This window comes from Streptomyces luteosporeus (assembly GCF_039532865.1).
In the GTDB taxonomy this organism is placed as follows: domain Bacteria; phylum Actinomycetota; class Actinomycetes; order Streptomycetales; family Streptomycetaceae; genus Streptomyces; species Streptomyces luteosporeus.
On record NZ_BAAASL010000001.1, the window covers coordinates 223678 to 280521 of the forward strand.

At 73.2% G+C, this 56844-nt stretch carries 50 protein-coding genes and 1 tRNA gene (2 of these 51 cut by a window edge); 29 read left to right on the plus strand and 22 right to left on the minus strand.

Translation table 11 applies throughout. The annotated features are described in order from the left end of the window. Both pdxH and ABD361_RS01060 read left to right on the plus strand, forming a co-directional pair. Positions 1-51, plus strand: the 3' portion of a protein-coding gene (gene pdxH, locus ABD361_RS01055) for a pyridoxamine 5'-phosphate oxidase (RefSeq protein ID WP_425583101.1). It extends 639 nt beyond the left edge of the window; only the last 51 of its 690 coding nucleotides appear in the window; its start codon lies beyond the left edge, outside the window; its stop codon occupies positions 49-51. Between the two features lie 404 nt (positions 52-455). Further along, complete coding sequence (locus tag ABD361_RS01060) at positions 456-1838, plus strand: PAS domain-containing protein (protein WP_344432657.1); 1383 nt, start codon at positions 456-458, stop codon at positions 1836-1838. A gap of 207 nt (positions 1839-2045) precedes the next feature. Here ABD361_RS01060 and ABD361_RS01065 read toward each other — a convergent pair whose 3' ends face one another. Beyond that, complete coding sequence (locus ABD361_RS01065; protein ID WP_344432658.1) at positions 2046-2819, minus strand: sugar isomerase domain-containing protein; 774 nt, start codon at positions 2817-2819, stop codon at positions 2046-2048. Positions 2820-2947: 128 nt separating this feature from the next. Here ABD361_RS01065 and ABD361_RS01070 point away from each other — a divergent pair, with 128 nt between their 5' ends. The 3 genes from ABD361_RS01070 to ABD361_RS01080 all read left to right on the plus strand — a co-directional run bounded on the left by ABD361_RS01070 (position 2948) and on the right by ABD361_RS01080 (position 6602). Further along, positions 2948-3640 (plus strand): iron-dependent transcriptional repressor DtxR, encoded by a 693-nt coding sequence (locus ABD361_RS01070; RefSeq protein WP_344432659.1) that lies wholly within the window; start codon positions 2948-2950, stop codon positions 3638-3640. A 518-nt stretch (positions 3641-4158) separates the two neighbouring features. Further along, a complete protein-coding gene (locus ABD361_RS01075) occupies positions 4159-5031 on the plus strand; it encodes an alpha/beta fold hydrolase (protein WP_344432870.1) in 873 nt (290 codons plus the stop codon). A gap of 143 nt (positions 5032-5174) precedes the next feature. Then, positions 5175-6602: an FAD-dependent monooxygenase gene (locus tag ABD361_RS01080; RefSeq protein WP_344432660.1), complete on the plus strand. Its 1428-nt coding sequence runs from the start codon at positions 5175-5177 to the stop codon at positions 6600-6602. On the opposite strand, the gene ABD361_RS01085 is transcribed toward ABD361_RS01080, so the two are convergent. Further along, positions 6589-7860, minus strand: coding sequence for a hypothetical protein (locus ABD361_RS01085; protein ID WP_344432661.1), 1272 nt, complete (start codon positions 7858-7860; stop codon positions 6589-6591). The genes ABD361_RS01080 and ABD361_RS01085 overlap by 14 nt on opposite strands. A 6-nt stretch (positions 7861-7866) precedes the next feature. Next, positions 7867-8679, minus strand: coding sequence for an alpha/beta fold hydrolase (locus ABD361_RS01090; RefSeq protein ID WP_344432662.1), 813 nt, complete (start codon positions 8677-8679; stop codon positions 7867-7869). Positions 8680-8901: 222 nt separating this feature from the next. On the opposite strand from ABD361_RS01090, the gene ABD361_RS01095 reads away from it, so the two are divergent. Beyond that, entirely contained in the window at positions 8902-9456 is a 555-nt protein-coding gene (locus ABD361_RS01095; protein ID WP_344432663.1) for a hypothetical protein, read from the plus strand. Positions 9457-9509: 53 nt separating this feature from the next. On the opposite strand, the gene ABD361_RS01100 is transcribed toward ABD361_RS01095, so the two are convergent. From ABD361_RS01100 to ABD361_RS01110, 3 genes are all read right to left on the minus strand, one after another. Next, complete coding sequence (locus ABD361_RS01100) at positions 9510-11138, minus strand: monovalent cation:proton antiporter-2 (CPA2) family protein (RefSeq protein ID WP_344432664.1); 1629 nt, start codon at positions 11136-11138, stop codon at positions 9510-9512. After that, entirely contained in the window at positions 11135-11932 is a 798-nt protein-coding gene (locus tag ABD361_RS01105) for an ABC transporter ATP-binding protein (protein ID WP_344432665.1), read from the minus strand. The genes ABD361_RS01100 and ABD361_RS01105 overlap by 4 nt, the downstream gene beginning before the upstream one ends. A gap of 190 nt (positions 11933-12122) precedes the next feature. Beyond that, positions 12123-12794 carry a bifunctional DNA primase/polymerase gene (locus ABD361_RS01110; RefSeq protein ID WP_425583102.1) on the minus strand — a complete coding sequence of 224 codons (672 nt, stop codon included), beginning with the start codon at positions 12792-12794 and terminating at the stop codon, positions 12123-12125. 385 nt (positions 12795-13179) lie between these two features. On the opposite strand from ABD361_RS01110, the gene ABD361_RS01115 reads away from it, so the two are divergent. Next, positions 13180-14568, plus strand: coding sequence for an NsdA family TPR-like regulatory protein (locus ABD361_RS01115; protein ID WP_344432667.1), 1389 nt, complete (start codon positions 13180-13182; stop codon positions 14566-14568). 471 nt (positions 14569-15039) lie between these two features. On the opposite strand, the gene ABD361_RS30600 is transcribed toward ABD361_RS01115, so the two are convergent. Next, positions 15040-15204 (minus strand): hypothetical protein, encoded by a 165-nt coding sequence (locus ABD361_RS30600; protein ID WP_425583103.1) that lies wholly within the window; start codon positions 15202-15204, stop codon positions 15040-15042. 874 nt (positions 15205-16078) lie between these two features. Between ABD361_RS30600 and ABD361_RS30605 the strand changes: the two genes are divergently transcribed. Beyond that, positions 16079-16468 carry a hypothetical protein gene (locus tag ABD361_RS30605; protein WP_425583104.1) on the plus strand — a complete coding sequence of 130 codons (390 nt, stop codon included), beginning with the start codon at positions 16079-16081 and terminating at the stop codon, positions 16466-16468. Between the two features lie 27 nt (positions 16469-16495). On the opposite strand, the gene ABD361_RS01125 is transcribed toward ABD361_RS30605, so the two are convergent. After that, positions 16496-17794 carry an ABC transporter substrate-binding protein gene (locus tag ABD361_RS01125; RefSeq protein WP_344432669.1) on the minus strand — a complete coding sequence of 433 codons (1299 nt, stop codon included), beginning with the start codon at positions 17792-17794 and terminating at the stop codon, positions 16496-16498. A 171-nt stretch (positions 17795-17965) separates the two neighbouring features. On the opposite strand from ABD361_RS01125, the gene ABD361_RS01130 reads away from it, so the two are divergent. From ABD361_RS01130 to ABD361_RS01145, 4 genes are all read left to right on the plus strand, one after another. Then, positions 17966-18412, plus strand: coding sequence for an SCO4402 family protein (locus ABD361_RS01130; RefSeq protein ID WP_344432871.1), 447 nt, complete (start codon positions 17966-17968; stop codon positions 18410-18412). Between the two features lie 82 nt (positions 18413-18494). Beyond that, a complete protein-coding gene (purU, locus tag ABD361_RS01135; RefSeq protein ID WP_344432670.1) occupies positions 18495-19364 on the plus strand; it encodes a formyltetrahydrofolate deformylase in 870 nt (289 codons plus the stop codon). 106 nt (positions 19365-19470) lie between these two features. Continuing rightward, positions 19471-19543, plus strand: a tRNA-Arg gene (locus tag ABD361_RS01140). Positions 19544-19651: 108 nt separating this feature from the next. Then, positions 19652-20830, plus strand: a complete 1179-nt coding sequence (locus tag ABD361_RS01145; protein WP_344432671.1) for a winged helix DNA-binding domain-containing protein — start codon at positions 19652-19654, stop codon at positions 20828-20830. Positions 20831-20855: 25 nt separating this feature from the next. On the opposite strand, the gene ABD361_RS01150 is transcribed toward ABD361_RS01145, so the two are convergent. Then, the gene (locus ABD361_RS01150) at positions 20856-22166 is read right to left on the minus strand and encodes a bactofilin family protein (RefSeq protein WP_344432672.1); all 1311 of its coding nucleotides are present in this window, start codon (positions 22164-22166) and stop codon (positions 20856-20858) included. Positions 22167-22689: 523 nt separating this feature from the next. On the opposite strand from ABD361_RS01150, the gene ABD361_RS01155 reads away from it, so the two are divergent. Continuing rightward, on the plus strand, positions 22690-22989 hold the full coding sequence (locus ABD361_RS01155) for a GatB/YqeY domain-containing protein (protein WP_344432873.1): 300 nt from the start codon (positions 22690-22692) through the stop codon (positions 22987-22989). Positions 22990-23640: 651 nt separating this feature from the next. On the opposite strand, the gene ABD361_RS01160 is transcribed toward ABD361_RS01155, so the two are convergent. The 6 genes from ABD361_RS01160 to ABD361_RS01185 all read right to left on the minus strand — a co-directional run bounded on the left by ABD361_RS01160 (position 23641) and on the right by ABD361_RS01185 (position 30450). After that, positions 23641-25779, minus strand: a complete 2139-nt coding sequence (locus tag ABD361_RS01160; protein ID WP_344432673.1) for an alkyl/aryl-sulfatase — start codon at positions 25777-25779, stop codon at positions 23641-23643. Positions 25780-26710: 931 nt separating this feature from the next. Beyond that, positions 26711-27838 (minus strand): methyltransferase domain-containing protein, encoded by a 1128-nt coding sequence (locus ABD361_RS01165; protein ID WP_344432674.1) that lies wholly within the window; start codon positions 27836-27838, stop codon positions 26711-26713. A gap of 9 nt (positions 27839-27847) precedes the next feature. Next, the gene (locus ABD361_RS01170; protein WP_344432675.1) at positions 27848-28732 is read right to left on the minus strand and encodes a radical SAM/SPASM domain-containing protein; all 885 of its coding nucleotides are present in this window, start codon (positions 28730-28732) and stop codon (positions 27848-27850) included. Between the two features lie 17 nt (positions 28733-28749). Beyond that, positions 28750-29151, minus strand: coding sequence for an NUDIX hydrolase (locus ABD361_RS01175; protein ID WP_344432676.1), 402 nt, complete (start codon positions 29149-29151; stop codon positions 28750-28752). A gap of 230 nt (positions 29152-29381) precedes the next feature. After that, positions 29382-29582, minus strand: a complete 201-nt coding sequence (locus tag ABD361_RS01180) for a DUF397 domain-containing protein (RefSeq protein ID WP_344432677.1) — start codon at positions 29580-29582, stop codon at positions 29382-29384. Between the two features lie 10 nt (positions 29583-29592). Then, entirely contained in the window at positions 29593-30450 is an 858-nt protein-coding gene (locus ABD361_RS01185) for a helix-turn-helix domain-containing protein (RefSeq protein WP_344432678.1), read from the minus strand. A 238-nt stretch (positions 30451-30688) separates the two neighbouring features. Between ABD361_RS01185 and ABD361_RS01190 the strand changes: the two genes are divergently transcribed. Beyond that, on the plus strand, positions 30689-31123 hold the full coding sequence (locus ABD361_RS01190) for a hypothetical protein (RefSeq protein ID WP_344432679.1): 435 nt from the start codon (positions 30689-30691) through the stop codon (positions 31121-31123). A gap of 492 nt (positions 31124-31615) precedes the next feature. Here ABD361_RS01190 and ABD361_RS01195 read toward each other — a convergent pair whose 3' ends face one another. Together ABD361_RS01195 and ABD361_RS01200 are read right to left on the minus strand one after the other, a co-directional pair. Then, positions 31616-32920, minus strand: a complete 1305-nt coding sequence (locus ABD361_RS01195) for a M64 family metallopeptidase (RefSeq protein ID WP_344432680.1) — start codon at positions 32918-32920, stop codon at positions 31616-31618. Between the two features lie 146 nt (positions 32921-33066). Further along, positions 33067-34398, minus strand: a complete 1332-nt coding sequence (locus ABD361_RS01200; protein WP_425583105.1) for an alpha/beta fold hydrolase — start codon at positions 34396-34398, stop codon at positions 33067-33069. 100 nt (positions 34399-34498) lie between these two features. On the opposite strand from ABD361_RS01200, the gene ABD361_RS01205 reads away from it, so the two are divergent. Next, positions 34499-35851 carry a helix-turn-helix domain-containing protein gene (locus tag ABD361_RS01205; protein ID WP_344432875.1) on the plus strand — a complete coding sequence of 451 codons (1353 nt, stop codon included), beginning with the start codon at positions 34499-34501 and terminating at the stop codon, positions 35849-35851. A gap of 72 nt (positions 35852-35923) precedes the next feature. On the opposite strand, the gene ABD361_RS01210 is transcribed toward ABD361_RS01205, so the two are convergent. Continuing rightward, positions 35924-36769, minus strand: a complete 846-nt coding sequence (locus tag ABD361_RS01210) for a DUF4344 domain-containing metallopeptidase (RefSeq protein WP_344432681.1) — start codon at positions 36767-36769, stop codon at positions 35924-35926. A gap of 166 nt (positions 36770-36935) precedes the next feature. On the opposite strand from ABD361_RS01210, the gene ABD361_RS01215 reads away from it, so the two are divergent. Beyond that, positions 36936-37631 (plus strand): response regulator, encoded by a 696-nt coding sequence (locus ABD361_RS01215; RefSeq protein WP_344432682.1) that lies wholly within the window; start codon positions 36936-36938, stop codon positions 37629-37631. After that, positions 37628-38758 carry a sensor histidine kinase gene (locus tag ABD361_RS01220; protein WP_425583106.1) on the plus strand — a complete coding sequence of 377 codons (1131 nt, stop codon included), beginning with the start codon at positions 37628-37630 and terminating at the stop codon, positions 38756-38758. The genes ABD361_RS01215 and ABD361_RS01220 overlap by 4 nt, the downstream gene beginning before the upstream one ends. 17 nt (positions 38759-38775) lie before the next feature. On the opposite strand, the gene ABD361_RS01225 is transcribed toward ABD361_RS01220, so the two are convergent. After that, a complete protein-coding gene (locus ABD361_RS01225) occupies positions 38776-39168 on the minus strand; it encodes an STAS domain-containing protein (protein ID WP_344432683.1) in 393 nt (130 codons plus the stop codon). A 404-nt stretch (positions 39169-39572) separates the two neighbouring features. Here ABD361_RS01225 and ABD361_RS01230 point away from each other — a divergent pair, with 404 nt between their 5' ends. The 5 genes from ABD361_RS01230 (at position 39573) to ABD361_RS01250 (ending at position 46645) form a co-directional block, all read left to right on the plus strand. Further along, positions 39573-40142, plus strand: a complete 570-nt coding sequence (locus ABD361_RS01230; RefSeq protein WP_344432684.1) for a sigma-70 family RNA polymerase sigma factor — start codon at positions 39573-39575, stop codon at positions 40140-40142. Further along, on the plus strand, positions 40139-41275 hold the full coding sequence (locus tag ABD361_RS01235; RefSeq protein ID WP_344432685.1) for a maleylpyruvate isomerase family mycothiol-dependent enzyme: 1137 nt from the start codon (positions 40139-40141) through the stop codon (positions 41273-41275). Before ABD361_RS01230 ends, ABD361_RS01235 begins: the two co-directional genes overlap by 4 nt. A 205-nt stretch (positions 41276-41480) precedes the next feature. Then, a complete protein-coding gene (locus tag ABD361_RS01240) occupies positions 41481-43106 on the plus strand; it encodes a serine/threonine-protein kinase (RefSeq protein ID WP_344432686.1) in 1626 nt (541 codons plus the stop codon). Between the two features lie 91 nt (positions 43107-43197). Beyond that, positions 43198-44811 (plus strand): succinic semialdehyde dehydrogenase, encoded by a 1614-nt coding sequence (locus tag ABD361_RS01245; protein ID WP_344432687.1) that lies wholly within the window; start codon positions 43198-43200, stop codon positions 44809-44811. Between the two features lie 13 nt (positions 44812-44824). Then, positions 44825-46645, plus strand: coding sequence for a GMC oxidoreductase (locus tag ABD361_RS01250; protein ID WP_344432688.1), 1821 nt, complete (start codon positions 44825-44827; stop codon positions 46643-46645). A 670-nt stretch (positions 46646-47315) separates the two neighbouring features. Here the strand turns inward: ABD361_RS01250 and ABD361_RS01255 are convergent. Further along, positions 47316-47630, minus strand: a complete 315-nt coding sequence (locus ABD361_RS01255; RefSeq protein WP_344432689.1) for a chorismate mutase — start codon at positions 47628-47630, stop codon at positions 47316-47318. 326 nt (positions 47631-47956) lie between these two features. On the opposite strand from ABD361_RS01255, the gene guaA reads away from it, so the two are divergent. From guaA to ABD361_RS01285, 6 genes are all read left to right on the plus strand, one after another. Then, a complete protein-coding gene (gene guaA / locus ABD361_RS01260) occupies positions 47957-49561 on the plus strand; it encodes a glutamine-hydrolyzing GMP synthase (RefSeq protein ID WP_344432690.1) in 1605 nt (534 codons plus the stop codon). A gap of 111 nt (positions 49562-49672) precedes the next feature. Beyond that, a complete protein-coding gene (locus ABD361_RS01265) occupies positions 49673-50206 on the plus strand; it encodes a carboxymuconolactone decarboxylase family protein (RefSeq protein WP_344432691.1) in 534 nt (177 codons plus the stop codon). A 94-nt stretch (positions 50207-50300) separates the two neighbouring features. Beyond that, positions 50301-50882 (plus strand): Uma2 family endonuclease, encoded by a 582-nt coding sequence (locus ABD361_RS01270; RefSeq protein ID WP_344432692.1) that lies wholly within the window; start codon positions 50301-50303, stop codon positions 50880-50882. A gap of 82 nt (positions 50883-50964) precedes the next feature. Beyond that, complete coding sequence (locus tag ABD361_RS01275; protein ID WP_344432693.1) at positions 50965-51777, plus strand: class II aldolase/adducin family protein; 813 nt, start codon at positions 50965-50967, stop codon at positions 51775-51777. 125 nt (positions 51778-51902) lie between these two features. Further along, positions 51903-52922, plus strand: coding sequence for a L,D-transpeptidase (locus ABD361_RS01280; RefSeq protein ID WP_344432694.1), 1020 nt, complete (start codon positions 51903-51905; stop codon positions 52920-52922). Between the two features lie 150 nt (positions 52923-53072). Continuing rightward, entirely contained in the window at positions 53073-53603 is a 531-nt protein-coding gene (locus ABD361_RS01285; RefSeq protein ID WP_344432695.1) for a DoxX family membrane protein, read from the plus strand. A 33-nt stretch (positions 53604-53636) separates the two neighbouring features. Here ABD361_RS01285 and ABD361_RS01290 read toward each other — a convergent pair whose 3' ends face one another. After that, positions 53637-53858 (minus strand): hypothetical protein, encoded by a 222-nt coding sequence (locus ABD361_RS01290; protein WP_344432696.1) that lies wholly within the window; start codon positions 53856-53858, stop codon positions 53637-53639. Then, positions 53848-55209, minus strand: coding sequence for a PspC domain-containing protein (locus ABD361_RS01295; protein ID WP_344432697.1), 1362 nt, complete (start codon positions 55207-55209; stop codon positions 53848-53850). The genes ABD361_RS01290 and ABD361_RS01295 overlap by 11 nt, the downstream gene beginning before the upstream one ends. Before the next feature lie 141 nt (positions 55210-55350). Between ABD361_RS01295 and ABD361_RS01300 the strand changes: the two genes are divergently transcribed. Continuing rightward, a protein-coding gene (locus ABD361_RS01300; RefSeq protein ID WP_344432698.1) for a serine/threonine-protein kinase crosses the window boundary here: on the plus strand, positions 55351-56844 show its 5' portion. The gene runs 216 nt beyond the window's last position; the window shows 1494 of its 1710 coding nt (coding positions 1-1494); its start codon is at positions 55351-55353; the stop codon falls past the right edge of the window.

Consider the following 56844-nt stretch of genomic DNA (forward strand, 5'->3'; position numbering starts at 1 on the left):
CGCTACGTCCGCTCCGGGGACGGCTGGCACGTCGAACGGCTGTGCCCGTAGGCGGCTGCCCGTACCCCTGACCGCCGCACAAAAGCAGGCGGCCCGTGGGCCTGTACGCCGCGCCGTCCGCACAAGCGTGCGGCGACGCGGCGGCCGAGCGGACGTCTCGGCGGCCCACGGACCGGGTGACTGCTGGGAATTGGCCGGCGCTCGCGCCGGCACCGCGTAGTGCGGGACGACGGGCGTTAGCCCGCAGTCACCTCACGCGTCCGGAAAGAAATCATGCTCCGAACCACCTCCCTTCTCGTGTGCCCCACAGCCTAGGAACCCCGCCGGCGGCCCACAACCGGATTTTTTCCGGGGAACTCCGGGAAACGCGGCGCGGCCTGCTGCCCGGTCGAGTTGAATGACCCCTCGTGCAGGACCGTGCAGACACGGCGGACACGTCCGGCAGGGGGTATCCCGTGACCGCTCCACACCACTCAGGGCCGGCTGCGGCGGCCCAGGACGGCTCCGACAGCGAGGACCACGACCTGCTGGCGGCCCTCCTCGACGGCATGGACGCCGCGCTGTGCGCGTTCGACGCGGACGGCACGGTCACCCACTGGAACCGCGAGGCCGAGCGGATACTGGGCTGGTCGGCCGAGGAGGCCGTGGGCCGGCGCGGCCTGGGCGGCTGGGCGGCGCGCGAGGCGGACGCCGACGAGGTCGGCGAGCGGCTGCTGGCCGCCATGGGCTCGCCGGGCCGCCGGGTGGACGAGTTCGCGCTGATGACCAAGGACGGCGGCAGAGTGCTGGTGCGCGTGCAGTCGGCCGCCGTGCCCGGCGCCGACGGCACCCCGGCCGGTGTCTACTGCGCCTTCAGCGAGGTGCACACCCAGCTCGACCTCGAACGCTCCGTCGCACTCGGCGACGCCCTGTTCGGCGACGCGCCCTGGGGCGTCGTCCTGGTCGACGCCGACCTGCGCCCCGCCCTGGCCAACGCCCACGCCGCCCGCGCCCTGCGCACCGGCCGCGCCGCCCTGCTCGGCCGGCCGCTCGGGGAACTGCTCGAAGCGGGCGTGGAGGACCTGGAGGGCGCACTGCAGCACGTCCTGGCGGGCGGCACGCCGCCCGCGCCCGGCGAGCTGTGGGTGACCCTGCGCCCGGGCAGCGGCCCCTCCCCCGTACCGGAGCGGCGCTGCTGGCGCAGCGGCTTCGTGCGGCTGGCCAGCCCGCTGGCCGAGGAACCCGTGCCGCTCGGCGTGGCCTGGCTCTTCCTCGACGTGACCAAGACCCGGCTGGCCGAGCAGGAGAGCGCCCGGCTGCGCTTCCGCGGCAGCCAGCTGCACCGGGCGGGACGCGCGGTCGGCGAGTGCGAGGACCCGATGGAGGCCGCCGCGCTCTGCCTCGACTTCGCCCTCGCCGGCTTCGCCGACCACGCCCTGATCGACGTCCTGCCCGAACCGCAGGCGGTGCCCGAGGGGCCGGTGCGGCTGGTGCGCGCCGCGGCCACCCCGGCCGGCTCGCTGCCGGCCGGCGGCGGGCTGCCGGTGCCCTACCGCGAGGACCACCCCGCCCTGCAGGCCGTCGAGCGCTGCGGCTCGGTGCGGGCGGTCACGGACCGTACGCAGGACTGGGCGGCGGCCCGCAAGTGGCCCGAGGGCACCCGGTACGCGCTGGCGACGGCACTGCGCAGCCGCGGGCGGACGGTGGGGGTGGTGACGTTCCTGCGGGGCGCCTCCCGCCGCGGCTTCGACCGGTCGGACGCGCTCTACGCGGAGGACATCGCGTCCCGGGTGGCGGCCCAGATCGACCTGGCCGGCGCGGCGGCCGTCACGACGGGGCAGGACCACTCGCTCCCGTAGGGCGCCCGGCGCCCCGTAGGGGCGCAGGGTGGTGTCGATCTGCGGGCACGTCGTGGCTTGTCGCGCAGTTCCCCGCGCCCCTGGCGGGGCGCTGTCCGGCGGCCACGGCGCCCCGAAGGGGCGCGGGGAACTGCGCGATCGGCCACCGACGGCCCGCAGTCGACGACGCACACCCCCCGCGGCACCACGGCGCCCCTACGGGGCGCCTCAGTGCCGGAAGAAGACGCGGTCGCCGTACTCGGCCAGGACGCGGCCGTTCCAGTCGTGCCCGCCGTCCACGTTCCCCGAGCGCAGCATCGGCGGGTCGATGCCGCGGGCGGCGAGCTCGGCGGCGGCCGCCGCGACGATCGCCTGCATCACGGCGCCCGCCACCACCGTCGAGGCGGGCCCGAACGGCGCGCCGATGCCGTCCGCGGTCAGCTCCGCGTCCCCGACGCGGATCTTGGTGTCGACGACGACGTCGCAGTGGTCCTTCAGGAACGTGCCCGACACATGCCGCGACCTCGTCTCCCTCGCGTACGCGAGCGACGTGACCCCGACGACCTTCAGGCCCAGGGCACGGGCGTTCATGGCCATCTCGACGGGCAGGGAGTTGCGCCCGGAGAGGGAGACGACGACCAGCGCGTCGCCGGGCTGCGCGGGGCTGGTGTCCAGCACGGCGCCGGCCAGGCCGGCCACGCGCTCCAGGGCGCTGCCGAGCGTGGCGGGCATGACGTCGACGCCGACGGCGCCGGGCACGGAGAGCAGGTTCATCAGGGCGAGCCCGCCGGCCCGGTAGACGACGTCCTGGGCGGCGAGCGAGGAGTGGCCGGCGCCGAAGGCGAAGAGCCGGCCGCCGTCCGCGGCCGTGCCGGCGAGCAGCGCGCCGGCGGCGGCGATGTGCTCCGCCTCCTCCTCGCGCACCCGCTGCAGCAGGGCGATCGCGGCACCGAGGAACTGCCCGGCGGCCTCGTTCCCGCCCACCGGCTTGCTCTCGCTCATCGGATCACGTTGCGGTGCGGACGGCCGCGCTGTCAATACGAGCGCACCGTCGCGTACGCGGCCCCGTTGTCGGTGGGATGCGTCAGAATTGGGTGCAGGGCCAGCGCACGATTACCGAGGGGCACGGCATGTCCGGACTGATCGACACCACGGAGATGTATCTCCGCACCATTCTCGAGCTGGAGGAGGAGGGTGTGGTCCCCATGCGCGCCCGCATCGCCGAGCGGCTCGACCAGAGCGGCCCGACGGTTTCCCAGACGGTGGCCCGCATGGAGCGCGACGGCCTGGTGACCGTCGCAGGCGACCGGCATCTGGAGCTCACCGAGGAGGGCCGCCGGCTGGCCACGCGCGTGATGCGCAAGCACCGGCTCGCCGAGTGCCTGCTGGTCGACGTGATCGGCCTGGAGTGGGAGCAGGTGCACGCCGAGGCCTGCCGCTGGGAGCACGTGATGAGCGAGGCCGTGGAGCGGCGGGTGCTGGAGCTGCTGCGCCACCCCACCGAGTCGCCGTACGGCAATCCGATCCCGGGCCTGGAGGAGCTGGGCGAGAAGCCCGAGCCCGACCCGTACATCGACGAGGGCATGGTCAGCCTGACGGAGCTGGAGGCGGGTGCCGACGGCAAGACGGTGGTCGTGCGCCGCATCGGCGAGCCGATCCAGACGGATGCCCAGCTGATGTACACACTCCGGCGGGCCGGCGTCCAGCCGGGCGCCGTCGTCAGCGTGACGCAGTCGCCCGGTGGGGTGATGGTGGGCAGCGGTGGCGAGGCCGCCGAGCTCGTGACCGACATCGCCTCGCACGTCTTCGTCGCCAAGCGCTGACCGGGCTCGACGCCACCTGCGGCGCGGCCCCGCCGGGTACGTACGCCGCCTTACGTCAAGCTGCCGAGAAGCTGCCGAGCCCTTGCGGAATCGGCGCGCTCGGGCCCGAGCCGTGCCACGCTGGCGCTGGGAATGCCGAAGGGCATATGCGCGCGCCGCCGAGGACGACCGGGGAGGGCTGGGATGAGGGGGCAGCAATGACGCCCGCGTGGCGCGGGACGCCCCCGGGGGCCGGGCACGGAAGGCAGCGGAAAGGGCCCCGGCGCCCTTGCCGGCCGCCGGGGCCCCACCTCCCCGTTCTCCCCCGCGGCGACCCGGAGCCCCGAGCTCCCAGGGTGCGCCTCGCGGACCTTCTTCCCCGAGTGGTCCGCGCCCAGGTCGATTCCTCCCCTCGGCACGGACGGCCAATCCTGCCGCCCGGTCACTCGAACGAGGGGTGTTGCGCGCCAGAACGGTTCATTCGAATGGAAGTTCCATAGGGTGGAGTGCTCGGGGGAGACGAGGGGGTGCGACAGCTCATGGTGCGGCGTATCGAGGTGACCGGAAGCGGCGGGGTGCGGCTCGCCGCCTGGGAGTTCGGCCGGCCGGTACGAGCGGCCGACGAGGGCGGCGGCGGGCGCGGGCCGGGCGGCGTGCTGCTCCTGCACGGCCTGCTGGGCCGGGCGGCCCACTGGGCACAGACCGCGCGCTGGCTCTCCGAGCGCTACCGCACGGTCGCCCTCGACCAGCGGGGCCACGGCCGCAGCGACAAGCCGGTCAGCGGCCCGTACGCGCGCGAGGCGTACATCGCCGACGCCGAGGCCGCCGTCGAGCAGCTGGGCCTGGCCCCCGTCACGCTCATCGGGCACGCCATGGGCGCCCTCACCGCCTGGCAGCTCGCCGCCCGCCGCCCCGACCTGGTGCGGGCCCTGGTGATCTCCGACATGCGCGCCTCCGCACTGGGCGCCGCCACCCAGCGCCAGTGGGGCGAGTGGCTGGGCTCCTGGCCGGTGCCCTTCGCCACCCTCGCGGACGTGCGCAAGTGGTTCGGCGAGGACGACCCCACGCTGGAGCGGCCCGCGCCCGCCCGCGGTGACTACTACGCCGAGGTGATGTCCGAGCGCGCCGACGGCTGGCGGCCGTTGTTCTTCCGCCGGCAGATGCTCAAGGCCCGCGAGGGCTATGCGCACGAGGCGCACTGGGAGGAGCTGGCCCAGGTCGAGTGCCCGACGCTGGTGGTCCGGGGCCTGGACGGCGCGCTGGGGCGCGCCGAGGCGCAGGAGATGGTCCGCGTCCTGCCCCGCGGCCGGTACGCGGAGATCCCGGACGCCGGGCACCTGGTGCACTACGAGCAGCCGGAGGGCTGGCGCCGGGTCGCGCAGCCCTTTCTGGAGACGGCCGTGCCGGCGTAGGGGGGCGCTCGCACATTAATTCAACGACCGTTGACATATGTCGGCGCCGGGTGTGCACTGGACGTAGGAGCAACCGAGCGCGATCGAGGCACCGAGCCATCGAGTAATCGAGCGATCGACCCAACGACTCACGGGGGCGCGTCATGTCCACCGAACCCACCGCAGACGTCATCGTCGTCGGAGCCGGCCCCACCGGCCTGCTGCTGGCCGGCGACCTCGCCGCGACCGGCGTCCGCACGGTCGTGCTGGAGCGCCGGGCCGAGGAGTCGAACCTCACCCGCGCCTTCGCCGTCCACGCCCGCACCCTCGAACTCCTCGACGCCCGGGCCCTGGCCGAACCCCTCATCGCCACCGGCACCTTCCGGGACGGCGTACGTCTCTTCGGCCGCACCAGGGTCGAGCTCGACCGGCTCGACAGCCGCTTTGCCGGCGTCCTGATCACCCCGCAGTACGAGCTGGAGGCGCTGCTGGAGCAGCGCGCCCTCGCCGCCGGCGCCGACATCCGCCGCGGCGCCCGCGTCACCGGCCTGCGGCAGGACACCGACGGCGTCGACGTCGACGTGGCCCCCGCCGAGGAGGGCGGCGCCCCGCTCACCCTGCGCGCCCGCTACGTCGTCGGCGCGGACGGCGTCCGCAGCGCCGTGCGCACCGCCATCGGCATGCCCTTCCCCGGCAAGGCCGTGCTGCGCTCCGTCATGCTCGCCGACGTCCGCCTCGACACCCACCCCGACGAGCTCCCCGCCTTCCAGGGCACCCCCGACGGATTCGCCTTGATCGTGCCCTTCGGCGACGACTGGTACCGGATCATCGCCTGGGACCGGCGCACCGAACTCCCCTCCGACGCGCCCGTCGACTTCGACAACCTCAAGGACGTCGTCCGCTCCGTCTTCGGCAAGGACTTCGGCCTGCGCGACCCCCGCTGGACGTCGCGCTTCCACAGCGACGAGCGCCAGGTGCCGCGCTACCGCGACCGCCGCGTCCTCCTCGCCGGCGACGCCGCCCACGTCCACTCGCCCGCCGGCGGCCTCGGCATGAACGCCGGCCTGCAGGACGCCGCCAACCTGAGCTGGAAACTGGCCGCCGTCCTCGCCGGCCGCGCCGGTGACGACCTCCTCGACAGCTATCACGACGAACGCCACCCCGTCGGCGCGATGGTCCTGCGCGTCAGCGGCACCCTCGTGCGCACGGTCCTGCTGTCCACGCCGCTCGCGCGCACCGTGCGCGGCACGGCCGGAAGGGCGCTGCGCTACGCGCCGTTCGCGCTGCGGCGCGCCGCGCTGACCATCTCCGGCCTGGGCATCCACTACCCGGCCCCGCGCGGTGCCCACCCCCTGACGGGCCGCCGCGCCCCGGACCTCCCCCTGGCCGAAACCCCGGACGGCGGCCCCGTCCGCCTGTACGAGGCGCTGCGGGCGGGCCGGTTCGTCCGGGTGCTGCCGCGCGGCGCGTCGAAGCCGGCGGACGACGACGGCACGGTCGTCGTGACCCGCGCCGACGCGAGCCGCACGACGCTGCTCGTCCGCCCCGACGGGTACGTGGCGGAGGCGTCGTCATCGGTCACGGGGCCGTGAGGAGCGAGGCGATGGCCGAGGGGGCGGGCGGGCCGTCGAGGAGGTGCCGCAATTCGGCCGCGCCCGCGCACCGTTGTTCCTGCGTGAGCCCGAGGTAGTGCTCGATGCGGTGGTTGAACGTACTGCGGAACCGTGCGTAGAGGTCGTCGTTCTCCAGGACCCTGCCGGCGACGGCCATGAGGGCGGCGGTGCCCGCGTGGTCCTCCTCCGGCAGCGGGTGGCCGGGCAGGACGTCCGCGAACCGGCCGGCCAGGCGCCCGAAAAGGGTGCCGGCGAGGTTGCGGATGGTGAAGGTGTGCGCGTAGTGCTGTTCGTGGAGCGCCAGGGGCAGCCGGCCCAGGAGGGTGGCTTCGTGGAGCGCCGAAAGGCCGGGGGCGAGCAGTGAGTGCGGGGTTCCGGCCATGTGCCGCAGCAGTTCGCGCTGGGGGAGGAGCCGGCGGTCGACGAGGCGCCCGGAGGCGCGGTGGCGGCCGGCGCGGGGGCCGGTGTAGGGACCGCCGCAGACGAGGATGCGGGTGAAGCGGGGCCAGTCGGCGAGCAGGTCCGGGAGCCAGCGGTCGATGAGGCGGAGGTAGGCGTTGTTGGTCTCGAAGTCCAGGAGGAAGTTCTTGAAGCCGCCGGTGTTGATCAGCAGGTCGTAATCGGGTTCGCCGGTCGCCGGGGCGGCTGCTGCCGCTGCGTTCAGGCCGTCGAGGTCGACGAGCGGGCCGGTCAGCAGCATGGTGCGGCCGGTGCCGGTGCCGGTGCCGGTACCTGTGAGTTCGGTGATGCGCCGGGAGACGCCGGGGAAGTTCTGGACCACGCTGTGGTCGGCCAGGAGGTGCGCGGCGAGGACGTATTCGTGCGGCGAGAGGCTGGACAGGTGGCGGCGGGCCGCCGGGAAGGAGTCCCGCGGGAGGGTCGCGCACAGCTCGTGGAGCCGCGCGAGGGGGATGCGGTGCTGCCAGAAGCTGAACAGGGCGTCCACCAGGATCACCGGCCGCCGCGCCACGACGGCGTGCAGGACGAGATCGGCGTCCATGACGGAGACGACGTGGTCGCTGCCGGCCAGCAGGTGGTCGAGGAGCGCGGAGGTGTTCCCGCGCGGCTCGGTGAGTTCGTGGACGGCGTCGAAGGCGCCGGCGTTGCGGCGGGCGAACGCCGCCGCGATGCCGTCTCCCGCGAACACCCGCTGGTGCCCGGAGAGCTGCCGGGAGACGGCGACGAGCACGGAAGCAGGGCCGAAGCCGCAGTCCTGGGCGCCCATCAGGATGCGCATGAGGCGTCAGTGGACGACGGGCCGTGCGTCGTCCAGGAGTTGTTCGAGCTGCCGGGCGAAGGAGGCGGGGTGTTTGGCGTAGCCGGCGTGCCCGCCGGGGAACTCCACCAGCTGCCGGCCGAGCCGCCGGGCGAGCTCGGCCGCCGGCCGGTGGACGTCGTAGGTGCGCGATTCGCGGCCGCCGGCCATGACGATGCGGCCGGCCACGGCTGCCAGCGCGGTGAGGTCGGGCACGTGGCGGGTGGAGGGCAGCATCACGTGGGAGAGGAAGTATGCGTCGTTGTCGGCCGCTCGGGGGAGGGGCGGAGCGGCTCTGCCGCCGAAGAGGTCCCGGAGCCTGTCCAGGGCCGCCGGCACACCTTCCCGGCGGAAGATCGCGTACACCTCGTCGAAGAAGGCGGCGTGCCGTGCCGCGTCCGGCAGCAGTCCCACGGCGGGGGGCTCATGGACGACGGCACACCGGACCCGCTGCGGGTGGCGAACGAGGAGCTCCAGGGTGGTCAGCCCGCCGGCGCAACTGCCGAACACCCGCACGTGCTCACCGTGCGGGGCGACGTGATCGAGCAGGCGTACGGCGTCCTCGGCCTGGGTGTCGATCCACGGTCCGGTGGGTGCGGCGTCGAGGGAGCTGCGGGAGATGCCGCGTGGGTCGTAGGTGACGACGCGGTGGCGGGCCGCGAGTTCTTCGGCCAGGCCCCGGAAGACCTCGGCGTCCGAGGCGCCGCCCGGGACGAGCAGCAGCAGGGGGCCCCGGCCGCGCACTTCGAAGTACAGCCGCGCGCCCGGCAGGGCCAGGGTGCCGCTCTCCAGCGTGTCCATCTCTCTCCAGGCTCACTCCGGCGCAGGCCCTGCAGGAGGACCAGGGGCGGCACGAGGCTACGCGCGGGACGGCCCGCGCAGGTAGGGGGCGGGCGCGCGCACCGGACCGTGCGCGGTGCCCCGAGCCCTGGCGTCCGGCGGTGCACCGATGTGCCCGTCTGCGCAGCATGCCGGCGGGGCAGGGTGTGCCTCATGGCCCTCAGTGTGCAGAGATTTCCCTTGGTGACGGCAGGCGCGAAGCGGCTGCGCGCGGTCGTCCTGGCAGCAGCCGTGGTGGTCGGCGCGGCCGCACCGGTGGCTGCCCAGGCGTCCGCCCAGCCCCGTGACTCCGCCCACCCCCGTGACTCCGGGCCGTTGCAGTGCCAGGGAACGGAGAGCGTCACCTATTCTCCGGGGGTCACCCTCCTGCCGCGCCCCGTCCGCGTCACGGTCGACGGACGCTTCACCTCCTGCACCGGGGGTCAGGGCACGGTGCACAGCGCCAGCTACCACGAGGAGTTCACGCTGTACACGGGCTGCACCAACCTCCTCGAAGGGTTCCGGGCCCGCCGGACCTACCACTGGAACACCGGCGACTCCAGCACCGCCGACATCAGTGGCAGCAGTACGGTCGTGGCCGGCCAGGTGGTGACCCCGGCCACCGGCACCGTCGTCCAGGGCCGCTTCGCCGGCCACAGGCTGCTCCAGCTGATTCCCCTGCCCCAGCCGAGCGCGCTGCAGTGCCTGTCGGGCGGTGTCACCGGCGCGACCGGCCCGACGACCCTGACGATCCTGTAGACGGGGCCGGACGAGGGCCGGACGAGGGCCGGCCGAAGGGGCCGGCCCCCGCCTCAGCCCTTGCTGACCGCCGTCAGGACCTCCGGCAGGCGGGAGGCCAGGCGAGGTGCCGCCGCGCGCAGGCCGAGCCAGGCCGTCAGGACGCCGTACGCCGCTCCCGCCGGCAGCAGCGTCCACAGGGCGCCGTGCGCGCCGGCGACGTGCAGCCAGACGACCAGGCCCACCAGGGGGGCGCACAGCACCGCGCCCACCAGCGCGCCGAGCATGCCGAACCAGGCGATCGCGCCCTGTCCGGGGGCCACGTTCTTGAAGCCGCTGTCCTGGGGGACGGAGTAGGGGGCCAGCACCGAGGTGACGGCGCCGGTGGCGAAGAGGGTGCCGAGCAGGGCCAGGGACAGGCCCAGGACCTCGGCCCACTGCCACCACTTGCCCGTGAAGGCCGCCGTCCCAGTGACCACGAGGGCCACGTACGGCACGGCGATCAGGCCCAGTGCCAGGGCGCGGGCGCGCAGTTCGGCGTAGGTCTCGCGGGGGGAGCCGATGGTCTGCAGGACCATCCAGAACGCCGAGCCGTCCATCCCGAACTGGTTGTACATCTGCAGGCCCAGCATCGTCGGCGCGAAGAGGGCGAACCAGATGCTGCTCATGCCCTGGGCGGCGTTGACGACGGGCACGAGCGCGCCGACGGCGAGGCCGGAGACCCAGGACGCCTTGGTCTTCGGGTCGCGCCAGATGTAGCGCAGCGTGCGGTGCATGACCGCGCCGGTGCGGCCGGCGGGCAGCAGGGCGGCGAGGCCGGGGCGCCCCGCGCCGCGGGCGGTGTCGCGGCCGGTGGAGGCGGCGCCGAGGGTGGAGGAGTCCGGGGCGGTCATCAGCTTCGTCAGGCCCTGCCCCCACCACCACAGCAGGGCGGCGAGGCCGAGGGCGGTGACGGCGAGGCCGGTGGCGGCCCGCCCGTACGCGCCGTCGCCGGCCGCCCGTACGGCGTCGAGGGCGGAGCCGGGCGGGATCCAGCGCACGACGTCGGCGACGGGCTCCAGGCGGGCCATGCCGAGACCGTTCAGCTCGCGCATGGCGAGGTTGACGAGCTGCCCGCCGACCGCGATGACCACGCCGCTGAGCAGGGCGAGGTCGCGGCCGCGGCGGCTGGTGAGCAGCCGGACGTTGGCGGTGGCGACGGCCCGGGCGAGGGCGAGGCAGACGAGGAGGGCCAGGGCCACGGCGGGGACGCCGACGGCGGCGGCCGCGGCGCCGTGCGCGGTGGCGATCACCGCTCCGACGAGGATGACGAGGGTGAAGCCGGGGCCGATGCCGACGAGGGAGGCCACCAGCAGCGCCCGGACGAGGGGGGCCGGCCGCAGGGGCAGCATCACCAGCCGGGTGGGGTCGAGGGTTTCGTCGCCGCCGGGGAAGAACAGCGGGACGACGGCCCATCCGAACGCCAGGACCACCGTGAGCAGCACCGTCATGGCGCCGACGTGGGCGTGGCCGCGCAGGGCGATCAGGCCGAGCAGCTGCAGGGCGGCGAAGAGGGCGACCAGGACGAGCGAGGTGATCCACACCGCCTTGCGCCCGGAGGACTGCCGCAGCCCGTTGCGCAGCAGCGACAGCTTCAGCCGGACGAAGACGGACGTGAGGGAGGCGGGCGTGGCAGAGGGGGCGGTGGTGGTGCTGCTGGTCATCGGACGCCGCCGCCCAGCCAGTCGAGGCTGTCGTCGGCGGTGGTGCGCACGCCGACGAGTTCGAGGAAGGCCTCCTGCAGCGTGGGCGCGTCGCCGCGGACCTCGGCGAGCGTGCCGTGGGCGCGGATGCGGCCGCCGGCCAGGACCGCGACCCAGGAGCACAGGGATTCCACGAGTTCCATCACGTGGCTGGAGAAGACGACGGTGGCGCCGGAGGCGGTGTAGCGCTCCAGAACCGTACGGATGGTCTGGGCCGAGACCGGGTCGACGCCCTCGAACGGCTCGTCGAGGAAGAGGACTTCCGGGTTGTGCAGCAGCGCGGCGGCCAGGCCGATCTTCTTGCGCATGCCGGTCGAGTAGTCGATGACCAGCTTGTGCTGGGACGTGGCGAGGTCGAGGACGTCGAGGAGCTGGGTGGCCCGCCGGTCGACGTCGTCGCCGGACAGGCCGCGCAGCCGGCCCATGTACGTGAGGAGTTCGCGCCCCGACAGGCGCTCGAACATCCGCAGCCCCTCGGGCAGGACGCCGATGCGGGCCTTGACGGCGGCCGGGTCCTGCCAGACGTCCGTACCGCCGATCTCCACCCGGCCGGAGTCGGGGCGCAGCAGCCCGGTGACCATGGAGAGGGTGGTGGTCTTGCCGGCGCCGTTGGGGCCGACCAGGCCGATGAACTGCCCGGCGGGTATTTCGAGATCGATCCCGGCGACCGCCACCTGCTCGCCGAATCGCTTCCACAGGCCCTCGATGCGGACCGCGGGTGCCGCGGGCCCCTCGGTGTTGCCGTCCCGTCCCACTTGCTTCGCTTCCTTACGTCCCCGAGATGCGGTGCGTGCGGGGATGCGGAACGGTGTCCCGCCCCCCTGTCCTCACCCTATGGGGTGAGGCGGGGGCGGGCGGATGACGTTTGTCAGGAGTCGGCCATGACGAATCGGCGGTGCTGAGTCGGCGGTGCCGCATCGGCCGCGGTCCGTCGGCCGCGGTCCGTCAGCTGCGGCCCCGGCTGAGCGCGGCTTCCCGGCCGCAGGCGTACGCCAGGGCGCTGACCAGCTCCTCAGCGTCCGGCAGCCAGCGGTTGGCGGCGGTGGGCTGGCGGGCCCACTGCACCGGGCCGCGGCCGCCGATGCGGGTGGGGGGCGCGACCACGTGGTCGCCCTCGCCACGGGCGACCAGGTCGAGGGTGGCGGGGGACCAGCCGAGCCTGCGCGCGTGGTCGGCGACCTTCGCCGCCCCGCCGGGCAGCACGAAGAAGAGCATGCGCCGGAACGGGGTGCAGGTGATCGGCCCGAGCTGGATCTCCATCCGCTCCATGCGGGCCAGGGCGAGGAAGCCGGCCGACTCCGAGACGTCGAGGGCGTCGAAGGTGCGACCGGTCGGCAGCAGGATGGAGGCGTGGGGCTGCTTCGTCCACATGCGCCGCGCCGTCGAGGCGCTCCCCGTGGCCTGGGTCGCCCAGTCGGGGCGGGCCGGGTGGGCGCCGGGCGCCGGGCAGTCGAACTCGCCGCACGAGCAGCGCTCGCGGCCGTCGACGACCTCCAGCCAGGTGCCGGCGAATACGTCCCAGTGACGGTCCTCCGCGTACCTCACCGCGGCGTCGAGCAAGCGCTCGCCGCGCTGTTGGGGGATGTGCGGGGCTCCTACTCCGATGGTCTCTTCCACGTGCTGCACAACTCCCCTTGTCACCAGGGGTTACGGCTCTGGGCCGGGCTTGTTGAAGGCGGCCCGGGGTGATCGGCGACTGCCGGTAACAGCACACGGGGCGCACGGATGCATGTACGGGGGCGCAGGCGGGGGTTCACCGCCGCGAAGGGGTAGCCACCTGGGCGGCGGTTGACGGCCAAGGTCATCGCACCTCGGCGGCCGGCCACCGGGACGTGCCGGACAAGGCAGTCATGGGCACCAATACCGGCAAGTCCTGCAAGTCCTGCATTCTCCGGACATCAGGGGGGCAAAGATCAAAGGAGAAGGCGTTCACCGCAGTGCCCGCACCTCCGCATCCAGCGGAGCCCATCGCGAACGCATAGCAGTCTCAGGGGGTTAAGACATGGCCGCACGGCCACTCGTGGCGCGACAGCCGAACGAACGGCTGCAAGCGCTCATCCAGGAAGCCGGCTGCTCCAATGCCGGATTGGCGCGCCGGGTCAACATGTGCGGCGCCGAGCACGGTCTGGACCTGCGGTACGACAAGACGTCCGTGGCCCGCTGGCTGCGCGGACAGCAGCCGCGCGGCCGCGCCCCCGCCGTCATCGCCGAGGCCCTCGGGCGCAAGCTGGGCCGTTCCGTCACCATCGACGAGATCGGCATGGCCAACGGCAAGAACCTCGCCTCGGGCGTCGGGCTGCAGTTCTCCCCGACCGTCCTCGGGGCCATCGAGCAGGTCTGCGAGCTGTGGCGCAGCGACGTCGGCCGCCGCGACTTCCTCAGCGGCACGTCGGTGGCGTCCTCCGCGCTCGTCGAACCCAGCCGCGACTGGCTGATCACGGCCGCCGACCCGCAGGTCGCCCGCACCGCCGGGGCGCGCGTGGGCCCCTCGGACGTGGAGGCCGTGCGCGCGACGACCGACGCGCTCATCGAACTCGACCACCGCTACGGCAGCGGGCACGTGCGCCCCGTCGTCGTCCACTACCTCAACAGCGTCGTCTCCGGCCTGCTGGCCGGCTCCTACCGGGAGGCCGTCGGGCGCGAACTGTTCGCGGCCGTCGCCCGGCTCACCGAGCTCGCCGGCTACATGGCCGTCGACACCGGACAGCCGGGGCTCGCCCAGCGCTACTACATCCAGGCGCTGCGGCTCGCCCAGGCGGCCGGCGACCGGGCGTACGGGGGGTACGTGCTGGCCGCCAGCATGAGCCACCTCGCCGCCTCGCTCGGGAACCCGCGCGAGATCGCCCAGCTCGCCAAGGCCGCACAGGAAGGCGCACGCGGACACGTCACCCCGCGGGCCGAGGCGATGTTCTACGCCGCCGAGGCGCGCGGGCACGCCCTGCTGGGCGACGCGCGCTCCTGCCAGGTCGTCGCGAGCCGGGCCGTCTCCCGGCTGGAGGCCGCCGACAACGGGCCGGAGTCCGGTGACGATCCCCCGTGGATCCGCCACTTCGACCGGGCCTACCTCTCGGACGAGCTGGCGCACTGCCACCGCGACCTCGGCCAGGCCGAACCCGCCCGGCGGCACGCCGAGGACGCCCTCGCCGCGCACCCCACCGGTCGGGTGCGGCGCCGCGCCATCGACCTGCTGCTCCTGGCCACGGCCCACGTGCAGCAGCGCGAGGTGGAGGAGGCCTGCGCCACCGGCACCCGCGCCCTGGAACTGCTGGGCACGCTGAGGTCCAACCGCGGTGCGGAGTACCTCGACGACTTCCAGCAGCGGCTGGAGCCGTTCCGGGGCGAGCCGGTGGTACGGGAGTTCGGCGCGAGGCTGGAGGTGCAGGCCGCGTAGCGAAATGCGCTGAACGTCACCGTACGTGCCGCCGGGCAGGGGGGAGCCCGGCGGCACATGGCCGAGCGGCGGGAGCACCCGGTAGCGTGAGCGGCCGGTTCCATAAGTCCCGCCACAGCCCGAGGAGTCACCGGTGACGCAGAGCGGCCCCCCTTCGCCCCCCGGCGGCGAACCGACGCCGACGCCGACGTCAGCCCGCGTGCCCCTGCCCCCGGAGACCCGCCCGGGCCTGGCCCCGCACTTCCCCCCGCCCCCGGCGTTCCCGCCCCGGGCGGCGGACGGCGCGGGCATACACGAGATACGCGAGGCGGACGACGCACCGCCGGCCACGTACGGCGACGCGGCCCCCACGACGCTCCTCCCCCCGATCCCCCCACGCCCGGGCGGCGCGACCGCCTCCGGCGCGGGCACGCTGCCGTGGGACGGCGCGGGCGCCCCGGGGGCGTACGCCCCGGGTGGGGGGATGCCGCGTCAGGGCGGCGGCGATGCGGCGGCCACGACGGTGTTGCCGCCGGTGGCGGGCCCGCCCGCCGGGGACAGCGCTGCCGAGGCGACGACGGTGCTGCCCGCGCCCGGTGCGGGTTTCGGTCCCTTCGGGTCGGGCACCCCGCCGCAGGTCGGGGACGCCGCAGCCACGACAGTGTTGCCGCCGGTGGCGGGCCCGCCCGCCGGAGGCTTCGGCCGGGCCGGCGACGAGGCGCCGTCGCGGGACAGCGCCGCTGAGGCGACGACGGTCCTGCCTGCGCCCGGTGCGGGTTTCGGTCCGCATGGCGGTGACGCCGCGGCGACGACGGTGCTGCCGCCGGTGGCAGGTCCGCCTGCCGGGGGCGACGTGCCGTTGCGGGACAGTGCAGCCGAGGCCACCACGGTGCTGCCGGCGCCCGGTGCGGGCTTCGGTCCGCAGGGCGGCGACGCCGCGGCGACCACGGTGTTGCCGCCGGTGGGCGGCGCGGGCGCCCCGGGGGCGGGTTTCGGCTACCCGGGGGGCGACGCGGCGGCCGCGCCCGTGCCCGGGACGGGCCCCGGCGGGACGCCCCCGCGCGGCCCGGCCGCTCCGTTCTCGGTGATGGCGCCGGCGGGGGAGCGGGCGACGCCCGCCGAGTTCGACACCCTCTTCCGGGCGGCCGCGTCCACGGAGCTGTTGCCGCCGGTCCCGAGCGGGGGCGTCCCCCAGGCACCGGCACCGGCACCCGCACCCGTACCCCCGCCGTCGCGGGGCGAGCCGCGGCGGAAGAAGTCGCCCGTCGTGCTCCTTGCCGCCGTCGTCGCCGGTTGTGCCGTCGCCGGGCTGGGGGCCGGGGCGCTGCTCAGCGGTGGGGACGACAAGGGCTCCGCGCAGAACGCGGCGGCCGCGAGCAGTCCGGCCGCGTCGGAGGCGCCCGCGCAGGAGGGTTCGCCGAGCCCGTCCGCATCGCCTTCCCCGTCGGCGTCGCCGTCCGCCGACCCTGCCGCGGCGCAGGCGAAGGCGCTGGACGCGCTGCTGAAGGACAGCAACAACAGCCGGGACGCCGTGATCAAGGCCGTGGCGGCCACCCGGGAGTGCAAGGACCTGGACAAGTCGGCGGCCGATCTGACCGATGCTGCCGGTCAGCGCAACGGGCTCGTCTCGCGTCTCGCGCAGACCCCGGTCGACAAACTGCCCAACAGCGGCGATCTCACCGCACAGTTGACGACGGCGTGGAAGTCGTCCGCGTCGGCGGACAGCCACTACGCGGCGTGGGCGCACCAGGCCGGTGACAAGAAGGTGTGCGTGAAGGGCCACGCCCGGCCGACGAAGGACAGCGTGGCCGGTGACAGGGACAGTGCCGCGGCCACCGACGCCAAGAAGCGGGCCGCGGACCTGTGGAACCCGATCGCGCGGAAGTACGGGCTGACGACGCACGACTGGACCCAGCTGTAACGTTCCGCCCGCGGACGCCCGCGCCCCTTACGGGGCGCCGTCCCGCCGCGCCTCCAGCGTCCGCGCCACGTTCACGGAGCCGTCGCGCAGCGCGACCACGCGTCCGCCCCGCACCACCTGGTGGGTGACGTTCGCGTTGACGATGCGCGGGTGGTCGCGCGCCGCCAGCAGGTCCTGGCGGCGCCAGCGCAGCGGCGGCGTGAGGCCGCCGGTGTCGACGCGGTGGCCGCCGTCGAGGGCGTGCCGGAGGGACTGGGCGCTGATGTCGTCGGGGTCGAGGGACTCCAGGACGGAGCGCAGCACCGTGTAGGCGAGCCAGGTGGTCTGGACGCCCGGGTCGGCGGGGTCGACGCGGTTGTCGCCGAAGGCGTGTTCCTGGACGACCTTGCGCAGGGGTGCCCAGCGCGGGTCGTCGGCCGCCGGGTACCAGCCGGTGACGTACGCCCCTTCCAGGGGGCTCGCCGCTCCGCCGGTGCTGTCGACGAGGGACTGGGTGACGCTGCCCAGGACCGCGCCGATGCGTACGCCGCCGGTGTTCATGCGGCGGAAGGAGTCGAAGAAGGTGCGGGTGCGCTCGCCGAGGGCGGCGGCGACGCAGCCGTCGCGGCCGGGCCCGGCCGTGGCGAGGGCGGCGAGGGCGGCGGTGCTGTGCCGGCTGTAGTCGGTGGCGGCCTCGGGTGCCCGGATGTCGGTGGCGGCCGGCCGGCCGCCGGCGGCGAGGCCGGCGTCGAGGAGGGCGGGCATCCGGTCGCCGGCGATGGTGTCGGGGCGGACGAGTGCCACGTGCCCGCAGGTGCCGGCCAGCTGGTGGCCGAGGCCGGCGAGGAGGGCGGGCTGGCCGCCGTTGACGGGGTAGGAGACGGGGCTGGCGAATTCCTCGCCGCTGACCCCGTACCCGCCGATGTAGGGCGTGCCGGACGCTTCGAGGGGGGAGAGGGAGGAGCGCCCGTGCTGGCTGTAGGAGCCGACGACGGCGACGGCCTCCTCCTGGACGGCCTGCTGGGCGCAGCGGGCGGCGGCGACGCTGTCGTTGTGCTCGTTGCAGGTGAGGACGCGCAGGGGGCGGCCGTGGATGCCGCCGTGGGCGTTGACCCAGCGGGCGTAGGCGCCGGCCATGGCGGGCATGCCGCCCATGTTGGTGGCGCGGGTGCCCTCGGGGGCCCAGGTCATGACGGTGATGGGGGCGCGTGAGGCGCCGTGCGCGCCGGTCAGTGCGCCGCAGCCGGCGTACACCCCCAGACCGGCGACGGCGGTGAGGGCCGCGGTGACTAACGCGCGGCGGCGTGGCCGCCGTCGTCCGGTGGTGCTCCGTCCCGTCGTGGTCATGGGCCACGAGCCTCGGGCGCGCCCGGAAACGGGCGGGCGATCGCCGGTCGACGCCCGGTGACGCGGTGGTGAACACCGGGGTGCGGGCGCGGCACGACCGAAGGGAACGTACGATCGATACCTGTGCAGGGTTCGGAGAAGTCTTCCCGTCGCGGCCGCCGCTCGACCACCATGGGCGGTATGCCGCTCAATGACATGCCGTGGTGGCGCTGGCGTGCGAACGTACGCTCGGCGCTGCACATGCTCTCGGACCCCGTCTTCCAGCAGGAGTGCTGGCTCGCGGGCCGCGAGGAGTACGGGGACGTGACCGACGCCGTCTACCGCCTGGTGGAGGACACCTGGCTGGACAACTGGTCGGCCGAGAAGTACGTCGGCACGGTCTTCCGCGACTCGCAGGAGGCCGCCCTCGTCGACGTCGCCGTGCTGCGCGTGCTGCGGATCATGCACCAGGTGGGGGCGGACGCCCCGGTGGCGGCGTACCTGGAGCACCACGGCTGGCCGGAGGCGGTACGGGCCGCCCGCGAGGCACACGTACGGATGGCGGCCGGGGACGGCGACGACGCCGACGAGCCGCCGCGCCCGCTGGCGGTGCTGGAGATGATGACCGCGGCCAGGTGACGCCGGCGTCAGCTGACGCCGGGCCGCGGGGCGGCCCGTGAGCGGACGGACGGGCTCCGCGGATGTGCGACGCTATAGGGCTATGACCACCGAACAGGCGCAGCCCCAGCAGTACGTCCTCACCCTCTCCTGCCCGGACAAGCAGGGCATCGTGCACGCGGTGTCCAGCTACCTGTTCATGACCGGATGCAACATCGAGGACAGCCAGCAGTTCGGTGACCGCGACACGGGCCTGTTCTTCATGCGCGTGCACTTCAGCGCGGAGGCCCCGGTGACGCTGGAGAAGCTGCGGGCCAGCTTCGCCGCCATCGGCGACTCCTTCCACATGGACTGGCAGATCCACCGCGCCGACGAGAAGATGCGCATCGTGCTGATGGTGTCCAAGTTCGGGCACTGCCTCAACGACCTGCTCTTCCGGGCCCGCATCGGCGCCCTGCCGGTGGAGATCGCGGCGGTCGTCTCCAACCACACCGACTTCGCCGAGCTCGTCGGCTCCTACGGCGTGCCCTTCCACCACATCCCGGTCACGAAGGACACCAAGGCCGAGTCCGAGGCGCGGCTGCTGGAGCTGGTCCAGGCCGAGGGCGTGGAGCTCGTGGTGCTCGCCCGCTACATGCAGGTGCTCTCCGACGACCTGTGCAAGGCGCTGGCCGGGCGGATCATCAACATCCACCACTCCTTCCTGCCGAGCTTCAAGGGCGCCCGCCCGTACCACCAGGCGCACGCCCGCGGTGTGAAGCTGATCGGCGCCACCGCGCACTACGTGACCGCGGACCTCGACGAGGGCCCGATCATCGAGCAGGAGGTCGAGCGGGTCGGCCACGAGGTCACCCCGGACCAGCTGGTGGCGATCGGCCGCGACGTGGAGTGCCAGGCCCTGGCCCGCGCCGTGAAGTGGCACAGCGAGCACCGCGTGCTGCTCAACGGCACCCGCACGGTCGTCTTCGCCTGACCGGCCCGACCGGCCGAACCGGCTGGTGGCAGGAGCACCGCTCCGAGTCATGTACAGTTGTTCCCGCAACGCCGACAGCGCGGTGGGAACAGCCGCCGGAGGCCGAGCGCTCGTAGCTTAACGGATAGAGCACTTGACTACGGATCAAGAGGTTGCAGGTTCGAATCCTGCCGAGCGCACAGCAGACAGAACCCCCCGGGCCCGGCCCGGGGGGTTCTGTCGTGTCCGGGGTACGTGTCCGAGGTGCAGGACAGTGTCTGACCTATATGCGTCCTACTGTTCGTCCCATGACCACCACGCCTCACATCAGTGACGAGCAGCGGCGGGCCCGGCTCGGCCGCCGGCACCTGCTGGCCCCCGCCCGCCGCGCCGCCACCGCCGAGGAGGTCGCCGACGCCGTCGTGGGCCTGCACGCCACCGACCCGGCCACGGTCTACCTCGCCGCCTGCGCGCGGCTGGCGAAGCCGGCGGCCGCCGAGGTCGACCGGGCCCTGTACGAGGACGTCTCCCTGCTCAAGCTGCTGTCGATGCGCCGCACGATCTTCGCCGTGACGACGGAGCTCGCCCCGTACGTGTACTCCTCCACGGCCCACGACATCGCCCGGCGCGAGCGGGCCCACATGATCAAGGCCCTCGCCCTGTGCGAGAACCCCGCCGAGCCCTGGGACGAGCAGCGGCTCGCACGCACCGAGCGCGCGGCCCTGCAGGCGCTGGCCGCGCGCGGCGAGGCCACCACCGCCGAACTGGGGCAGGACGTGCCCGCGCTGCGCGAACAGGTGATCATGTCGCCGGGCAAGCCGTACGAGGCGCGGCGCAGCGTCGGCAGCTGGGTGCTGGGCGTCCTGGCGGCCGACGGCCACGTACGGCGCGCCCGGCCGCGCGGCTCGTGGACCAGCAGCCTGCACCGCTGGGCGGCGGCCGAGGAGCTGCCGGAACTGCCCGCGCGCGAGGCCAAGGCGGAGCTGGTGCGGCGCTGGCTGGCCTCGTACGGCCCCTCCTCCGAGGCCGACCTGAAGTGGTGGACCGGCTGGTCGCTGCGGGACACCCGCACGGCCCTGGCCGACACGGGCGCCGTCCCGGTGCGCCTGGACCACGGCCCGGGCCTCGCCCTGCCCGGCGACCTCGAACCGGTCGCCGCCGACGGCGACTGGGCCGCGCTGCTGCCCGGCCTCGACCCGACGGCGATGGGCTGGCGCGACCGCGACTGGTACCTCGCCCCGGAGCACGTACCGTTCCTCTTCGACCGCGCCGGCAACATCGGCCCCACGGTGTGGTGGAACGGCCGCATCGTCGGCGGCTGGGCCCAGCGCGCGAACGGCGAGATCGTCTGGCGGACGCTGGAGGAGGTGAGCCGCGCCGCCACCGAGGCGATCGAGGCGGAGGCGGAACGCCTGGCGTCCTGGCTGGGCGAGGTCCGCGTCACGCCCCGCTTCCGCACCCCGCTGGAGCGGGAGCTGGTGCGGTAGCCGCTCCCGTCCCTGCCGGCGCCCGTCAGCTGTCCGAGCGGAATGCCCCGTGGACCCGCAGGTTGCCCTGGATCGCCACCATGTCGTCGTTGACGTGCATGATCCAGGCGTCCTTGTTACGGACCGACAGGTGCCTGTTGGCATTCACCTTCCCCAGGAACAGCGATTCGCCGTGGACGATCAGCGTGAACCTGTCGTGGTCGGTCGTCAGCTTGTCCCTGACCGTCAGGTCGCCGGCGATGACCGCGCCCCCGACCTCCAGGTTCCGCGTCGGCCGGAGATCGCCATTGACGGTGAGGTCGCGGCCTGCGACGACATCGCCGGTGACGTTCAGATCGCTCTTGGCTTCCAGGCGACCGTTGACGGTCAGCCCGCCGTCGAGGGTGAGGTGCTCCTTCACCTGGGCCCGGTCGGTGACCAGGTCGTTCAGGTCCGCCGTGGCCGCCGTGACGGTTCCCCGCCCGCTGCCACTGGTGATGTCCACTCCTGCCGGGGAGAAGGCGACACGGCTGTTGTTCCCCGTCCCCTCGACCCAGGGGGTGCGCATTCCGCTCTCGAACTCGGGAACGCGGACATGGACCGTGGTGGTGAGGAAGTACCCCTGCTCCGGCTGCCCGGCACTGTCGGTCGTCCCGGCCACCAAGGTGTAGGTGGTGTCGCGCTTCGGGGTGGGGCTCACCGACCACGCGTAGGACGTCTGGGTCACCGAGGGCCCCGGGCTCTTCTGCCGGGCGAGGACCTTCTGCCCGCCCGGGTACTGGATCCAGTAGTCGAGGTTGTCGGGCCCGTCCCACCACAGGGTGACCTGCTCGCCCGCGTCGGCGTCCACCAGGGATTTGTCCGGGCGGAAATTGCGCGGGGTCGCCGGAGTGCTCTTCGGCAGCCCGAACACGACCTGGCGCAGGTTCGGGGTCAGGCCGCCCGGGACGCTGGCCTTCTCCAGGATCTTCAGGCGAGCCAGCCCCTTCTCGCCGGAAACGGGTATGTTCTCCAGAATCAGGGTGAAGGATCCGCCCTCGGGCAGGGTGAGTCGCCGGAGCGAGGGCGCGGCCGCTCGGAAGATGTGCCTCGAACTGATGAAACCGAACTCCGGGGCTTCCTCGCCCGGTTGGACGGCGTAGTCGATCTCGACCCTTGCGCGGATGTCGTCGGCGACCTCCGTCAAGGCGTCGGCACCTTTGCCGTCGGGCAGGTCCACCGAGATGAAGTCCCATTGCACCTCGGTGTGGTGGGAGTTGGAGACGGTGATGTACATCGACACCACGGACGGGGCACCGGGCTGCGAGACCTGCAGCAAGGCCGGGTCGGTGAAGACGGCGTAGTCCAGCACGGACACAGCGGGACTCCTTTACCTCGGCGATTGGCGCGGAGAGCAGAGGATGTGCGGTGAGGGCCCGGGGGAGGGAGAGAACGTCCAGGCCGGGAGCGGCCAGGTCCGCAGGAGCTGGGGCAGGCCGGGTCGGCAGAAGTCGGGTGGGAGCGTCAGACCCCGATCACCGGGCCGGCGGCTCCGCGGGTGCGGGGAGCTCTGCAGGCGCCGCCACGGCCTCTGGTCGCAGGTCTACGCCGTCGTCCCGGCGCGACCTGCCGAGCGTCTCGCCGCACGGCCCCCCACCCCCCGCCCGTCGGAACTCCCCCCGACGCCGGCCGCACCCAGTCGTGGCGGCACCGCCAGGCCCGCCAACAGCGTCCTGCAGCCGGGACCGCCCAGGAACCGCAATTCGGCATGTCTGGCCCAAACCACACCCTGGGTGGCCGGAACCACCGCGATGGATATCGCATGGTGCGGCAAGGGGCACGACCGTAGGGTTGCCGACATGTCTGTACGTCTCCGCATGCGCCAAGCACTGCCGGAAGCCATGCGCGCCCGCGACAAGGTCGCGGTGACAGCGCTGCGCGCAACTCTCGCCGCGCTGGACAACGCCGAGGCGGTCCCCTTGGAGGAAGCCGGGGTCGGCTCCACGGAAGTGGCGCGGCGAGAGCTGAGCGAGCGCAAGGTGGCCGACGTGGTACGAGCCGAGATCGCGGAACGGTTGCAGGCGGCAGCCGAGTTGACCGACCTCGCGCACGCGGAGCGAGCAGCCGGCCTGCGCGCGGAGGCCGCCGTGCTGCTCGCCTTTCTCGGCGCTCCGGGGGTGGAGGAGCCGGCCTTGAAATGAGGCACGGCAGGCTGCGGGTGGGTGGGTTTGGTGGTGGAGTGTGCGCTGCGCCGCTGCGCGGCTTGGGGGGCGGAGGGCCGGGCTGCGCCCTGGGGCCCACCCGCTGCGCGGCTGGAAGGGGGAGCCCGGGGCGGGGAGGGTGCGCAGAATCGTTTGCCTGGCGAAGTGAAGCCCGCCGCTGCGCGGCTTGAGGCACGCGCCCCGAACTGGCGGCGTTTCCCTTCCTCGTGGGTGGGCCGCTCTGCTTCGCTGCGCTGTCAGGACGCCCGCACCGGGGTTGGGTGCCGTCTTGGCAGCGGGACCACACGTGGGCGGAGCCCTCGCGGTGAGGGGTAACGCTGCCAAGCCGCGCAGCGGCGGGGGTGCCGTCCTCTTGCGGGGTTTGCTCTTCAGCCGCGCAGCGGCGCAGCTTCGCTTCATCACCCGCCCCGGTGCCGGCACCGGCCTCTTACCGGGTGCGCGCTTCCAGCCGCGCAGCGGGTGGGCCGCCCAGGGCGCAGCCCGGCCCTCCGCCCCCCAAGCCGCGCAGCGGCGCAGCGCACACTCCGCCACCAGACCCACCCACCCGCACCCGCATCCGCACCCGCATGGAGGCGAGTGTTCGGCCCATGGGGCCGGGGCGTGCTGCCGCCGCCGGCCCCCGGGGTCACCTCAGGCAGTGACGGGCCCCGGCTCGTCGCTCACCGGCGTCTGGTACCGGCGCGGCGTGACGATCGGGAAGACCGGGTCGGGGAAGCGGAGGTAGCTCCAGACGGTGTCGGCGGCGGCCTGGTTGTCGACCTGGATGGTGCCCTTCTTGACCTCGTCGTCGAAGTTCTGGGTGAAGCGGTGACCGGCCAGGGCGAGGTCTTCGAGGGCCTGGCGGGACAGAGTGACGGTGGCGTCCACGACGGGGGTGAGGGGGTCGTCACCCTCGACGTAGACCAGGACGCCATTGCGGAGCGTGGTGACGCACGTCTGGTCGCCGGGAGTGACCTTCCAGCGCAGGGCGATCGGCTTCCGCTGCTGGGACGCGGCCAGCGGGCCGTCGATGCTCTTGGCCAGGGCCGAGAAGAACTGCTCCAGGGTCATGCTCCGGACCAGGTCGGCGGCGCCCGTGCTGATGGGGGCCTCCGGAAGGCGCTGCAGTTCGCGGGCACCGGTGAGGTAGAAGTTGCGCCAGGTGCCGTTCTCGCAGCCGTAGCCGAGCTGGGTGAAGACCTTGGCCTGGAGCTCCTTGGCCTGGGTGAGGATGTCGGCGGGGATCTCGAGGGCGTCGGGTTTCCCGGGCTCGTTCGGGGCGTCCGGGGCGCCCGAGGCGAAGATGATGTGGTTGAGCACCTCGGCGGCCCAGCGGTACTGCGGCGGCTCGGACTCGTAGGCGGTGCGGGCGATGTCCAGGGCCGCCTTGGGCCCGCCCATCGCCGTCACGTACTGCACCCCGGCCTCGACCGGCGGCAGGCTCCACAGATGGGCGGGGTTGCCGTCGAACCAGCCGATGTAACGCTGGTATATGGCCTTGGTGTTGTGGCTCATCGAGCCGTAGTAGCCGCGGTTGTACCAGTGGTCGGCGAGCCCGGCGGGCAGGTGCTGGAGCTGTTCGGCGATCTCGATGCCGGTGTATCCGGCGTCGATCAGGCGGAGCGTCTGGTCGTTGAGGTAGCCGTACATGTCCCGCTGGCTGGCGAGGAAGGTGAGGATGTTCTCCTTCCCCCAGCGGGGCCAGTGGTGGGAGGCGAAGACGACGTCGGTGTGCTCGCCGAAGGTCTGGATCGCCTCGGTGAGGTACTTCGACCAGGCGTGCGGGTCACGGACCTGGGCACCGCGCAGGCTGAGGATGTTGTGCATGGTGTGGGTGGCGTTCTCCGCCGCCAGCAGGGCACGTGCCTCAGGGAGATAGATGTTCATCTCCGCCGGGGCCTCGGTGTTGGGCGTGAGCTGGAAGATCATCTGCACGCCGTCGACGGTGGCCTGGTACAGCCCGGGGCGCCAGGGGATCACATAGGAGGTGGGGTGCCAGTCGCCTTCGGCGACGGGCTGGTGGTTCGGGCCGCCGATGTATTCGTTCGGGGTGACGAGGGTCAGTTCACCGGTGGAGACGGTGAGGCCCAGGCCGGAACCGACCTGCCCGTGGGGGCCCTTGTCGAGCCGGGGCGCGTACATGTAGTCGGCCCGGCGGCTCATGGCGGGCCCTGCGAAGACGTTCTCGCTGATCGCGTGGTCGAGGAAGCCCTGCGGCGCGTAGACCGGCAGATCGACCGGGGCGTCACCGTTGTTGTCGGCGAACAGACCGCGGGAACCGCCGAAGTGGTCCACGTGCGGGTGGGTGTAGAGGAGGCCGGTGATCGGCCGGGTGTCCCCGGTGGCCTTCCGGTAGAGCGCCAGGGCCGCCTGGGCGGTCTCGAAGGAGGTGAGCGGGTCCACGATCACCAGGCCGGTGTCGCCGGTGATGATGGTCATGTTGGAGAGGTCGTAACCGCGCACCTGGTAGACCGTGCGCGGGCCGTTGCTTGTGACCTGGAACAGGCCTGCCTGCACGGTGAGCTGGCCTTGACGCCACAGGCTGGCGTTGACGGTCGGCGGGGCGTCGCCGCCCTCGGCGAGGAACTCGTAGTCCGCGAAGTTCCACACCACCTTCTCTTTGTTGTCCCGTGCCCTGATCACCGGAACGTCGGGCAGGGCGATCAGCCCACGGGCGGCGTCCTCGTAGTCCTCCGGGCTCGGCGGGATGGTGTTGATGATGTGGCGGTTCGCCTCCGCGACGGACGGGGACGGCTCGACGAACTCGTTGGGCTCGGACGGAGAGGGCATGCGGTGTTCCTCCAGGTTTCGGGCATGACACGGCACCGGGACACAGCAGGGGAGCAAGAGATACGTGCGCACCACAGGTACAGGCGTCACGTTATGAAGTCGCGAAACTACGGACAAGGAACGGAACCGGCCAGCCCTGATCACTGGCACGGGCGCGGTAACCCCAGTCGCTGATGACGGTGACTGGAGATGCGCGGCCGCCGGATTGCGGCGGCAACAGGGGCCACCCGCTGCGCGTCCGGAAGGGCGAGCCCGGGGCGGGGAGGGTGCGCAGAATCGTTTGCCTGGTGCAGTGAAGCCCGCCGCTGCGCGGCTTGAGGGGGCTGGCCCGTGGTGGCGGCGTTTTCCTTTCTCGTGGGTGGGCTGCTTCGCTTCGCTGCGCGGGGTGGTGGAGTGTGCGCTGCGCCGCTGCGCGGCTTGGGGGGCGGAGGGCCGGGCTGCGCCCTGGGGGCCCACCCGCTGCGCGGCTGGAAGGGGGAGCCCGGGGCGGGGAGGGTGCGCAGAATCGTTTGCGTTGGTGCAGGGAGGCCCGCCGCTGCGCGGCTTGGGGCTGGTGCCCCGTGGTGGCGGCGTTTTCCTTCCTCGTTGGGTGGTCGCTCCGCTTCGCTGCGCTGTCAGGATGCCCGCACCGGGGCCGGGTGCCGTCTTGGCGGCGGGAGCACTCGCGGGGAATGCCTCCGCGGTGAGGGGTAACGCTGCCAAGCCGCGCAGCGGCGGGGGTGCCGTCCTCTTGCGGGGCTCGCTCTTCAGCCGCGCAGCGGCGCAGCTTCGCTTCCTCACCCACCCCGGTGCCGGGCACCGATCCCGTGCGGGGTGCGCGCTTCCAGCCGCGCAGCGGGTGGGCCGCCGAGGGCGCAGCCCGGCCCTCCGCCCCCCAAGCCGCGCAGCGGCGCAGCGCACCCTCCGCCACCAGACCCACCCACCCGCACCGTCAGAGCCTGACGCGCCAGTCCCCCCGGGCGAGGTACGTCCCCCCGTCCGGCTTGATGAAGACCCGCGCGCCGCGTACGGGTAGCTCGCCGTGGGTGAGCCAGTACGTGCGGATGTCGTCGAGGATGTTCCACAGGCGGCGGGGTCCGCCCTGGTGGACCTCGGTGCCTTCGTCGCCCCGGCCGCTGGCTCGGGCCCACGAGCCGTCCTCATGGGCCATGAGCGCGATGCGCTGCCCCTCGTCGGTCTCGGTGTAGTCGTGCTCGATGCCGGGGGCGATGAGCTCCAGCATGGAGGCGAGGTCCCAGGCTTCGGAGACATGAACGACGGGGTACGGGCCCGTGGTGACGTCCTCGCCGCGCTGATCGAGCGCGGCGGTGAGCAGGGAAGCCGGCCGCGCCGCATGGGGCCGCGCGCTCATGAAACCGGCGCGGTCCCATGCGATGCGGCCGGTCGCGCTGCCGTCCTCGTTCTTGGCGGCGGTGATGATCAGCGACGTTCCGGCGACGGTGGTGACGAGTCGGCCACCCGGCCGCAGCGCGGCGAGCCAGCCGGACGGGATGGGCCGCACACCGACCGTGGCGACGACCGCATCGACGTCACCCGGCAGGGTGCTGCCGGTGCCGTCGGCCGTGAGGACGGCCGGGTGGAGGCCGAGGTCGTGGAGGCGGGTACGTGCGGCCTCGACGAGGTAGGGGTCGACATCGACGCTGATGACCTGCTTGTCGCCCAGACGGTGAGCGAGCATGCAGTCGGCGACTCCGGGCCCGGTCCCGATGTGCAGCACGGTGTCCGTGTCGCCGAGCTGCGCGTGCCGGAACATCTGGATGTTGAGGCTCGGCAGTGTGGAGGACGAGGTCGGCAACGCGGTGGGCCGGTCGCCCTCGTTTGCGAGGTCCGCGTGCAGCCCGCCGACACTGGTCACGAGCGTCTTGTCGCTGTACGCGGCTTCCAGCCACCGAGCCTCGTCGGCCGGCCCGTCCCGCAGCACCCACCCTCCGGTCCTGTCCCTCTCCCACCACCGCGGCACCAGAGCGTGACGCGGGGTGCGTGCCAGGGGCGTACGCCACCGCGACGACGGGTGGGTGACGCGTGCGGCGAGGGATGCGGCATGGGGCTCCCAGTCCATGGCAGGCTCCTACTTCCTTTCCTGGCCGTCGTCCTCATCGTCGTCGGACGGGAAGGCCGGCAGGCACGCTTCGGTGTTCGCGGGATCGCAGTCGTTCGAATCGTCGGGCGTGCAGGCCGTGCGTGGGGCGGGCACGGTTGAGGTCATCTCTGCCCACGCAGCACCGGTGAGAACGGCACGGAGGCCGTTCTCCCGGATGCTCCCGGCGACGAGGTGGCGGGAGAGGATGCAGCCGTAGACGTCGCCGTCCGGGGAGATCGCAGCACGCTGATGGAAGCACCGGCCGCAGAGCTCGTCGAGGCCGGGTTCGGAGAGTGCGGGTTCTGCGGCCCGGCCGACCTTGCGGACCCGGTCGACGCGGATGTGCTGTACGCCAAGGGACCGGAGCTCGGCTTCGGCCTGCCGGATGCGCTGGTTTTCCAGGACGTGGATCAAGCCGACCCGCAAGGGGATGCCGCGGCGGATTGCCGTGCAGATGTTCTCGCGGGTGCGGGCGTGGCTTCCCCTGGTCCGGGTGATCACGTCGTGCTGGGCGGCATCGTCGCTGTAGTAGCTGGTGGCGGGGCGGACGCCGGCACGGGAGAACAAGTCCCAGAGAGCCGGCCGGACATGGCTGAGATTGGAGTACACCTCGACGGCGAGTCGGCGGTCGCGCGCGTGCTCGACGAGAGCGGGGAGAAACGGCGACAGCGTCGACTCACCACCGATGAACTGAACGGCAGGGATGCGGAGTGCAGCGATCTCGTCGAGGACGCGCTGCCAGTCGGCGAGAGACATGGTCCCGTGCGACATCCCGGGCCCGGAGCCGGTGCAGCAGAAGCTGCACTGCTCGTTGCACTTGGCGGTGAGTTCGAGTTCGACCGACGCGACGGGGGTGGTGACTGTCGATGGCATTCAGGTACCTCCAACACTTATGAAGTGACGCGGAGGGGCGGGCGCAGCGCGGCCGTCACCAGGTGCCGGTGGCCGGCGCGCATGCGGGGTGGCAGTGCCGTGAGGGGCGCGAACGCGTAGTCGAGGTAGGCGGGGTGGGGCTTCCCGCTCGGGCGGGGCGGGAGCGTGATGCTCGCGACGCCGCGTGGAGTGAGTGGGCGGCAGTGGATCAGGTGCTGGTCGTCGGTAACTGCCGCGCTGCGAAGGGGTTTCACGGCCACGTGGAGGATGCGCCGCGCGTGGTAGGCGGCCGCCTCTAGGCGGGATTCGTACGGGCCGACGTCCCCGCCAGGCAGGACCCAGTCGCGGCGATCGCCGGTCATGAGGAGAAGGAGCCGGCCCAGGGGGTCGGTGAGGTAGGCGTACACGAGCAAGGTCATCGCCTCTTCGCGTCAGCTCCCTGGTTCCAGGGAAGCGCGGGGAGTTGAACGCCATTCCGGCATCGATCAGCGGCCTGGATCGGCGGTGAACGGGAAGCTAGCGGCGTCGTCACACCCGGCGCAAGGGTGGGGCGAAGGGCGCACTGTTGAGTAGAGAGTCCCTATGTTGGTCCCGCGCATGCCTCGGGCCTCCCACCAGCACTGATGGGAGGCCCGGGGATGGGTAGTCGCTAGATCGAGTGATCAATGGCACCTTGCTTGACGCTTCGGATCAAGTCGCGCAGGTGCCGGGTGGTCGTCGTGAGGATGACATGCGGGACATCGCTCTCTCTGATCGCAATCAAGCCGGAGCTGCGTGCTATCTCAACGCAGTCCTGGTTGAGGTCGCCACCGGAGAACGAGGACTTCTGCCAACTGATTTCGCCTGCCATGGCCGTTTGCTCACAATTCCTTTGCTATCTGCCGGATGAACTTGCTGGACTCGTCGGCGTCGAGGGCAATCTCCGCCACGGAATCCAGCAGGGCCCGGTATCGCAGGAGCTGCGCCTCTGCGTCCAGGAATCCGGCGTCAAACGCGCTGTCGATCTGCACTGTGTCGAGCTGCGGAATGGGTCCGCCGGCGTACAGCAGCGAGTGGACCGAGCTCGTGATCCGACTGTCGAACGGGATCACTCGGATCGTGACGGTCGGGAAGGCCGACATGTCGCTGAGGAAGTCGAGCTGTTCGCGCATGGTCGCCGGTTCGCAGTAGCGCATGCGCAGTGCGGCTTCATGGATGAACGCTTCGAACGTCGGAGGCGCAGGCCTGTCGAAGATCTCCCGGCGCCTGAGCCGGTGCTCTACTCGGGCCTTCAGCTCTGCCGCCGGCAGTGCGGGCAATGAGGAGACGCTGTTCGACATCACCTCCCGCGCATACTCGGCGGTCTGGAAGATGCCGGGCACATGCAGCATCTGCACGGCACGAAGGTATGTCGCGTGGTGCTCAAGCTCTGACAGGTCGAGGAATCCCGGCGACAGTATCCCCCGGTACTCTTCCCACCAACCCTTACTGCGCTCGTCCGCGATGGCGGCGAGTGCATCGATGAGGTGCTTGTCCGTGGCGGAGTAATGGGCGGCCAAGCGCCGGACCCTCTCCGCGCTGATGCCGTACCGGCCGGATTCGATGTGGCTTACCTGTGCGCGCTCGCCGCCCAGGTAAGCGGCGACCTGACTGCCGGACAAGCCGGCCTTTTCGCGGAGCTTGCGCAGCTCGGCGCCGAGTCGGCGCTGTCGCGCGGTGGGGTAGCTCCTTGGCGGCATCGGCCCTCCCTCTGCCTCGTCGAGTGTGCCGCCCTACTGTGCCACGTCTCAAACCCTTGTACCCGAAGTCCCACTGTTGCACCGTCCCACAGGTGGGCCCTAAGGTCCCACGTGGCACCGCGCAGTACACCGGGAAGACCCGAAGTGCAGCCGTCTGCATGCCTGTTGGGCACCCGGGGGACGGCCGAGCCACGGACGACGTGAGGTTGCGCGCGACTACCACCGTTGGGAGATCCGCATGCGCAGAACGACGCTCAGCAGCCCCAGCACCATCGACCTCGTGACAGGTGAGACCTACCGTTTCACCGTGCCGACGGCTCCGCCGACGGCCAGGGTGGCCCGTGACCTGCTGGGGGTGGTGCTGGCCGGCACCCAGCCGCCGGGTCTCGTCGACGACGCCCGGGTGTGCGTGTCCGATGCCGTGACGCACATGATCCCGCGCACGCCCGACCCGATCGACATCGAGGTCACCCTGCGGGGGCCGGACGTGTGGGTATCCGTGGGGACGACATCCTCGGGTGGTCGCGTGAAGGTGTACGAGCCGCGGTCGGTCGAGGGCCGTAGGTGCCTGAGGATCATGCGCAGCCTCGCCGCCGAGTCCGGCGAGACGTGGACCTGGGGCGAGGGCCGGCAACTGGTCGGGAAGCAGGTGTGGTTCCGGTTGCGGGGGTGAAGTGCGGGGGCGCCGTCTGACTGCGGGTGGGTGGGTTTGGTGGTGGAGTGTGCGCTGCGCCGCTGCGCGGCTTGGGGGGCGGAGGGCCGGACTGCGCCCTGGGGGCCCACCCGCTGCGCGGCTGGAAGGGGGAGCCCGGGGCGGGGGTGGTGCCCCGGGCCGTTGTTCCGGCGGAGTGAGGGTCGCCGCTGCGCGGCTTGAGGGCGCGCCCCGTACTGGCAGCGTTTCCCCTCGCCGGGGACAGGCCGCTCCGCTTCGCTGCGCTGTCAGGAGGGCCCGAACCGGGTTGGGTGCCGTCTTGGCGGCGCGAGCACTCGCGGGGAGTGCCCTGGCGGTGAGGGGTAACGCTGCCAAGCGGCGAAGCGGCGGGTTTCACTGCCCTCCTGGGGTGCCTGCGCCTTGCGGGGTTCGCTCTTCAGCCGCGCAGCGGCGCAGCGCACACTCCGCCACCCGACCCACCGGGCCGCACCCGCAGCGCGGAGCGCCCCGTCGTCAGCTGCCGCTGACCTGCCACCTCAGCGCCGTGCGCATCTTCTGGGTCACTGCCGGGTCCCGTACCGCCGGGTTCTGGTCGAGGGCCCAGGCCGTCACCCAGTGGGGGGTGCCGTCGGTGGGGACGCCCAGGGTGCGGGGGGTGACCGCGGTGCGGTTGCGGGCCCAGCTGACCTCGTGGCCGTCCACGTACCAGTACAGGGACGTCGTCGCCGGGGCGCCCTCGCGGACGGCTATGCGGGTGTTGCGGCCGACGCGGTCGCCGTTGCCGGTGGTGCCGTCGGCGGGGGCGATCACGCTCGCGTGCCGGTAGAAGCCGGCGATCATCGCCTCGCGGCCGGGCAGGTTGAACTCGCGGCCCAGCGACCGCATGATCGAGTTCTCCGTGGGGCGGTAGATGCCCTTGGGGTAGTAGCCGCCGCCCTCGTAGGCACCCACCGTGCCGCCGTCGGGTGAGGGTTGGCCGGCCCAGCGGGACCACTTGGCGCCGGTGGCGGTCTTGGTGATGTTGGATTCCCACGGCTCGTTGCCCGTGTACGTGCCGTACTCGTCGTATTGGTACTCGTCGGCGAGCTTGCCCAGCGAGTGGCCCGTCTCGTGGACGGCGACCTGGTCGGACTTGTCGTTGTTCGAGGAGGCCGTGGCGATGCCGTCGTAGCCGACCTGCGACTTGACGTCGTTGTAGCCGGCGCCGCCGTACTTGGTGGAGTTGGAGAGGACGACGACGAGGTCGGCGGCGGGGGCCTTGGCGGCGTAGGTCTCGACCTTGCCGGTGTCCACGCACAGCAGGCGCTCGACGCCGTCGCAGAAGAAGGCGGAGCCCAGGGCGGTGTTCTTGACGACGCCCTGGGCGGGGTCGCCGGAGACGCCGGAGTCCTGGGAGACGGCGTCGACGGCCCAGACGTTGAACAGGCCCTTGTACGAGGCGTAGGGCTCGACGGCCGACATCTTCGCCCACTTGGTGCGGACCGCGTCGTGGAAGGCCTGCTGCTGGTCGGCGGTGTAGCCGTCGCCGATGAAGACGACGTCGAGCTTGGAGCCGACGGGCCCGTTGTTGACGATGGAGGTGACGGCGCCGTCGCCCTTGAGGGCCTTGCCGCCGGGGCGCACCAGCTGCCGGGGCGAGGTGGGGGAGGCGGGGACGGTGCGGTGGTGGGGGTGGCCGCCGGGTTCGGTGAAGTACTCGACGGACTGGCGGGGGGTGGTGTGCGGGGCGGCCGACGCGCTGCCGGCACCGGTGCCGGCAGCGGTAGCGAGCGCGGCTATTGCTGCCACGCCCGCCACTGCGGATATTCGTCTGCGCATGGGGGGTTTCCTCTCGGAAGCGAAACCCACCGCCTAAAGCGGTGAGTTAAGTCGCGTTAAGGCGTCGCTTAACGTAGAGGCTTCGAGAGGGGTATGACAATGGGTGATCACCCGTCAATTTCTTACCACGCAGCGTTACATGAGGTTCACGCCTCGTCCCGCGCCAGCCGCAGTAGGCGGTCCAGCACCCTGCCGCCGCCGGCCCGTACGCCGTCGTGCTCGTACTCGTCGGTCACCCATGTGCGCAGCCCCGCGATGGAGCGGGCCGTCTGCAGCGAGTGGGCGGTGTCGACGAACAGGTCGTCGTGGTAGACGGCGGCCGCGACCGGCACCTCGTTGCGGGCCAACTGGTCCGCGTCGTACAGGGGCGTCCAGCCTTCGCGCTCGGCCAGCAGTTCCGCGGTGCGGCGCAGCGGGCGCAGGGCCGTCTGGGTCTCCAGCATCCAGGGATGGACGGTCTCGCCCGTGAACAGCAGCGGCCCGTCGCCCTCGAAGTGCCGTTCGAACTGCGGGAATTCCGCGCGTATGCGGTCCGCGGACCAGTGCGTCGGCCGCCCGTCCTGGGCATAAATGGCCTCATGGAGGAGCGTGTAGAGCGGGCTGCCGGCGCGCGAGAGCAGGGCGGCGGCCTGTTCGGTGAAGGAGTCCGAGAGCCGGGGGCCGGCGGTCGTCGGGACGAAAGCGTCCTCCAGCAGGTAGTGCAGCCGGTGGGAGCCGTCGCCGGAGCCGAGGAGGATGCCCAGCTGCTGGAAGGCGGCCACGGTCAGCTCGCTGCCGTCGGGCAGCACTTCCCGCGTGCCGGCGAGGTGTTCGGCGATGCGCAGGGCCGCGGCCTCGTCGCCGGGGTAGCGGGCGTAGTGGGCGAGGGTCTTGCGCTCCATGCGCGGGTAGGCCGCGCGGTAGACGGCGTCCGCGTCGGCGGTCAGTCCGGGCAGCCCGCCGGTGATGAGGACTTCGGCGAGGCCGTGGGGTGCGTACGACAGGTAGGTGACCGCGCAGAAGCCGCCGAAGCTCTGCCCGAGCACGCTCCAGGGGCGGCCGCGGGTGAGCCGGGGGCGGATGTGCTCGCAGTCGCGGACGATGGAGTCCGCCCGGAAGAGGGCGAGGTAGTCGGCCTGCTGCTGCGGGGTGCCGCGCAGGGGCAGCGTCTGCCGGTTGGCGGGGGTGGAGCGGCCGGTGCCGCGCTGGTCGAGCAGGAGCACCCGGTACTCCTGCAGGGCGCGGTCGAGCCAGTTCTCGCGTCCTACGGGGCGCCCGGCGGGGAAGCCGGGGCCGCCCTGCAGGTACACGAGCCACGGCAGGTCCTCGTGGGCCCGCCCGGCGGCGACGACCTCGCGCCCGTAGAGGCGGATCTGCTCGCCGTCGGGTCGGGCGTGGTCGAGGGGGACGTCGAAGAAGCGATCGGTCAGTACGAGCCCGGGTTGCCGGACGGTGTCCCCCACCCGGGTGAGCGCGGGCGACTTCGGCACGGATGGCACGGTTACATCCTCACGTAAGCAGATTTAACGTACGGCGTGATCGACGCGCGCAATGTACCGAGGGGCGGAAGTGGCCGAGAACAGCACCCACGGCATACCGATGGACGAGCCCGGTGACATCGGACGCCGCGTCCTGCGGCTACGGACGGAGAAGGGGCTGACCCAGAAGCAACTGGCCGAACCCGCCTATACCGCCGCGTACGTCTCCACCCTGGAGGCCGGGCGCGTACGGCCCTCCGAGACCGCCCTGCGCCACCTCGCCGGCCGGCTCGGCACCACGGTCGAGGAGCTGGCCACCGGCCGGCCCCCGCACCTGGCCACCGACCTGCGGCTGCGGCTGACCGACGCCCGGCGCACCCTGGCCACAGGGGATGCTGCCGACGCGGCCGGCCTCTTCGCGGCGCTGCGCACGGAGGCGGCCGGGCTGGGCCTGCCGGGGGAGGAGTTCACCGCCCTGCTGGGGCTCGGCGACTGCGCCCTGGAGACGGGCGAACTGACCAGTGCCCGCGATCTGTTCGCCGAGGCGGAGGCGCTGCTCGCGCGCGAGCCGCTGCCGCGCCGCGTGCCCGCGCTGCGCGGCCGCGCCACCGCCCATCTGCTGGCGGGGGAGCTGCGCTACGCCTGCTACCTGCTGGAGACCGCGCTCGACGAGCTCAACGCCTCCGGCATGCACGACCCGAACGCCCTGCTGCTGCTCTACACCGCCGCCATCGCGCCGTACATGGACATGGGGGCGCACGCCCGGGCCGCGCACGCCGCCGAGCTCGCCCTCGCGCTCGCACCCCAGGTGGACGACCCGGCGCTCGTCGCCGGCATGCACCGGGGCGTGGCCCGCACCCTGATCGCCGAGGGCCGCATCGCGGACGCCGACGCCTCCCTCGCCAAGGCCCAGGAGCTCTACCAGCAGCTGCACATCCGCACCGAGCTCGCCCACTGCCACTGGATGCGCGGCTACGTCCACGCCCAGGACGGCAACCTGCGCAAGGCCGAGACGGAGCTGCGCACCGCCCGCGACATGCTGGCCTCCAAGCGCGCGGCCCTGTTCACCGTGCAGGTGGAGGTGGAGCTGGCGGACGTGCTGCGCCGTCGCGGCAAGGCCGCGGAGGCCGAGGCGCTGCTGCGGCCGCTGCTGTCGCCGCACGCCCTGGGCGCCGAGCGCGGCGCCGTCCACGCCGGCGGCGCCCACCGGCTGCTGGGGCTCATCGCGGAGGAGAGCGGCGACACCGAGGCCGCGGAGGAGCACTACTGCGCGGCGCTGTCCCTGCTGGAACGCACGGGCGCGGCGGGGGACCTGGCCGATCTGTGCCGGCTGCTGGGCGACCTGCTGCGGCGTACGGGGCGTACGGAGGCGGCGCTGGACGCGTACCGCACCGGGCTCGGCCACCGGGCCGCGCCCGGCACGACCACGCTGGGCCCGGCACCGTCGGCACCGCCGTTCTGGACGCGCCCGTGAGCGGCCGGCGCCCATGCGCGGTCGGCGCCCGTGAGCCGTCAGCACCCGTGAAGGGTCAGCGCCCGTGAGCCGTCAGCGCCGGGCCGCCGCGTACGGCGCCAGCAGGCGGGTCCAGCCCCGGCGCAGGCTCGCGTACTCCTGCTCGCACAGCGCGGCCCGTTCCTTCGACAGCCGCTTGCCGTCGACGAGCCGGGGCCGCTCGCCGGCGGCGGGGCCGCGCGCCGCGCCGTACAGGTAGCAGCGGTAGTTGGCGCTGCGCACGGCGTCGGGCGCGTGCTCGTCGGAGGGGTCGGTGTCGGAGGGGTCGCTCTCGCGCGCGTACTGCGCGTAGTTGTCGGCGGCGGCCAGCAGCGCGGCGCGGCCGGGGGCGCCCTGGTCGAGCAGCCGGTAGGCGGCGAACTGGTCGGCGACGTCCTCCTCGCGCCCGGTGAACGGCAGGTCGAGCCGGTCGATGAGGGCGTGGGCGGCCTCGTGGTAGAGCGTCTCGCTGATCACGCCCGCCGTGCGGTCGGCGGGGGCGGCGGCCCCGTCGGCCTCGAACATCGAGCGGACCTCGCGGACGAACCCGTAGCACAGCACTATGCGCGCGGTCTCCGGGTCGTACTCGGGCGTGGCGTCCTTCTTGCACGTGGTGCCGATGATGTCGATGCGCTTGCGCAGCCGCAGCGAGCCGTTGAGGTCGTCGGCGACGCGCTCGGGCAGCCGCCGTTCCTTGAGGAAGGCGCGCTCGTCGCTCTCGCCGGCCGTGGGCACGTCGTAGGAAACGGACAGGCCGCCGCGGGCGGGGGGCGCGGCGGCCTGCGACTGCGGGCCGCAGCCGGTCGCGAGGGCGGCGGTGCAGACACCGGCCGCGACCAGCGTGCGGGCGCGCCATGCGCGGGCCGGTCTCCGGGGGCCCGGCCCCACATGGTGCAGCATGGACAGCACTCTGCCGCCCCGGGGCGGTCGGGGGGAATCCGTCTGTGGTCCGGGCCCACCCCCTCCGGTCGGCGGGGGTGCCCCCGCTGCCCTGCCGGGGGTGGGGCAGGCTGGAGGGATCCCGGTGGGAGAAGAGGGCCGGCGGAGAATGAAGAGGTAACGGACGGTGATCCGCGTTGTGGTGGTGGACGACGAGCAGCTCGTCCGCTCCGGGCTGCGCATGATCCTGGGGACGGCACCGGACGTCGAGGTGGTCGGCGACTGCGGCGGCGGCCGGGCGGTGGCCACCGTCGAGGAGTGCGCGCCGGACGTCGTCCTGCTGGACATCCGGATGCCGGACGTGGACGGCCTGACGGTGCTGCGGGCGCTGCGCGAGCGGCCGGAGCCGCCGGTGGTGGCCATGCTGACCACCTTCGACACGGAGGAGTACGTCGCGGCGGCGCTGCGCGCGGGCGCGACGGGCTTCCTGCTGAAGGACACCGACCCCGAGGAACTGGTCCGCTCCGTACGGGCCCTGGCCGCGGGCCGCAGCGTGCTGGCGCCGGGCGTGACCCGGGCGGTCATCGGCGGCTACCTGGCGGCCGACGCCGCCGGCACCGCCGCGGAGGCGGTGCGCTCGCTGACCCCGCGGGAGCGGGAGGTGCTCGGGCACCTGGGCGAGGGGCTGGCCAATCCGCAGATCGCGGCGCGCATGGGGCTGGCGCCCAGCACGGTCAAGGACCATGTGCGGGCGGTGCTCGGCAAGCTGGGCGGCCTCAACCGCGTCCAGGCCGCGATCATCGCGGACCGGGCGGGTCTGGTGGGCGGCGAGGCGCGGCCCGCGGAGGGCCGGGGGCATCACCACGGGCGCGGTGAGCGGTGAGCCGGTGGCGCACCGTCCGGCCGGCCCGGCTGCCGTCGTGGGCGCCGGTGCTGGGGCCGGCCCTCTTCGCGATGGGCGACGCGCTGCTGGTCAACGGCCTGAAGCCGGGCCTGCCGCTGTGGACGTCGCTGCTGGCGGCGGTGGTGCTGCCGCTGCGCCGGCGCCTGCCGGTGACGGTCTTCCTGCTCACGCTGCCGGGGATGTACTTCTCCTTCGTCTGGCTGGCGCCGATGTTCGCGCTGTACACGGTGGCCTCGCGGCGTACCGACCGGCGGCTGCTGGCCGGTGCGGGGCTGCTGATGGCGGCCGCGCAGTTCCTGCCGTACCCGGTGACGAGCCTGGCCCTGAACCGCCGGCAGACGGGCGTGGACCTGCTCGACGCGGTCGTCGTGGCCACCACGCCCATCGCCTTCGGGCTGCTCGTGCGCACCCGCGGCGAGCTGGCGGGCCGGCTGGAGGAGCTCACCCGCAGCCGGGCCCGCGAGGACCGGCTGCTGGCCGACCGGGTGCTGGCCACCGAACGGGCCCGGCTGGCCCGGGAGATGCACGACGTCGTCGCCCACCAGGTCAGCCTGATCAGCCTGCAGGCAGGCGCGGTGCAGATCAGCACCGAGGACGGCCGGGCCCGCGAGGGCGCGCGCACGATCAGGGAGCTGTCGGTGCGCACGCTGGACGAGCTGCGGCACATGGTCGGCATCCTGCGGGCGGCCGGCGCGGACACCGAGGAGCTCACCCCCCAGCCGCGGCTGTCGGACCTGCCGCGGCTGGTCGAGCTGAGCGCGCTGGACGTCACCTTCGAGGACGGGTGCGACCCGGCGGTCGAGCGCCCGGAGGCCGTGGAACGGGCCGCGTTCCGTACGGTGCAGGAGGCGCTGACCAACGTGCGCAAGCACGCGCCGGGCGCGAAGGTGCGGGTGCGGGTGACGCAGGACGCGTCCGGGCTGGACGTGGAGGTCCGCAACGGGCCGGCGGACGCGGCCGTGCCGGCGCCGGGGCTGCCCGGCGGCGGTCACGGGCTGGTGGGCCTGCGGGAGCGGGCACAGAGCCTGGGCGGGACGCTGCGGGCGCACGCGACGGACGACGGCGGGTTCGTCGTACGGGCGCGCTTGCCGTACGGGCAGCGCTGAGGGGATGCGGCGTGCCGTCAGGCGGACAGCGGGTCGGTGCGCTCCTCGGGCGCGTCCCGGCCGTCGGTGGCGCTGTCGAGGTCGGGGTAGACGTCGAAGAGCCGGCGCACGCCCAGTGCGGAGAGCACCCTGTTGACGTGCGAGCCCTCCACGGCGCCCTGGGCCGGCAGGATCAGCCGCAGCCGGCCCTGGCAGGAGCGCATCAGGCGGCGGGCGGCGATGAGCACGCCGACGCCGCTGGAGTCGCAGAAGCGGACCTCCCCGAGGTCGAGCACGAGGCTCCGGCGGCCGTCGGCGACGGCGTCGTGCACGTGCTGCCGCACCGAGGGAGAGGTCACCAGATCCATTTCGCCGCAGACCTGGAGCACGGCCCACTCGCCCTGCTCGTGCTCCAACACCTTCAACGTCACGCGATCGAGCCCCTTCACTCGGTCTTCCGTTCCTTCGGAATGGACCCTTCCGCGGTATGGCTGCCTGGCGCTTCCCCCGTGGGACGCCATGTGAAACGCCGCGATCCACATCCGCGGCAGAAGCCGACCGCTGTTGAGCCTATGCCCAGCTCGAACCCTTAATCCCCATAGATCCGGTCACACCCGCATAACACATCGGCACATTCGTTCATGTGCGGTCGACATCGATCGGCATCATTGGCCAGCAATCGCCGCAAAGTGATGCCCTATAGCAGAGAAGCCGGTGCGGCGAAAGAGCGTCACCGGGATTCGCCCCAACCGCTCGTGCGGTGTCGTACCCGGTGGTTACATTCGGCGGGAGGGCGTACAGACGTACAGCAGTGCGTACGGTGAGGGGGCCGGTCATGGGGAACAACGACGTACCACCGCGCTGGGACCGCAGGATGCAGCAACGCCTCGCCCACGGCGAGGCCGCGGCGCTCGGCGAGCTCTACGACCGCTTCGCCTCCCTCGTGCACGGCATGGCCCACCGCGTCCTGGGCGACGAGCGCGGCGCCGACGGCGTCACCCGCGAGGTGTTCGGGTACGTGTGGGAGCACCCCGAGGCGTACGACCCCCGGCACGGCTCCCTGCGCTCGTGGATCGCCTCCCTCGCCCACGGACAGGCCGTCAGCCGGCTGCGGCAGGCCGAGGACGACGACGGCCGGCCCGCGGAGCGCACCGAGCAGAAGGTGCGCGCCGCCAGCGCCGCCGCCCGCGCCGACTACATCGTCACCTCCATGCCCGCGCCCCTGCGCGCCGCCCTCGACTGCGCCTACCTGCGCCGGCTCGACTACCGCCAGACCGCCGCCGTCCTCGGCGTCACCGAGGACGAGGCGCGCCGCCGGCTCAGGCTGGGCTTACAACTGCTGTCCACGGCCCACGACGCCCCGCACGCCGTCGCCCCTCCCGGCCTCGGGAGGGCGCTGCGATGAGCACGGCGCCCCGGCCCGCCCCGCTGCCGGCGCCGGCCGTCCCCCACGCCGTGCTCAAGTCCCTGCTCGGCGCCTGGGCCCTGGCCGCGTGCTCGGCCGAGGAGAGCGCCGCCGTCGAGGCCCACCTGCCCGGCTGCGCCCCCTGTTCCGACGAGGCGGCGCGGCTGCGCGACGCCGTCGCCCTGCTGCACCCGGAGGACAGCCTGGACCTCGACCCCGGCCTGCGCTCCCGCGTGCTGGCCGGCGCGCTCGGCCGCCGCCCGCCGCGCATCCCGGTGCCCGGGTGGGCCGCGCCGTACGAGGCGGAGACCGCCCGGCTGGACGCGCTGCTGCGCGACATCGGCGAGGCGGAATGGCGCGCTCCGGTGCGCCTGCGCTGGTTCGACGGCCGGCACACCACCGGCTGCGAGGCCACCGTGGCCGGCGTCATCGGCCACCTGACGGCGGTCGACGGCATCGTGGCGGCCGCCCTCGGCATGCCCGATCCGCTGGGCGAGGCCGCGGGCGTCTCCTCGCCCGAGGAGCGCACCCACACCCTGTGGGCCGCCGCCGGCGGCCCACCGCGCGAGGCGCACGCCGCCTGGCGCGACCAGGGCCGCGCCCTGGTGCGCACGGTCTCCTTCGCGGGCGGCGGCGCCGCCGAGCTGCCCGTGCCGTACGGGCCGTTCGGGCTGCCGGTCCGCGACGCCTTCCTCGACCGCGCCTTCGAGTGCTGGGTGCACGCCGAGGACATCGCCGAGGCCGTCGACTATCCGTACGGGCCACCCGCGGCCGGCCACCTCAACGCGCTGATCGACCTGGCGGCCCGGCTCCTGCCCGGTGCCATAGCGGCCCGCCGCCGGGCGGGGCTCGCCCCGCCACCGCGCGCCCTGGTCACGGCCGGCAGCCCCGGCCGCACCCTGCACCTGGAGATCGAGGGCCGCGGGGGCGGCCACTGGTACGTCCCCCTGGACTCCCCGGCGGCCGCGGCGACCCCGGAGCACTCCGTGGCCCACGTCGCCCTGGACGCGGTCGAGTTCTGCCGGCTGGCGGCCGGCCGCGTCGCCCCGGAGGACGCGGCCGCGGGCTCGCTCGGCGACCAGGAGGCGGTGACCGACGTGCTGTACGCGACGGCGTCGCTGTCGCGGATGTGAGCAGCGGCGGGGGCCAGGTGGGGGCCGGGCGGGTGCCCGCGGCTGCCACCCGGTGTCCCACCTGCGGGTCCAACGGACGTTCATGCGGCGTTTATGACGGTGCGGTGCACTGGTGGGGCCGATTCACCCCCGAGGAGGAGGGCACCGAGTGAAGCCGACCGGTACGGGCCCGGTCGGGCCCGGGGATGTGGGGCAATATGGCCCTATGGGCACCCCCTACGCCGCGCACGGCGGACTCGTCGCAGGGCGGTACCGGCTGGGCCGGAAGATCGGGCGCGGCGGCATGGGCACCGTCTGGCGCGCCACGGACGAGCTGCTCGGTCGTCAGGTGGCCGTCAAGGAGCTGCACGTGGACGACCAGCTGTCCGCGCAGGAGGCCCGGGCGCAGCGCGACCGGTTGCTGCGCGAGGCGCGCACGGTGGCGCTGATCAAGCATCCGAACGTCATCGTGATGCACGACATCGTCGAGCAGGACGGCCGGCCCTGGATCGTCATGGAGCTCGTCGAGGGCCGTTCGCTGTCCGCGCGCCTGTCGGCGCAGGGGCCGGTGGGGCCGCGGGAGGCGGCCCGGATCGGGGTGGCGCTGCTGGGCGCGCTGCGCGCGGCGCACGCCAGCGGGGTGCTGCACCGGGACATCAAGCCGCCGAACGTCCTGCTGGAGGAGGCCACCGGCAGGGTGGTGCTCACCGACTTCGGCATCGCGCAGGTCTCGGGCGTCACCACGATCACGGAGACGGGGGCGTTCGTGGGCTCGCCCGAGTACACCGCGCCGGAGCGGATGTCGGGCGGCCGGGCGGGGCCGGAGTCGGACCTGTGGTCGCTGGGGGTGCTGTTGTGCACGGCGATGCAGGGGGAATCGCCCTTCCACCGGGACTCGTTGGGCGGCATCCTGCACGCCGTCGTCTACGACGAGATCCGCCCGCCGGGGGTCACGGGGCCGTTGTTGCCGGTGGTGCGGGGGCTGCTGGAGCGCGACCCGGCCCGCCGGATGGGCCCGGACGAGGCCGAGCGGCTCCTGCGCGCGTACCTGGAGTCCGGCGTGCTGCCCGCCCCGGCCGCACGCCCCCTGCCGCCCGCCCCGACCCGCCGCGAGCCGCTGCTGCCGGTGAGCGACCCGGTGAGCGACCCGGTGAGTGCCCCGGTGGGCGACCCGGTCGGCGGTGCCCGGGGGCGTACGGCGCTGATGGCGGCCCTGACCGTCGTCACGCTGGCCGGCATGGGCGCCGGGGTGGCGGCCCTGCTGATGCAGCGCGACCGGGAGGCCGCCCTGGACGACCGGCCGCCGAGCGCCGCCGTGCGCACGCAGCAGTTCCCGCCGCCCTCCCTGCCGCCCCCGCCGGCCAGCGCGTCGGTGGCGGCCCCCGCGGGCTACCACGCGGTGCAGGACCCGGCCGGCTTCGCGATGGCCGTGCCGGACGGCTTCACCCGCTCCTTCGAACCGCCGCGGGTCTTCTACTACGCGCCGGGCAAGGAGTTCCGCATCGGCGTGCTCATCCAGGACGTCCAGGAGGGCGGCCCGATCGCGGCGATGCGCAGCTCCGCGGCCGTCGCCCCCGACCGCTACCCCGGCTACCGGGACGGCCGGGTCGAGCGCACCACGCACCACGGCAACCGGGCGGCGTCCTGGGAGTTCACCTGGAACGGCTTCGCGGAGCAGGAGAGCCGGGCCCCGGTCGGTGCCCGGCACACCTACGACCTGGCGTGGGACGAGGGCGAGCGGATGTACGACGTGTGGGTGTCCTCACCGGTCGGCAAGGCGGACGAGGGCAGGCAGTACTTCGACACGGCGCTGTCCACGTTCGTCCGGACGCAGCCGGTCTCGTCGCCTTGATCAAGTACCGGTCGCGCGGCAGGAAATGAGCCGACCTGTTTTCGTTACCGACGGGTACCCAAAGTGTCCCGCCCCGCATACGCTCACCCGCATGACGGACGCGCTGGACACTGGAACAGTCACCGATGGCAACCCCGTCGCCCCGGCGGGCGCCCGTACCGCCGCCGACGTGGTCACCCCCGCTCTCGTCGCCCGCCTCACGCGGTCCGTGGTGGGCTCGGGCGGCCGTACCGCCTGCCACACGCCGCTCACCGGCGAGGTGCTCGCCGAGCTCCCGGAGTCGACGCCCGAGGACGTCGCAGTCGCCTTCGACCGGGCGCGGGCGGCACACGGCGCCTGGGCCGCCCTGCCCGTGCGGCGGCGGGCGGCCGTCCTGCTGCGCTTCCACGACCTGCTGCTGGCCCGCCAGTCGGAGATCCTCGACCTGATCCAGCTGGAGACCGGCAAGAGCAGGCTGCACGCCCACGAGGAGGTGCAGGCGGTCGCCGTCGCCGCCCGCTACTACGGGCGCGGCGCGCCCGCCCACCTGCGGCCGCGGCGGCACGTGGGCGTCCTGCCCGTGCTGACCCACGTCACCGAACTGCGCGTGCCGCGCGGCGTCGTGGGACAGATCGCGCCCTGGAACTACCCCCTCGAACTGTCCGTCGGCGACGCGCTGCCGGCCTTCGCCGCGGGCAACGCGGTCGTGATGAAGCCCGACACCGAGACCGCCCTGACCGCCCTGTGGGCCCGCGACCTGCTCGTCGAGGCCGGGCTGCCGCAGGAGGTCTGGCAGGTCGTCCTCGGCGAGGGCCCCGTCGTCGGCCCGGCCGTCGTGGCGCACGCCGACTACGTCTCCTTCACCGGCTCCACGCGGGTCGGCCGGGAGGTCGCCCGGGGCGCGGCGGAGCGCCTCGTGGGCAGCTCGCTCGAACTCGGCGGCAAGAACGCCATGCTCGTGCTGCCCGACGCCGACCTCGACCGGGCGGCGGCCGGCGCCGTGCGCGGCTGCTTCTCCTCCGCCGGCCAGCTGTGCATATCCATAGAGCGGCTCTACGTGCACAGAGCGGTGGCCGACGACTTCCTGCGCCGCTTCGTCGCCCGCACCAGGGCGCTGCGGCTCGGCACGGCGCTGGCGTACGGGGCGGACATGGGCTCGCTGGTCTCGCGGCGGCAGCTGGAGACGGTGACGCGGCACGTGGACGAGGCGGTCGCCAAGGGCGCCACCGTCCTGGCCGGCGGCCGCGCCCGGCCGGACGTCGGGCCGCTGTTCTACGAGCCGACGATCCTGGAGGGCGTGCACGACCCGATGGCGGTGTGCACAGAAGAAACGTTTGGCCCGGTGGTGTCGGTGTACCGCTTCGACGACGAGGACGAGGCCGTCCGCGCCGCCAACGCCACCCCGTACGGCCTGAACGCCAGCGTCTGGACGCGCGACGGCCGGCGCGGCCGGGCGCTCGCGGCCCGCCTGCGCGCCGGCACGGTCAACGTGAACGAGGCGTACGCGGCGGCGTACGGAAGCGCCCGCACCCCCATGGGCGGCATGGGAGACTCCGGTCTGGGTCGGCGGCACGGCACCGAGGGCATCCTCAAGTACACCGAGGCCCAGTCCGTCGTGCAGCAGCGGCTGGTGCCGATGGGGCCGGCCTTCGGGCTGGACGACGAGCAGTACGCCCGGCTGATGACGAACGGGCTGCGGCTGCTGAAGGCCATCCGACTGCGCTAGAGGGGCGGCAGGCGTGAGCGAGGGCAAGGAAGGCAAGGAAGACGAGGGATTTGACTACGACGTCGTGGTCGTCGGCTCCGGCTTCGGCGGGGCCGTCGCGGCCCTGCGCCTGACGGAGAAGGGCTACCGCGTCGGCGTGCTGGAGGCGGGACGCCGCTTCACGCGCGAGACGCTGCCGCGCACCTCCTGGGACCTGCGCAACTACCTGTGGGCCCCGGCACTGGGGCTGTACGGCATCCAGCGCATCCACCTGCTCGGCAACGTCATGGTGCTGGCGGGCGCGGGCGTCGGCGGCGGTTCGCTGAACTACGCCAACACCCTCTACGTGCCGCCCAAGGCGTTCTTCGACGACCCCCAGTGGGCGCCGGTCACCGACTGGGAGGACGAGTTGCGCCCGTACTACGAGCAGGCGCAGCGCATGCTCGGCGTCCGGCTCAACCCCACGACGACCCCCTCGGACGTGCACCTGAAGGCGGCGGCCGAGCGGATGGGGGTGGGGGAGACCTTCCACCTCGCGCCCGTGGGCGTGTTCTTCGGCGACGGCGAGGACGGCGACGGTGCGGTACGGGCCGCGCCCGGCGAGGCGGCCCCCGACCCGTACTTCGGCGGGGCGGGGCCCGAGCGGCGCGCGTGCACCGAGTGCGGGGAGTGCATGACGGGGTGCCGGCACGGCGCGAAGAACACCCTCAACGAGAACTACCTGTACCTCGCCGAGCGCGCCGGCGCCGTCATCCACCCCATGACGACGGTGGTGGCCGTCACCGAGCACCGCGCCGGCGGGCACCGCGTCGTGACCGTGCCGACCGACCGCCGGCGCGGAGCACGGCGAGCGCGCCCGCTCGTGCTCCGGGCGCGCTACGTGGTGCTCGCCGCCGGTACGTACGGCACGCAGACGCTGCTGCACACCATGAAGGACCGGGGCCTGCTGCCGCGGATCTCCGCGCGGCTCGGCACCCTGACGCGGACCAACTCCGAGGCGCTGGTGGGGGCGCAGACCATCGACGCGCGCTACCGCAAGGCGCCCCACGGCGCGCGCCGGGCGGACTTCACCCAGGGCGTGGCCATCACCTCCTCCGTCCACCCCGACGCCCACACCCACATCGAGCCCGTCCGCTACGGCAAGGGCTCCAACGCGATGGGCCTGCTGTCCATCCCGCAGGTGCCGGTCGGCTCCCGGCTGCCGCGGCCACTGGCCTTCGCCGTGCGCTGCGCCCTGCACCCGGTGCAGGCGGTGCTGTCGCTGTCCACCCACCGCTGGTCGGAGCGCACGATCATCGGACTCGTCATGCAGTCCCTGGACAACTCCCTGACCACCCACCGGCGCACCCGGCACCCGGGCAAGGGCCTGCTCACGGCCCGGCAGGGGCACGGCGCACCGAACCCGAAGCAGATCCCGCAGGCCGCCGCGGCCGCCGAGCACCTCGCACGGGAGATCAACGGCTTCCCGGGCAGCAACCTCGGCGAGCTGATCGGCACCCCGCTCACCGCCCACTTCATCGGCGGCTGCCCGATCGGCGCCGACGCCGCGACGGGCGTGATCGACCCGTACCACCGGCTGTACGGGCACCCGGGGATCCTCGTGGTCGACGGCTCGGCCGTCTCCGCGAACCTCGGGGTCAACCCGTCGCTGACGATCACGGCGCAGGCGGAGCGGGCGATGGCCTTCTGGCCCAACAAGGGGGAGGCCGATCCACGCCCGGCGCAGGGAAGCGCGTACCGGCGCGTGGCGGCCGTCGAGCCCCGGGACCCGGCAGTGCCCAAGGACGCCTTCGGCGCCCTACGACTACCGATGCTCCCGGTGCCGCCTGTGCCGCCGAAGCCCAGCGCCCCGTAAGGGGCGCGGGGAACTGCGCGACAAGCCACGATGCGCCCGCAGAGGGAGTGCCGTGCTGCGCCCGGGCCCCGGGGTGGCACGCCATCCGCGGGCGCGTCGTGGCTGATCGCGCAGTTCCCCGCGCCCCTGACGGGGCGCGCCCCCTACGGGGCGCTACGCGAAGGGCCCCGGGCCGCCACCGCGGGGGCGGCGGGGCGGCCTCGGGGCCCTTGACTGCCGGCACCGAGATCAGGGCAGGGTCGGTGCCGCGGAGCGGCGCCGGGGGGAGCGCCGCGGGCTGTGGTCCAACCAATGGCAGTTCGGAGCGAGGGACTTGGTGCGTCCCTTTTGCATCGTGGGGGATGCGCCTGCCGGGCGCAACCGTTTCGACCGGATACGGTCGGTTCCAGGCGTCCCCGGAACCGACCGCCCTATAGTGGCGGCCGGGCTGCTGTCCCCTGCTGACCGGTCGCCTTCGCCACCGGAGTGAGGTCCCACGACGCGCGTGCGTGCGCGCCACACACTCCGGCGGATCCCGCCCTGTCGTGCCGGGCGCCCAGGAACAGGGACGGAAGCCACGCGTGGATTTCGAGGGCCGCTCCTGGCTGGCGCGGTCATCCGGTGCAACGCAGCGGAGCGGCCGGCGGTCACGCTCCGTACGAGTGACGGGGCCCGAACGCGAATGCGGTGCTCAGACGCGGCCGCGGCACAGCTCCAGCAGGGTCATCGCGAGGACGGTGCCGGAGCGGCCGAGCTGGTCGCCGTAGTGGTTGATGATCTCCATCTCGCGCGAGAGGTGCACCCGGCGGCCGCCCGAGGCGATGCGCTCGCGCTGGATGGCCTCCGAGACGGCGATGCGCTCCTGGACGAGGCCGATGATGTGGCCGTCGAGATCGTCGATCCGCCGCCGGGCGTCGGTGATCATGTCGGCTGCCTCGCCGGTGCGGGCGCCGGTGCCCTCCTGGGCGGCGGCTGCGGGGGTGGTGGTCGTGGTGGTGCTGGACATGTGGGTTTCTCCAAAGGGGCCGGATCGGCCCCCGGAGCGGCAGGTCCGGGAAAAGCGACAGGCGCCCCGGGCCTTACCGGCCCGGGGCGCCTGGGGAAGTCGCTTGCGCTGTGGAATCAGCGGCTCAAGCAGCACGACCATGGCAGCCGGACGGGCCCGGTGCCATAGGTAAAGAGGAAGCTGTGCTGCATGTGCATGGCCGACAGTATGCCCGCGCGGACGCCGGGGACCAAGCGGGTTCGGATGGTGAGACAAAAGCAAGCACCGCCGCACCGGTAGAATCGACAAATAGAGACCCCCTCCTCAATCGCCGGAAGGCCGCTCCCGTGCCAGCAGCACCCCCCGCCGCCCCCGACAACCACACCCCGGACCCCGTCCTCGTTGTCGACTTCGGCGCGCAGTACGCCCAGCTGATCGCCCGCCGTGTCCGTGAGGCCCGGGTCTACAGCGAGATCGTGCCCAGCACGATGCCCGTCGCCGAGATCCTGGCCAAGAAGCCGAAGGCGATCATCCTTTCCGGCGGCCCCTCGTCCGTGTACGAGGAGGGCGCCCCGCGCCTGGACGACGCCCGCGCCCTCTTCGAGGCCGGCGTCCCCGTCTTCGGCATGTGCTACGGCTTCCAGCTGATGGCCACGACGCTCGGCGGCACCGTCGACAACACCGGTGCGCGCGAGTACGGCCGTACGCCGCTGACCGTCTCGAAGCCCTCCTCCACGCTCTTCGAGGGCACCCCGGTCGAGCAGTCGGTGTGGATGTCGCACGGCGACGCCTGCTCCGCCGCGCCCGAGGGCTTCACCGTCACCGCCTCCACGGACGTGGTGCCGGTCGCGGCCTTCGAGAACGACGCGAAGAAGCTGTACGGCGTGCAGTACCACCCCGAGGTGATGCACTCCACGCACGGCCAGCTGGTCCTTGAGCACTTCCTCTACCGCGGTGCGGGCATCGAGCCCACCTGGACCACCGGCAACGTCATCGAGGAGCAGGTCGCCGCGATCCGCGAGCAGGTCGGCACCAAGCGGGCGATCTGCGGCCTGTCCGGCGGCGTGGACTCCGCCGTGGCGGCGGCGCTGGTGCAGAAGGCCATCGGCTCCCAGCTGACCTGCGTCTACGTCGACCACGGCCTGATGCGCAAGGGCGAGACCGAGCAGGTCGAGAAGGACTTCGTGGCCGCGACCGGCGTCCAGCTGAAGGTCGTCGACGCGCAGGAGCGATTCCTCACCGCGCTCGCCGGGGTCTCCGACCCCGAGGAGAAGCGGAAGATCATCGGCCGGGAGTTCATCCGGGTCTTCGAGCAGGCCCAGGCCGAGATCGTCGCCGAGGGCGCGGCCGACGGCGAGCCCGTCGAGTTCCTCGTCCAGGGCACGCTCTACCCGGACATCGTCGAGTCCGGCGGCGGCACCGGCACCGCCAACATCAAGTCCCACCACAACGTGGGCGGCCTCCCCGAGGACCTGGAGTTCAAGCTCGTCGAGCCGCTGCGCCAGCTGTTCAAGGACGAGGTGCGCATGGTCGGCCAGGAGCTCGGCCTGCCCGCCGAGATCGTCCAGCGCCAGCCCTTCCCGGGCCCGGGCCTGGGCATCCGCATCGTCGGCGAGGTCACGCGCGAGCGCCTGGACCTGCTGCGCGAGGCCGACGCCATCGCCCGCGAGGAGCTGACGGCCGCCGGTCTGGACGCCGAGATCTGGCAGTGCCCGGTCGTGCTGCTCGCCGACGTCCGCTCGGTCGGCGTCCAGGGCGACGGCCGCACCTACGGCCACCCCATCGTCCTGCGCCCCGTCTCGTCCGAGGACGCGATGACCGCCGACTGGACGCGCATGCCGTACGACGTGCTGGCCCGCATCTCCACCCGCATCACCAACGAGGTGCGCGACGTCAACCGCGTCGTCCTCGACGTCACCAGCAAGCCGCCGGGGACGATCGAGTGGGAGTGACCCACGCCGCCTGACCGCAGCCGCGCCGCCCTTTCGTCTACGCCGTACGACGGAGGGCGGCGCGGCCGTTTGCGCCCCTATGGTGGCGGCACGCCAACGGAAGGAGCGGTCGTGCCGCACATCGACGTGGGCAATGACGCACCCGGGATCCTCGGCCTCATGCGGTTCCGCCCCCGGACGGCGGATCCCCTGAACGACCTCGCCGAAGCCCTCTTACGCGCTCCGAGCACCCTGACCCGCGGGGAGCGGGAACTGATCGCCGCGTACGTCTCCCGCGGCAACAACTGCACCTTCTGCACCAACGGCCACGCCGAACTCGCCGCCCAGCAACTCGCCGGCGGCCTGCCGGCGGTCCGCCGCGTCCTGGACGACCACGACGTCTCGGGCCTGAGCGACAAACTGACGGCACTCCTCACGGTGGCCGACCTCGTCCGCCGCGGCGGACGCGAGGTCACACAGGAGTCGGTGGCAGCAGCCCGCAAGGCGGGCGCGACGGACGTGGAGATCCACGACACGGTCCTGATAGCGGCGGCCTTCTGCATGTACAACCGCTACGTCGACGGCCTGGCGACGCGCTTGCCGGACGACCCGGACTCCTACCGCAGGAACGCGGCACATGTGATCGAGCACGGGTACGGGAAGTAGCCGATCCGATCGGAAATGATGCCGTCGCTCACTCGTTTGAGCGGCGGCGGTCGGATTGTCTGCGCCCCGGCCGGGTGCGTGTCCAGGGTTGAGTGTGGACGTCGAAGACCTCTTCCCGGACTGGCCGCGGCCTCCCTACGAAGGCTTCACCGCCGAGGACCTCTTCCGGGTTCCCGGCCTTCCGGCGCACACACAGCTGATCGACGGCAGTTTCGTCTACCGAAGCCGTCAGAGCGCGTTCCATACGACGACCAACTGCCTCTTGCAGAACGGCCTGTTCCGAGCGGCTCCGGACTCTCTGAAGGTGGTGCGCGAGATGGTCGTCGTGCTCGGGCGGCGGCAAGCACCCGAACCGGACATCGCTGTGATCAAAGCCGAGGCCAGGGACCTGCATGCGGATCGTTACGAGGGCCGTGACGTCGTGCTCACTCTCGAAACGGTCTCTCCCGACTCGGAGGAACGCGATCGGTGCCGCAAGCCCCAGCTGTACGCCGAGGCGGGCATCCCCTTCTTCTGGCGGGTCGAGCCGGGGCCGGACTGGCGGCCGGTGGTGCACACCTATGAGCTCGATCCCGAGGCGCGGGCGTACGTCCCGACCGGCGTCCACCGCGGTCGGCTGAAGACCACGGTTCCCTTCGATGTGGACATCGACCTCACCGGGATCGACCGGCTCTAGGTCGCGCACGACCCTGGCCTCCCGCCGTACCCGGCGGTAGCTTCCGATCCGTAGGCACGGATCACCGGAGGAGGCCCGCACCATGACCGAGGCCAGCGCCAGCGCCAGCGCACGCGCCCCCGAGCCGATACCCACCGATCAGCTGCACTTCGCCATGCCGCCGCAGCACGCGTCCGTCGAGGACGAACGGCGGTACCGGAAGGAGCGGTTGGCGGCGGCGTTGCGGTTGTTCGGGAGGTTCGGGTTCGAGGAGGGGGTCGCGGGGCACATCACCGCGCGGGACCCGGAGTTCACGGACTGCTTCTGGGTCAATCCGTTCGGGATGTCCTTCAAGCACGTCACCGTCAGCGACTTGATCATGGTCAACCACCGCGGGCAGGTCGTCGAGGGCCGCTATCACGTCAACCAGGCGGCGTTCGCGATCCATTCGCAGATCCACCGGGCCCGGCCCGACGTCGTGGCCGCGGCCCACAGTCACTCGACGTACGGGCGGGCGCTGTCGTCGCTGGGGGAGTTGCTGGAGCCGATCACCCAGGACGTGTGCGCCTTCTACCAGGACCACGCCCTCTTCGACGACTACACGGGCGTGGTGCTGGACGAGGAGGAGGGGCGGCGGATCGCCGCGACGCTCGGGTCGCACAAGGCGGTGATCCTGCGCAACCACGGGTTGCTGACCGTGGGGGACTCGGTGGACGCGGCGGCGTGGTGGTTCATCACGATGGAACGTTCCTGCCAGGTGCAGCTGGCCGCCAAGGCCGCCGGCAAGCCGGTGCCCATCGACCCGGAGAACGCCGCGCGCACGCACGAGCAGCTGGGCAACGACCTGGTGGCGTGGATCAACTACCAGCCGCTCCACCAGCAGATCGTCCGCAGCGAGCCCGAGCTGCTGGGCTGACCCCCGCCACCTGGCGGGGGCGGCTCGTCCTTCCGGCTGGCTTTGCCCTCCCTTTACCTTGCCTACGATGGTGCGGAGCCGAGGCCCCGCCGCCTCGGCTTCGTCACACCACTCGTAGGAGAACCATGCGCCTCTCCCGTTGCATCGGGCTGCCCGCCGCCCTGGCCCTGGCCGGCCTGGCCGTCACCGGGTGCGGCGGGGGCGCCGAGGCCGAGGAGCGGCCCGCGAAGTCCGCGGCACCGGCCTCCTCCGCGCCCGCGAGCCCCGCGCCGGTGACGCAGAAGCCCGCCCCGCCGGCGGCCATGCTGCCCGGCGCGGCCAAGATCGTACGGCCGCAGATCGCGCCGGAGAACGGCGAGAAGGTCGGCGTGGGCCAGCCGCTCGCGATCGTCTTCAAGCAGCAGAAGGTCTCGCCGGAGCTGCGCGCCGGCATCGAGGGGCGCCTGAAGGTCTCGACCTCGCCGCGCGTGCCCGGCGCCTGGCACTGGAACGAGTCCAAGGGCGACACCCGCGTCCACTTCCGCCCGGCGACGTACTGGCCCGCCGGCACCAAGGTCAGCCTCGACGCGGACCTCGCGGGCGTGAAGCTCGCCGACGGCACGGCCGTCGACCGCGACCGCCGCGTCTCCTTCACCGTCGGCGACTCGATGGTCAGCACCGTGGACCTCAAGACCCACCGGATGACCGTCGTCCGTAACGGCACCACGCTGCGCACCATCCCCGTCAGCGGCGGCGACGAGTCCAAGGGCTTCGGCACCCGGCAGGGCGTCAAGACCATCCTCGCCAAGGAGGGCCGGGTCGTCATGGACTCCCTGTCCATCGGCATTCCGCGCAACCACCCCGACGGGTTCTACGGCGCGTACGACTACAGCATGCGCGAGACGGTCAGCGGCGAGTACGTGCACGCGGCGCCCGACAACGCCGAGTCCTTCGGCAAGGAGAACGTCAGCCACGGCTGCATCGGCATGTCCACCGAGGACGCCAAGTGGCTCTACGGGCTGAGCCTGAAGGGCGACGTCGTGCAGGTCACGGGCGGCACGAAGCCCAAGCCCATGGACCCCTTCGGCAACGGCTACGGCGACTGGAACCTGACCTGGGAGCAGTGGCTGGCCGGCAGCGCCCTCGGCATCCGCACGGGCGACTGACTTATCCACAACCCGGGCGTACGCCGGCAAGGTTGTCCACAGGCCTGAACGCGACCGCGCGTTCGTACGTATCGTCGTGAACGGTTCGGTCCCCGCTCGGCGGGGGCCGGCCACGACAGGGCGGTACGAGGAGAAAAGGCGCTGGTCGACATGGCACTGGACGGCACGGCACGGTCGCTCGGGACGGCGGGCCGCGGGCCCGCCCGCTACGCACTGCTCCCGCTGCGCCTCTTCCTCGGCATCACCTTCGTCTACGCGGGCGTCGACAAGCTCACGGACCCCGCCTTTCTCGCGGCCACCGGGCCCGGCTCCCTCGGCGAGCTGATGCACTCGGTGCGCGGGTCGGCCGCCGCGCCGTGGCTGGTCGACCTCGCCCTGAAGGACCCGGTGGGCTTCGGTTACGCCATCGCCGCGGGGGAGATCGCCGTGGGCCTGGGCACGCTCCTCGGGCTCTTCGCACGCCTGGCCGCGGCCGGGGGAGCGCTGATATCGCTGAGCCTGTGGCTGACCGTCAGCTGGTCGGCCACGCCGTACTACTACGGCAACGACCTCGTCTACCTGATGGCCTGGCTGCCACTGATACTCGCGGGCGCGCCCGTGCTGTCGGCAGACGCGATACGCGCCCGCCGCGGCCCGCGCGGGCGGGCCCGGCGCCGGCTGCGGCTGCGGACGCGCCGCTGACCGACCCTCCCGCTCCCCGCAGCGGAGGCGGCGTCAGGCGTCGGTCTCCAGGCCGCGGCGGCGGTTGCGGTGGCGGCGCACGGTCAGGGAGAGGGAGGTGACCACGCCGGCCAGGCAGAAGCCGGCCACGATGCCGGGCAGCAGCGCGTAGGAGGGGAACCACCACCAGCCGGCCACGTCACCCAGGCACAGCACGCTCGCGGCCAGCAGCACCAGGCCCGCGACGAGCTTCCCGGGCTCGAAGTCATGCCGCACGGTCGACCTCCACTTGGCCGATGCCGGCCTCCAGCTTGAGCTGCACGGTGCCGTGCGAGGGCTGCCCGGCAGCGGGGGACAGGGTCAGGCGCTTGTGCTGCCGGGGCTGGACGTCGATGTCCTCGGGCGTGTCGGCCGGCAGCTGGATGTCGCCGATGCCGACCTCGATGTCCAGGGTCGCCGTCACGTCGCGGGGCAGCACGACCCGCAGCCTGCCCGCGCCGATCTCGGCACCGGTGACGACCGGTGCAGCGGGGGCGGCCGGGCCGGACCACGGCAGTCCGGTCAGGTCCAGCACCGCATTGCCGGTGCCGAGTTCGTAGTGGGCCCGTACGTCCGTCACGGCCACCGGGCGCCAGGTCCGCTCCCGCCAGTCGGCGGTGACCGACTTGGGCAGGTAGGCGGCGCCGGTCAGCAGGGCGCCGGTCAGCACCGCGGCGACGGCGGTGCCGCCACCGGTGCGGCCGTAGCGCGAGCTGACCACGATGCCCAGGCCGAAGACGCCCAGCGCAGCGGCCAGACCGATTTCCAAGGAGGTGCTCAGCGGATGGTCGTTCCACGTCAGGCCGGTGCCCAGGCTGCCGGCCACGAGGGCCAGCAGGAAGGTCCAGCCGCCCAGCGACCGGCCGGAGCGCGCCGGCGCGGGGGCGGTGGCGCGCTCGCCGGGCCGTCGCCCGGACGGCCGTGCGCCCGGCCCGCGTTCGCCGGTGCCGGCCGCGGCGCCGTCGGTGAGGTCGTCGCCGGCGTCGGCCGGGCCCCACAGGTAGCCGGTGCGGGCCGCGCCCGCGCCCGGGCCGTCGTGCCCGGTCTCCCGCCACCAGGACGGGGTGTTCGGCGCGGGCGGCGCCTGGGTCTCGGGCGGCGCGTCGACGGTCTTGTGCGCCTTGTGGGGGCGGTGGGCCCCCTCCGTCTCGCCCGGCTCCTGCGGTTCCGTCCCGGCCTGCCGGTGCTGCTGCGACCAGTACACGGCGCCGAGCAGCGCGAGGGTCAGCATCAGCGCGAAGGACATCACGCCGCTGTTGTTGGCCATCGACAGGAACAGCCCGCAGCCGACCAGCGCGCACAGCAGCGCCGTCAGGGCCTGGCCCTCGACACGCCCGGACAGCAGGCGCCGGCCCTCGTTGTCGTCCTCGCCCTCCAGCGGGACCAGCAGCCAGGCGAAGCCGTACACGATCAGGCCCAGCCCGCCCGCGACCGCCAGCACGCCCAGCACCGCACGGAAGATGACGGGGTCCATGTCGAAGCAGCGCCCGAGGCCGCCGCAGACGCCGGAGATCATCCGGTGGTCGCGGCTGCGCCGCAGCGGCGGTCGGGGGTCCTGCTCGGCGGAGCCGGATGGTGCGTCGGTCATGGGGACATCGTGTCAAGCGGAACGGGTGTGCGGCAGCGGCGGCGACCCTGGACCTTCCCTGAGATCGCCCCTGAGGCCCGTCCGGTTAGGGTGGCGCTCGAACACACGACGGGCAACCGGAGGCGCGCGGTGCAAGGTGCAGTGCCTGAGGTCGGTCGGCTGGTCGCCGGACGGTACCGGCTCGCCGAGAAGATAGGCCGGGGCGGCATGGGCACGGTCTGGCGGGCCGAGGACGAGCTGCTGGGCCGTCAGGTGGCGGTCAAGCGCCTCCACGTCCCCCTGGGCCTGCAGGAGGACGAGCTCGTCACCCTGCACGAGCGCACCCGCCGCGAGGCCCGCAGCGCCGCCCGCATCAACCACCCCAACGTCGTGGTCGTCCACGACGTGGTCGACGACGGCGGCCTGCCCTGCATCGTGATGGAGTACGTGCCCTCCACCACGCTCGCCGACGTGCTCAAGCAGCGCCCCGTCACGCCCCCGGAGGCCGCCCGCATCGGCCGCGGCATGATCGCCGCCCTGCGCGCGGCCCACGCGGCCGGTGTGCTGCACCGCGACGTCAAGCCCGGCAACGTCCTGCTCGGCCACGACGGCCGCGTGGTGCTGACCGACTTCGGCATCGCCCAGTCGACCGGCACCTCGACGCTGACGAAGACGGGCGAAATGGTCGGTTCCATCGACTACATCGCCCCCGAGCGCGTCAAGGGCGCCAAGCCGGGCCCTGCCGCCGACCTGTGGGCCCTGGGGGCCACGCTCTACCAGGCCCTCGAAGGACGGCCGCCATTCCGCAAGGACACTGCGGTGGAGACGGCGTACTCCATCGCCGTCGACCCGCTGCCGCCACTGCGCCGCGCCGGCGAGCTGACCCGGCTCGTCGAGCGGCTCCTGGCCAAGGACCCGGCCCTGCGGCCCCCGGCCGAGCTCGTCGAGCAGATCCTGCGCGAGCCCGCGGCCGAGGCGGCCACGACGGCGCACCCGCAGGGCTTCGACACGCCCGTCGAGTCGGCCCCGGCACGCCGGCCGGAGCCCGCACCCGAGCCGGACCCCGTGCCCGCCCCCACGGCGACCGCACCCCCGCCGGCGCCCGCGCCCGCGCCCGCACCCGAGCCCGAGACGGTGACCGTACCGCCGGCGGCCGCCGACCCGGCCGGCCCGGCCGGTGCAACGGGCCCGACCCGTACCGCCGTCGCCCCGGTGCCCGCCGCACCGCCCCGGCGCCGGGCCCTGTGGTGGGGCGGCGCAGTGGCCGTCGTGGCGGCGATGCTGGCCGCCGGCGCGTACGTCCTGCTGCCGCAGGACGGCGACGACCGGGGCGAGGACACCCCGGCCTCCCCGGCCCCCGCCACGAAGAGCCCGCAGCCGAGCACGTCCCCGTCCGCCTCCTCCGCCCCGCCCGTGCCGAAGGGCTACCACCTGGTCGACGACCAGAAGACCGGCGTCGCCTTCCCCGTCCCCGACGGCTGGCAGCGCAGGGACGTCCCCGACTCCAACGGCGTGGTCTACGTCGACCCCAGCGGCCTGCTGCGCCTGGAGGTCGCCGTGCTGGACCTCGCCACCAACGATCCGCTGCAGCACTGGAAGGACGACGAGGCGGAGTCCGTCCGCAAGGGCAAGCTGCCCGGCTACGACCGCAAGCGC

Bases quoted from the DNA above. Each gene is read 5' to 3' on its own strand.
- ABD361_RS01090 (WP_344432662.1), bottom strand. From the start codon at position 8,679: ATGGACACGCTGGAGAGCGGCACCCTGGCCCTGCCGGGCGCGCGGCTG.
- ABD361_RS01175 (WP_344432676.1), bottom strand. From the start codon at position 29,151: ATGACCTTGCTCGTGTACGCCTACCTCACCGACCCCCTGGGCCGGCTC.
- ABD361_RS01100 (WP_344432664.1), bottom strand. From the start codon at position 11,138: ATGACCAGCAGCACCACCACCGCCCCCTCTGCCACGCCCGCCTCCCTC.
- ABD361_RS01190 (WP_344432679.1), top strand. From the start codon at position 30,689: ATGCGCAGAACGACGCTCAGCAGCCCCAGCACCATCGACCTCGTGACA.
- ABD361_RS01285 (WP_344432695.1), top strand. From the start codon at position 53,073: ATGGCACTGGACGGCACGGCACGGTCGCTCGGGACGGCGGGCCGCGGG.
- ABD361_RS01195 (WP_344432680.1), bottom strand. From the start codon at position 32,920: ATGCGCAGACGAATATCCGCAGTGGCGGGCGTGGCAGCAATAGCCGCG.
- ABD361_RS01205 (WP_344432875.1), top strand. From the start codon at position 34,499: ATGGACGAGCCCGGTGACATCGGACGCCGCGTCCTGCGGCTACGGACG.
- ABD361_RS01230 (WP_344432684.1), top strand. From the start codon at position 39,573: ATGGGGAACAACGACGTACCACCGCGCTGGGACCGCAGGATGCAGCAA.
- ABD361_RS01235 (WP_344432685.1), top strand. From the start codon at position 40,139: ATGAGCACGGCGCCCCGGCCCGCCCCGCTGCCGGCGCCGGCCGTCCCC.
- ABD361_RS01125 (WP_344432669.1), bottom strand. From the start codon at position 17,794: ATGACCACGACGGGACGGAGCACCACCGGACGACGGCGGCCACGCCGC.
- ABD361_RS01155 (WP_344432873.1), top strand. From the start codon at position 22,690: ATGCGCGCCCGCGACAAGGTCGCGGTGACAGCGCTGCGCGCAACTCTC.
- ABD361_RS01170 (WP_344432675.1), bottom strand. From the start codon at position 28,732: ATGCCATCGACAGTCACCACCCCCGTCGCGTCGGTCGAACTCGAACTC.
- ABD361_RS01295 (WP_344432697.1), bottom strand. From the start codon at position 55,209: ATGACCGACGCACCATCCGGCTCCGCCGAGCAGGACCCCCGACCGCCG.
- ABD361_RS01070 (WP_344432659.1), top strand. From the start codon at position 2,948: ATGTCCGGACTGATCGACACCACGGAGATGTATCTCCGCACCATTCTC.
- ABD361_RS01210 (WP_344432681.1), bottom strand. From the start codon at position 36,769: ATGCTGCACCATGTGGGGCCGGGCCCCCGGAGACCGGCCCGCGCATGG.
- ABD361_RS01075 (WP_344432870.1), top strand. From the start codon at position 4,159: ATGGTGCGGCGTATCGAGGTGACCGGAAGCGGCGGGGTGCGGCTCGCC.
- ABD361_RS01185 (WP_344432678.1), bottom strand. From the start codon at position 30,450: ATGCCGCCAAGGAGCTACCCCACCGCGCGACAGCGCCGACTCGGCGCC.
- ABD361_RS01085 (WP_344432661.1), bottom strand. From the start codon at position 7,860: ATGCGCATCCTGATGGGCGCCCAGGACTGCGGCTTCGGCCCTGCTTCC.
- ABD361_RS01080 (WP_344432660.1), top strand. From the start codon at position 5,175: ATGTCCACCGAACCCACCGCAGACGTCATCGTCGTCGGAGCCGGCCCC.
- ABD361_RS01160 (WP_344432673.1), bottom strand. From the start codon at position 25,779: ATGCCCTCTCCGTCCGAGCCCAACGAGTTCGTCGAGCCGTCCCCGTCC.
- ABD361_RS01115 (WP_344432667.1), top strand. From the start codon at position 13,180: ATGGCCGCACGGCCACTCGTGGCGCGACAGCCGAACGAACGGCTGCAA.
- ABD361_RS01145 (WP_344432671.1), top strand. From the start codon at position 19,652: ATGACCACCACGCCTCACATCAGTGACGAGCAGCGGCGGGCCCGGCTC.
- purU (WP_344432670.1), top strand. From the start codon at position 18,495: ATGACCACCGAACAGGCGCAGCCCCAGCAGTACGTCCTCACCCTCTCC.
- ABD361_RS01130 (WP_344432871.1), top strand. From the start codon at position 17,966: ATGGGCGGTATGCCGCTCAATGACATGCCGTGGTGGCGCTGGCGTGCG.
- ABD361_RS01245 (WP_344432687.1), top strand. From the start codon at position 43,198: ATGACGGACGCGCTGGACACTGGAACAGTCACCGATGGCAACCCCGTC.
- ABD361_RS01255 (WP_344432689.1), bottom strand. From the start codon at position 47,630: ATGTCCAGCACCACCACGACCACCACCCCCGCAGCCGCCGCCCAGGAG.
- ABD361_RS01240 (WP_344432686.1), top strand. From the start codon at position 41,481: ATGGGCACCCCCTACGCCGCGCACGGCGGACTCGTCGCAGGGCGGTAC.
- ABD361_RS01275 (WP_344432693.1), top strand. From the start codon at position 50,965: ATGACCGAGGCCAGCGCCAGCGCCAGCGCACGCGCCCCCGAGCCGATA.
- ABD361_RS01180 (WP_344432677.1), bottom strand. From the start codon at position 29,582: ATGGCAGGCGAAATCAGTTGGCAGAAGTCCTCGTTCTCCGGTGGCGAC.
- ABD361_RS01065 (WP_344432658.1), bottom strand. From the start codon at position 2,819: ATGAGCGAGAGCAAGCCGGTGGGCGGGAACGAGGCCGCCGGGCAGTTC.
- ABD361_RS01280 (WP_344432694.1), top strand. From the start codon at position 51,903: ATGCGCCTCTCCCGTTGCATCGGGCTGCCCGCCGCCCTGGCCCTGGCC.
- ABD361_RS01165 (WP_344432674.1), bottom strand. From the start codon at position 27,838: ATGGACTGGGAGCCCCATGCCGCATCCCTCGCCGCACGCGTCACCCAC.